The organism is Streptomyces violaceorubidus (genome assembly GCF_000717995.1).
Taxonomy (GTDB): domain Bacteria; phylum Actinomycetota; class Actinomycetes; order Streptomycetales; family Streptomycetaceae; genus Streptomyces; species Streptomyces violaceorubidus.
In genome coordinates, this window is sequence record NZ_JODM01000009.1 from 111,325 (window position 1) to 168,630 (window position 57,306).

At 72.6% G+C, this 57,306-nt stretch carries 46 protein-coding genes and 7 pseudogenes (2 of these 53 cut by a window edge); 25 read left to right on the plus strand and 28 right to left on the minus strand.

Annotated features, from left to right (window positions below; genetic code table 11):
- The 3 genes from IE94_RS0114690 to IE94_RS0114700 form a co-directional block, all read right to left on the minus strand.
- Positions 1–348 carry the 5' end (the start) of an ABC transporter ATP-binding protein gene (locus IE94_RS0114690; RefSeq protein WP_030183588.1) on the minus strand. Its footprint begins 492 nt before the window's first position, so 348 of the gene's 840 nt are visible here — the first part of the coding sequence; the start codon lies at positions 346–348; its stop codon lies beyond the left edge, outside the window.
- 209 nt (positions 349–557) lie between these two features.
- On the minus strand, positions 558–1,286 hold the full coding sequence (locus IE94_RS0114695; RefSeq protein ID WP_030183590.1) for a S1 family peptidase: 729 nt from the start codon (positions 1,284–1,286) through the stop codon (positions 558–560).
- A gap of 179 nt (positions 1,287–1,465) precedes the next feature.
- A complete protein-coding gene (locus tag IE94_RS0114700; protein WP_209441064.1) occupies positions 1,466–2,218 on the minus strand; it encodes a sulfite exporter TauE/SafE family protein in 753 nt (250 codons plus the stop codon).
- A 333-nt stretch (positions 2,219–2,551) separates the two neighbouring features.
- Here IE94_RS0114700 and IE94_RS0114705 point away from each other — a divergent pair, with 333 nt between their 5' ends.
- The 6 genes from IE94_RS0114705 (at position 2,552) to IE94_RS0114730 (ending at position 7,776) form a co-directional block, all read left to right on the plus strand.
- Complete coding sequence (locus tag IE94_RS0114705) at positions 2,552–3,736, plus strand: sensor histidine kinase (RefSeq protein ID WP_030183595.1); 1,185 nt, start codon at positions 2,552–2,554, stop codon at positions 3,734–3,736.
- Entirely contained in the window at positions 3,733–4,134 is a 402-nt protein-coding gene (locus IE94_RS0114710; RefSeq protein ID WP_030183598.1) for a roadblock/LC7 domain-containing protein, read from the plus strand. Before IE94_RS0114705 ends, IE94_RS0114710 begins: the two co-directional genes overlap by 4 nt.
- The gene (locus IE94_RS0114715) at positions 4,131–4,508 is read left to right on the plus strand and encodes a DUF742 domain-containing protein (RefSeq protein ID WP_030183600.1); all 378 of its coding nucleotides are present in this window, start codon (positions 4,131–4,133) and stop codon (positions 4,506–4,508) included. Before IE94_RS0114710 ends, IE94_RS0114715 begins: the two co-directional genes overlap by 4 nt.
- Entirely contained in the window at positions 4,483–5,076 is a 594-nt protein-coding gene (locus tag IE94_RS0114720) for a GTP-binding protein (protein ID WP_030183603.1), read from the plus strand. The genes IE94_RS0114715 and IE94_RS0114720 overlap by 26 nt, the downstream gene beginning before the upstream one ends.
- Before the next feature lie 15 nt (positions 5,077–5,091).
- Positions 5,092–6,441: a cytochrome P450 gene (locus IE94_RS0114725; RefSeq protein ID WP_030183606.1), complete on the plus strand. Its 1,350-nt coding sequence runs from the start codon at positions 5,092–5,094 to the stop codon at positions 6,439–6,441.
- Between the two features lie 207 nt (positions 6,442–6,648).
- Positions 6,649–7,776, plus strand: a complete 1,128-nt coding sequence (locus tag IE94_RS0114730) for a tryptophan dimethylallyltransferase family protein (RefSeq protein WP_030183607.1) — start codon at positions 6,649–6,651, stop codon at positions 7,774–7,776.
- A 108-nt stretch (positions 7,777–7,884) separates the two neighbouring features.
- On the opposite strand, the gene IE94_RS0114735 is transcribed toward IE94_RS0114730, so the two are convergent.
- The 3 genes and pseudogenes from IE94_RS0114735 to paaI all read right to left on the minus strand — a co-directional run.
- Positions 7,885–9,183 carry a flavin-containing monooxygenase gene (locus tag IE94_RS0114735; protein ID WP_030183611.1) on the minus strand — a complete coding sequence of 433 codons (1,299 nt, stop codon included), beginning with the start codon at positions 9,181–9,183 and terminating at the stop codon, positions 7,885–7,887.
- 111 nt (positions 9,184–9,294) lie between these two features.
- On the minus strand, positions 9,295–10,641 hold the full coding sequence (gene paaK / locus IE94_RS0114740; RefSeq protein WP_030183613.1) for a phenylacetate--CoA ligase PaaK: 1,347 nt from the start codon (positions 10,639–10,641) through the stop codon (positions 9,295–9,297).
- A 188-nt stretch (positions 10,642–10,829) separates the two neighbouring features.
- Positions 10,830–11,186, minus strand: a pseudogene (gene paaI, locus IE94_RS41735) (hydroxyphenylacetyl-CoA thioesterase PaaI); the annotation flags it as partial.
- A gap of 213 nt (positions 11,187–11,399) precedes the next feature.
- Here paaI and paaA point away from each other — a divergent pair.
- Genes paaA through paaE form a run of 5 tightly spaced genes read left to right on the plus strand, consistent with a single transcriptional unit; the run spans position 11,400 to position 15,149 of the window.
- Positions 11,400–12,386, plus strand: coding sequence for a 1,2-phenylacetyl-CoA epoxidase subunit PaaA (gene paaA / locus IE94_RS0114750; RefSeq protein ID WP_030183618.1), 987 nt, complete (start codon positions 11,400–11,402; stop codon positions 12,384–12,386).
- On the plus strand, positions 12,383–12,694 hold the full coding sequence (paaB, locus tag IE94_RS0114755; RefSeq protein ID WP_030183620.1) for a 1,2-phenylacetyl-CoA epoxidase subunit PaaB: 312 nt from the start codon (positions 12,383–12,385) through the stop codon (positions 12,692–12,694). Before paaA ends, paaB begins: the two co-directional genes overlap by 4 nt.
- Before the next feature lie 9 nt (positions 12,695–12,703).
- Positions 12,704–13,531 carry a 1,2-phenylacetyl-CoA epoxidase subunit PaaC gene (paaC, locus tag IE94_RS0114760; protein WP_030183622.1) on the plus strand — a complete coding sequence of 276 codons (828 nt, stop codon included), beginning with the start codon at positions 12,704–12,706 and terminating at the stop codon, positions 13,529–13,531.
- Positions 13,525–14,043, plus strand: a complete 519-nt coding sequence (gene paaD, locus IE94_RS0114765) for a 1,2-phenylacetyl-CoA epoxidase subunit PaaD (protein ID WP_030183624.1) — start codon at positions 13,525–13,527, stop codon at positions 14,041–14,043. The genes paaC and paaD overlap by 7 nt, the downstream gene beginning before the upstream one ends.
- Positions 14,043–15,149, plus strand: a complete 1,107-nt coding sequence (gene paaE / locus IE94_RS0114770) for a 1,2-phenylacetyl-CoA epoxidase subunit PaaE (RefSeq protein ID WP_030183626.1) — start codon at positions 14,043–14,045, stop codon at positions 15,147–15,149. The genes paaD and paaE overlap by 1 nt, the downstream gene beginning before the upstream one ends.
- Before the next feature lie 24 nt (positions 15,150–15,173).
- Here paaE and IE94_RS0114775 read toward each other — a convergent pair whose 3' ends face one another.
- The gene (locus IE94_RS0114775) at positions 15,174–16,391 is read right to left on the minus strand and encodes an alginate lyase family protein (protein ID WP_030183628.1); all 1,218 of its coding nucleotides are present in this window, start codon (positions 16,389–16,391) and stop codon (positions 15,174–15,176) included.
- A 253-nt stretch (positions 16,392–16,644) separates the two neighbouring features.
- On the opposite strand from IE94_RS0114775, the pseudogene IE94_RS35600 reads away from it, so the two are divergent.
- Positions 16,645–18,100: pseudogene (locus IE94_RS35600) on the plus strand (alpha/beta hydrolase family protein).
- On the opposite strand, the gene IE94_RS0114785 reads toward IE94_RS35600, so the two are convergent.
- Together IE94_RS0114785 and IE94_RS0114790 are read right to left on the minus strand one after the other, a co-directional pair.
- Positions 17,999–18,997, minus strand: a complete 999-nt coding sequence (locus IE94_RS0114785; protein WP_078606489.1) for an aminoglycoside phosphotransferase family protein — start codon at positions 18,995–18,997, stop codon at positions 17,999–18,001. The pseudogene IE94_RS35600 and the gene IE94_RS0114785 overlap by 102 nt on opposite strands.
- A 74-nt stretch (positions 18,998–19,071) precedes the next feature.
- The gene (locus IE94_RS0114790) at positions 19,072–19,650 is read right to left on the minus strand and encodes a tellurite resistance TerB family protein (protein ID WP_030183639.1); all 579 of its coding nucleotides are present in this window, start codon (positions 19,648–19,650) and stop codon (positions 19,072–19,074) included.
- Between the two features lie 177 nt (positions 19,651–19,827).
- Here IE94_RS0114790 and IE94_RS0114795 point away from each other — a divergent pair, with 177 nt between their 5' ends.
- Positions 19,828–20,244 carry a GtrA family protein gene (locus tag IE94_RS0114795; protein WP_245235256.1) on the plus strand — a complete coding sequence of 139 codons (417 nt, stop codon included), beginning with the start codon at positions 19,828–19,830 and terminating at the stop codon, positions 20,242–20,244.
- Between the two features lie 127 nt (positions 20,245–20,371).
- On the opposite strand, the gene IE94_RS0114800 is transcribed toward IE94_RS0114795, so the two are convergent.
- Positions 20,372–20,869, minus strand: coding sequence for a hypothetical protein (locus IE94_RS0114800; protein ID WP_245235257.1), 498 nt, complete (start codon positions 20,867–20,869; stop codon positions 20,372–20,374).
- 94 nt (positions 20,870–20,963) lie between these two features.
- On the opposite strand from IE94_RS0114800, the gene IE94_RS0114805 reads away from it, so the two are divergent.
- A complete protein-coding gene (locus IE94_RS0114805) occupies positions 20,964–21,893 on the plus strand; it encodes a GNAT family N-acetyltransferase (protein WP_030183647.1) in 930 nt (309 codons plus the stop codon).
- Positions 21,894–22,018: 125 nt separating this feature from the next.
- Here IE94_RS0114805 and IE94_RS0114810 read toward each other — a convergent pair whose 3' ends face one another.
- The 3 genes from IE94_RS0114810 to IE94_RS0114820 form a co-directional block, all read right to left on the minus strand.
- Complete coding sequence (locus IE94_RS0114810) at positions 22,019–22,669, minus strand: GntR family transcriptional regulator (RefSeq protein WP_030183649.1); 651 nt, start codon at positions 22,667–22,669, stop codon at positions 22,019–22,021.
- Positions 22,670–22,792: 123 nt separating this feature from the next.
- On the minus strand, positions 22,793–23,518 hold the full coding sequence (locus tag IE94_RS0114815; RefSeq protein ID WP_030183668.1) for an aspartate/glutamate racemase family protein: 726 nt from the start codon (positions 23,516–23,518) through the stop codon (positions 22,793–22,795).
- Between the two features lie 84 nt (positions 23,519–23,602).
- Positions 23,603–25,090: an NCS1 family nucleobase:cation symporter-1 gene (locus IE94_RS0114820; protein WP_030183672.1), complete on the minus strand. Its 1,488-nt coding sequence runs from the start codon at positions 25,088–25,090 to the stop codon at positions 23,603–23,605.
- A gap of 196 nt (positions 25,091–25,286) precedes the next feature.
- Between IE94_RS0114820 and IE94_RS38060 the strand changes: the two are divergent.
- A pseudogene (locus tag IE94_RS38060) lies at positions 25,287–25,687 on the plus strand (family 43 glycosylhydrolase); the annotation flags it as partial.
- Between the two features lie 23 nt (positions 25,688–25,710).
- Here the strand turns inward: IE94_RS38060 and IE94_RS0114825 are convergent.
- Positions 25,711–26,754, minus strand: a complete 1,044-nt coding sequence (locus tag IE94_RS0114825) for a LacI family DNA-binding transcriptional regulator (protein ID WP_030183675.1) — start codon at positions 26,752–26,754, stop codon at positions 25,711–25,713.
- A gap of 155 nt (positions 26,755–26,909) precedes the next feature.
- Here IE94_RS0114825 and IE94_RS0114830 point away from each other — a divergent pair.
- Positions 26,910–27,749: pseudogene (locus tag IE94_RS0114830) on the plus strand (ABC transporter substrate-binding protein); the annotation flags it as partial.
- A 362-nt stretch (positions 27,750–28,111) separates the two neighbouring features.
- Here the strand turns inward: IE94_RS0114830 and IE94_RS0114840 are convergent.
- The 6 genes from IE94_RS0114840 to IE94_RS0114865 form a co-directional block, all read right to left on the minus strand.
- A complete protein-coding gene (locus IE94_RS0114840; protein ID WP_030183681.1) occupies positions 28,112–28,945 on the minus strand; it encodes a class II glutamine amidotransferase in 834 nt (277 codons plus the stop codon).
- Between the two features lie 40 nt (positions 28,946–28,985).
- A complete protein-coding gene (locus IE94_RS0114845) occupies positions 28,986–30,464 on the minus strand; it encodes a glutamate-cysteine ligase family protein (RefSeq protein WP_030183684.1) in 1,479 nt (492 codons plus the stop codon).
- A gap of 151 nt (positions 30,465–30,615) precedes the next feature.
- On the minus strand, positions 30,616–31,113 hold the full coding sequence (locus IE94_RS0114850; protein WP_030183687.1) for a peptidylprolyl isomerase: 498 nt from the start codon (positions 31,111–31,113) through the stop codon (positions 30,616–30,618).
- 49 nt (positions 31,114–31,162) lie between these two features.
- On the minus strand, positions 31,163–32,161 hold the full coding sequence (gap, locus tag IE94_RS0114855; protein WP_030183690.1) for a type I glyceraldehyde-3-phosphate dehydrogenase: 999 nt from the start codon (positions 32,159–32,161) through the stop codon (positions 31,163–31,165).
- A gap of 133 nt (positions 32,162–32,294) precedes the next feature.
- Positions 32,295–33,251, minus strand: a complete 957-nt coding sequence (locus IE94_RS0114860) for a GlxA family transcriptional regulator (RefSeq protein WP_030183696.1) — start codon at positions 33,249–33,251, stop codon at positions 32,295–32,297.
- A 46-nt stretch (positions 33,252–33,297) separates the two neighbouring features.
- Positions 33,298–34,182, minus strand: a complete 885-nt coding sequence (locus IE94_RS0114865; protein ID WP_030183699.1) for an SGNH/GDSL hydrolase family protein — start codon at positions 34,180–34,182, stop codon at positions 33,298–33,300.
- Between the two features lie 251 nt (positions 34,183–34,433).
- Here IE94_RS0114865 and htpG point away from each other — a divergent pair, with 251 nt between their 5' ends.
- On the plus strand, positions 34,434–36,344 hold the full coding sequence (gene htpG, locus IE94_RS0114870; RefSeq protein ID WP_030183701.1) for a molecular chaperone HtpG: 1,911 nt from the start codon (positions 34,434–34,436) through the stop codon (positions 36,342–36,344).
- A gap of 260 nt (positions 36,345–36,604) precedes the next feature.
- A pseudogene (locus IE94_RS35605) lies at positions 36,605–37,909 on the plus strand (YeeE/YedE family protein).
- Between the two features lie 49 nt (positions 37,910–37,958).
- Here IE94_RS35605 and IE94_RS0114885 read toward each other — a convergent pair.
- The 4 genes and pseudogenes from IE94_RS0114885 to IE94_RS0114900 form a co-directional block, all read right to left on the minus strand.
- Positions 37,959–38,534 carry a TetR/AcrR family transcriptional regulator gene (locus IE94_RS0114885; protein WP_030183703.1) on the minus strand — a complete coding sequence of 192 codons (576 nt, stop codon included), beginning with the start codon at positions 38,532–38,534 and terminating at the stop codon, positions 37,959–37,961.
- Between the two features lie 10 nt (positions 38,535–38,544).
- A complete protein-coding gene (locus tag IE94_RS0114890) occupies positions 38,545–39,126 on the minus strand; it encodes a sugar O-acetyltransferase (RefSeq protein ID WP_030183706.1) in 582 nt (193 codons plus the stop codon).
- Between the two features lie 70 nt (positions 39,127–39,196).
- Positions 39,197–40,414 carry an MFS transporter gene (locus IE94_RS0114895; protein ID WP_030183708.1) on the minus strand — a complete coding sequence of 406 codons (1,218 nt, stop codon included), beginning with the start codon at positions 40,412–40,414 and terminating at the stop codon, positions 39,197–39,199.
- A gap of 270 nt (positions 40,415–40,684) precedes the next feature.
- Positions 40,685–41,785: pseudogene (locus tag IE94_RS0114900) on the minus strand (NAD-dependent DNA ligase LigA); the annotation flags it as partial.
- Between the two features lie 112 nt (positions 41,786–41,897).
- On the opposite strand from IE94_RS0114900, the gene IE94_RS0114905 reads away from it, so the two are divergent.
- The 4 genes from IE94_RS0114905 (at position 41,898) to IE94_RS0114920 (ending at position 48,572) form a co-directional block, all read left to right on the plus strand.
- On the plus strand, positions 41,898–44,408 hold the full coding sequence (locus IE94_RS0114905; protein ID WP_030183713.1) for an ATP-dependent Clp protease ATP-binding subunit: 2,511 nt from the start codon (positions 41,898–41,900) through the stop codon (positions 44,406–44,408).
- A complete protein-coding gene (locus IE94_RS0114910) occupies positions 44,405–44,923 on the plus strand; it encodes an SRPBCC family protein (protein ID WP_030183721.1) in 519 nt (172 codons plus the stop codon). Before IE94_RS0114905 ends, IE94_RS0114910 begins: the two co-directional genes overlap by 4 nt.
- Positions 44,924–44,966: 43 nt before the next feature.
- Positions 44,967–47,261: an FdhF/YdeP family oxidoreductase gene (locus IE94_RS0114915; protein WP_030183724.1), complete on the plus strand. Its 2,295-nt coding sequence runs from the start codon at positions 44,967–44,969 to the stop codon at positions 47,259–47,261.
- Positions 47,262–47,360: 99 nt separating this feature from the next.
- Positions 47,361–48,572 (plus strand): Cmx/CmrA family chloramphenicol efflux MFS transporter, encoded by a 1,212-nt coding sequence (locus IE94_RS0114920; RefSeq protein ID WP_030183727.1) that lies wholly within the window; start codon positions 47,361–47,363, stop codon positions 48,570–48,572.
- A 21-nt stretch (positions 48,573–48,593) separates the two neighbouring features.
- Here the strand turns inward: IE94_RS0114920 and IE94_RS0114925 are convergent, their stop codons facing one another.
- Positions 48,594–49,595 carry a helix-turn-helix transcriptional regulator gene (locus IE94_RS0114925; protein ID WP_030183730.1) on the minus strand — a complete coding sequence of 334 codons (1,002 nt, stop codon included), beginning with the start codon at positions 49,593–49,595 and terminating at the stop codon, positions 48,594–48,596.
- Positions 49,596–49,728: 133 nt separating this feature from the next.
- Here IE94_RS0114925 and IE94_RS0114930 point away from each other — a divergent pair, with 133 nt between their 5' ends.
- Entirely contained in the window at positions 49,729–50,151 is a 423-nt protein-coding gene (locus IE94_RS0114930) for a VOC family protein (RefSeq protein ID WP_030183731.1), read from the plus strand.
- Positions 50,148–51,248 carry a winged helix DNA-binding domain-containing protein gene (locus IE94_RS0114935; protein ID WP_030183733.1) on the plus strand — a complete coding sequence of 367 codons (1,101 nt, stop codon included), beginning with the start codon at positions 50,148–50,150 and terminating at the stop codon, positions 51,246–51,248. Before IE94_RS0114930 ends, IE94_RS0114935 begins: the two co-directional genes overlap by 4 nt.
- A gap of 25 nt (positions 51,249–51,273) precedes the next feature.
- Here the strand turns inward: IE94_RS0114935 and IE94_RS35610 are convergent.
- Positions 51,274–52,354 (minus strand): annotated as a pseudogene (locus tag IE94_RS35610) (MerR family transcriptional regulator).
- A 311-nt stretch (positions 52,355–52,665) separates the two neighbouring features.
- Here IE94_RS35610 and IE94_RS0114945 point away from each other — a divergent pair.
- The gene (locus tag IE94_RS0114945) at positions 52,666–54,882 is read left to right on the plus strand and encodes an MMPL family transporter (protein WP_030183735.1); all 2,217 of its coding nucleotides are present in this window, start codon (positions 52,666–52,668) and stop codon (positions 54,880–54,882) included.
- 277 nt (positions 54,883–55,159) lie between these two features.
- Here IE94_RS0114945 and IE94_RS0114950 read toward each other — a convergent pair whose 3' ends face one another.
- Both IE94_RS0114950 and IE94_RS0114955 read right to left on the minus strand, forming a co-directional pair.
- On the minus strand, positions 55,160–55,831 hold the full coding sequence (locus IE94_RS0114950; RefSeq protein WP_030183737.1) for a CBS domain-containing protein: 672 nt from the start codon (positions 55,829–55,831) through the stop codon (positions 55,160–55,162).
- On the minus strand, positions 55,828–57,306 hold the 3' portion of the coding sequence (locus tag IE94_RS0114955) for a SpoIIE family protein phosphatase (RefSeq protein WP_030183739.1). The gene runs 684 nt beyond the window's last position; the window shows 1,479 of its 2,163 coding nt (coding positions 685–2,163); the start codon falls outside the window, past its right edge; its stop codon occupies positions 55,828–55,830. Before IE94_RS0114955 ends, IE94_RS0114950 begins: the two co-directional genes overlap by 4 nt.

Here is a 57,306-nt window from a genome sequence, read left to right on the forward strand (position 1 = left end):
GGTGAGCACGACCGCGTGGGCGGTGAGGTCCTGCGGCACCCGCTGGGCGGAGTTGACGTGGCCGATGCGCGCCCTCAGTTCGCGGACGTCCACCCGGCCGAGCCGGCTGCCGAGGACCTCGACCGTGCCCGTGGTGGGGTGCATGTGTGCGCCGAGCAGCCGCAGCAGGGTGGTCTTCCCGGCGCCGTTGGCTCCCAGCAGCGCCCAGTGCTCGCCCGGCCGGACCGTCCAGTCGACGGCGTCGAGGATCAGCTGGTCGGTCGTGAAGCGGCGCACGCTCACGTCCTGGAGCCGGAGCACGGCCGCCTCGTGCTCGTCGGTCCGGGAGCTGGTTGTCTGGCCGGTCATGCCGTGACTCCTTCGTGGTACGCCCCTCGTTCGTCACCCCGAACACTAGATGTATCCACCACATGCCTGCCGGGCCGTCCGCTCCATGGACGGTGCGCGGCACCGGGGGGCGGCAGCCGGGTCGCTCGGGGCCCGGAGCAGCGCGGGGTCCCGCGTCCGCCCCGGGGTGACGGGGCGGGCGCGGGACCGGTTCGGTGGGGCGCAAGGCGTCAGACGCCCGCCACCGACTGGATCCAGGAGCGGTAGGCGGTCACGTTGGTGTAGGCCGTGGTGGTCTGCCGGTCGCTGGTCGAGGCGACGCCCACCTGGACGCCACCGGCCATCATCGGGCCGCCGGAGTCTCCGCCCGCGGTGATGCCGTCGACGGGGCGGGCGCATATCGCCTGACCGTAGTAGGCGTCGTAACAGCCCTGCGTGACGCTGACGTTGGCGACCTTGAGGTAGGGGGACTGACAGTTGATCTCCGAGCCGCACCGGGAGGTCGCTCCCCAGCCGTAGACCTGCACGGTCTGGCCGACCCGCACCGCGCCCGGCTGCCCGAGCCGCGCATAGGAGGCGGAGACGGAGCGGTCGAGCCGGACCAGGGCGAGGTCCGCCGAGGGGCTGGTGACGGTCTGGACGCCGTTCGCCACCGTGCCGCCGGAGCCCTGGTCGAGGCTGCCGATCCGGAAGGACAGGTTGCCGCCGCTGACGCAGTGCTTCGCGGTGAGGATCCAGGTGGGGGAGATGATGGTCGAGGTGCAGGTCTGGGTGCCGTTCGAGAACAGCCTGGCCGCCCAGGGGGCGTTCTGCGCGTAGCCGCCGCCGATGATCGGCTGGGGGCCGCCGTCACCGGGCCGGGGCTCCGCCGCCGAGGCGGAGGGCGCGAGCGTGAGGGCGGACAGCAGCGCGGGCACGAGAGCGGCGAGCAGGGCGGGGACGTATCTCGTCGTTCGCAAGGGTCCTCGATTCCGACGACACGCGCCGGGCGCGTGCGGAAGTGTGGGGGCGCCCACAGCATGTCGGGCCCGGTCCCCGCCCGAACAATCCCGGCTTCGCATAACGCGGCGTTATGCCGGGAGGAGGAGGGGGAGTGGGGCGGGGCACACCGCCTTATGCGGGAGTGACCGGTGAGGTCCTAGCGGAGCAGCAGTTGCACCAGGGCGACCGTGCCGACCGTCACGACCAGGGCCCGCAGGACCGCGGGACGGAAGCGGCGGCCCACCTTGGCGCCGACGTAGCCGCCGAGGCCCGAGCCGACCGCGAGCAGCCCCACGGCGGTCCACTCGAAGTCCGCGGCGAAGAGGAAGAAGAGCGCGGCGACGGTGTTCACCACGGCGGCGAGGACGTTCTTGGTCGCGTTGAGCCGTTGCAGGGGCTCGTCGAGGAGCATGCCCATCAGGGACAGGTAGATGATCCCCTGGGCGGCGGTGAAGTAGCCGCCGTAGACGCTGGCCAGCGTCAGGCCGGTGAAGAGCAGCGGGCCGCCGTCGCGGCCAGGGGAGGTGCCGTTGCGGGCCCGGCGGCGCTGGACCAGCCTGCCGATCTGCGGCTGGAACGCCACCAGCAGCAGGGCGAGACCGACCAGGACCGGCACGATCGTCTCGAAGGCGTCGGCCGGCAGCGTCAGCAGGAGCGTGGCGCCCGCGAGGCCGCCCAGCAGCGCCCCGGAGCCCAGTTTCAGCACGCGCCGCCCCTGCCCGCGCAGCTCCTCGCGGTAGCCGATCGCCCCGCTGATGGAGCCGGGGATGAGGCCGAGCGCGTTGGAGACGGTGGCGGTGACCGGCGGCAGTCCCGTGGCCAGCAGGACGGGGAACGTGATCAGGGTGCCGGAGCCCACCACACTGTTGATGGCGCCGGCCCCGACGCCGGCCGTGAACACCGCGGCCATGGCCTCCGGTGTCACCCCGTGCCGTCCCGAGCCGGGCCCCTGTTCGACCGGAAGGTGTCTTGCGCGTCTTTCACGGGGCCGACTGTACCCACCGCCCTGGTCGGCGCATCCGCCGGTCTCAATCGGTCATGTGTGGACGCTTCCTGACGTGAATTCAGCTGATCATGCGGTGATACGATCACCGCGTTTGCGGAGCGGGCGGACGGGTGAGAGGCGGCATCCCCGAGGCAAGGGGCAGCCCGGGCAGCCACCCCTCGGTGCGGGCACTCCACCGGGCCGCCCGCACGGACGGGAATTCAGCAAGCCGGCTGTCAGTCGCCTGAAGAGAGTCTTATGACGGAATACACAGGGAACCCATTGCTCTGGGTCGCCCTCGTCGCCCTCGTCGCCGCCGCCGTGCTCATCAGCCGCCAGCGCAAGGCGGCACGGGCGTTGCGGCAGCAGATCCAGGGGCTCAGGGATCACTACACCGAGCTGGAGAACGATTACGGGAAGTCCGTGCAGGCCGCCCAGGAGCAGGCCGAGGACGAGACCAAGACGGTGCTGAAATCCGCGATGCGGACCCTTCAGGGCCTCGCCGCCGAACAGCAGCTGGTGCTCTCGCGGCTCCAGAACAAGTACGGCGACTCGGCCCTCCTCCAGGACCTGCTGGAGATCGACCACACCAACTCGCAGTTCGGCCGACGGGCCCAGTCCATCGCCGTGCTCTGCGACGGCTGGCTCGGCGGGCGGCGCGACACCGCCTCCGTCTACGACGTGGTGCGCAGCGCCCAGGGGCGCATCCGGCACTTCCGCCGGGTGGACATCCTCTCCCAGGTCGACTTCGGCATCACCAGCCGGGCCGTCGAGCCCGTCGCCCTGGCCCTCGCCGAGCTGCTCGACAACGCCACCAGCTACTCCAGCCCGGACACCGTCGTCGAGATCAACATCCGGACCGTCCCCAAGGGCATCTGCGTCGTGGTCGACGACGCCGGTGTCGGCATGAGCGACGAGGAGCGGGCCCGCGCCGACAAGCTGCTCGCCACCGAGCGCGCCTCGGGTGTGGCGGGGCTCGGCAACCCGCCGCAGTTCGGCTTCGCGGTCATCGGCCTGCTGTGCGAACGATTCGGCTTCGAGGTGTCGGTGGACTCCTCCTCCCCCTACGGAGGTGTACGGGCGGTGGTCCTGCTGCCGCACGAACTGCTCACCGCGATGCCGGAGAAGAAGGCGCCCGCCCCCACCACCCGCGGCACGGCCCGGCCGGCCCCCGAGGGCGGACCGGAGGCCGCGTCGCTCGCCGTCTCCGAGACCGGTGACGGCCTGCCCCGGCGCCGCCGCAAGCGGCCGATGGCCATCGTGCCCGGCAGTGCGTCCGCCCCGCGCGCGGCGGGCCGCTCCGACTCCGAGCAGGCACAGGTCATGGGTGCCTTCCAGCGCGGAACGCAGTCCGGCCGGGTCACCGAACCGGCGAGCCCGGACCCCGGCGGCCGGACGAGCGAAACACCTGGTGCAAGCAGCGAAGGACATGAGGTCTCGTGAACGACGATCTGTCATGGATGCTCGACAGCGCCCTGGAGATTCCCGGGGCCCTGCACGCGGTCCTGATCTCCGCCGACGGCCTGCTGATGGCCCGGACTCAGGACTTCGACAAGGACGACGCCGACCGGGTCGCCGCCGCGATGAGCGGTGTGCAGTCGCTCAGCCGCACCCTCGCCTTCTTCTGTGAGGACCCCACCCAGACCTGGCGGCAGACGCTGGTCGAGTTCGACGGCGGCTGGGTGTTCCTGATCTCGGCGGGCGAGGGTGCCTATCTCGGCGTGTCCGCCTCCCCGGAGGTCGACATGGCGGACATCACCTTCCGGATGCAGCAGCTCGTGGCCCAGCTCGGCAAGCGGTTGACGACGCCGCCGCGCGAGAACCTGGGCGCCCGCTCATGAGCGGCCCCGACGGCTGGCAGCCCGAGGCGCCGGAATTAGTGCGGCCGTACGTCATCACCAAGGGCCGCGGCCTGCCCGACGAGGACGACCTCTCCCTCATCACCCTGGTCACCGCCTCCGCCGGACAGCCGCAGCGGCCGGCCCGGCTGTCCCCCGAGGAGCAGAGCCTGCTCGACGTCTGCTCCGCCGGCTACCTCTCGGTCGCCGAGATCGCCGGACACACCCACTTCCCGCTGGGCGTCGTGCGGATCCTGCTGGCCTCCCTGATGGAAGGCGGGCACCTCATGACCCGCCCGCCGGTGGCCCGCGCCCGCCTCGCGGACAAGGAGATCCTGGAGGAGGTGCTCAATGGGCTCCGCGCCAAGTTTGGATGAGCGGGACTACGTACGAGGGGGAGCGACCCAGACGGCGGTGAAGATCCTCGTCGTCGGGCACTTCGCGGTGGGCAAGACCACCCTCATCGGCTCCATCTCCGAGATCGAGCCGCTGTCCACCGAGGAGACGATGACGCAGGCCGCCGAGTCGGTCGACGACCTCAAGGGGGTCCGGGGCAAGACCACCACCACGGTCGCCATGGACTTCGGGCGCCTGACCATCAGCGACCGCGTCGTGCTCTACCTGTTCGGCACCCCCGGCCAGCAGCGCTTCGTGCAGATGTGGGAGGACATGGCCCGGGGCGCGCTCGGTGCCCTGGTGCTGGTCGACCCGCAGCGGCTGGCGGACTCCTTCCCCGTGATCGACCTCATCGAGCACTACGGGCTCGACTACGCCATCGCCGTCAACCACTTCGACGGCACGCCGCTGCGCGACGAGCCGGCGCTGCGCGAGGCGCTCGACCTGCTCGACGACACCCCCGTCGTCACCTGCGACGCCCGCGACGAGAAGTCCTCGGCCGCCGCACTGACCACCCTCGTCCGCTACTTGCTGGACCGCACCCGCTAGGAGCTGGGAGCAGACATGAACGCCCACGACACCGCCCCGGTGCCACCGCCCGGCTGCCCGGCGCACGGCTCCGGCGCCCGTGTGCCCCTGCACGGACCGGAGTTCGCCGCCGACCCGCAGGCGTACTACGAGTACCTGCGCCACTACGGGGCCGCGGCCCCCGTCGAACTGGCCCCGGGCGTCGAGGCGACGCTGGTCACGGACTACGCGGCGGCGCTCCAACTGCTTCAGGACTCCGGCACCTTCCGCAAGGACGCGCGCCGCTGGCGGGCCTTCAACGAGGGCAAGGTGGGCCCGGACAGCCCGGTCGCGCCGCTGCTCGCCTACCGGCCCAACTGCATGTTCGCCGACGGAGCCGACCACCTCAGGCTGCGCCAGGCGGTCACCGACAGCATGGCGCGGGTGGACACCCGCCGGCTGAGCCGCAGCACCGAGCAGATCTCCGGGTACCTCATCTCCCAGTTCGGCTCCCGCGGTTCGGCCGACCTGCTGGGGGACTACGCCAAGCAGCTGCCGCTGTTCGTGTTCAACGAACTCTTCGGCTGCCCCGCCGACATCGGTGACCGGGTGATGTTCGGCATCTCCGGCATGTTCGACGGCGTCAACGCCGAGAGGGCCGCCGCGGTGCTCTTCGAGGCCGTGGGAGAGCTCGTCAGGCTGAAGCGGCGCAAGCCCGGCGAAGACGTCACCTCCTGGCTGATGCAGCACGAGGCGCGGCTCGACGACGAGGAGATGGTCCACCAGCTCGCGCTGCTGCTCGGCGCGGGGGCCGAACCCCTGCGCAACCTGATCGGCAACACCCTGCACCGGCTCCTGACCCACGAGCGGTACGCCCGTGAGGGCGGCCTGATCGACGAGGCGCTCGACGACACGCTGTGGGAGAACTCGCCCATGGCCAACTTCGCCCCGCACTACCCGGCCGTCGACACGGAACTGGCCGGACAGCAGATGCAGGCGGGCGACCTCGTGCTCGTCAGCTTCGCCGCCGCCAACACCGGTCCCGCGCTCAAGGCGTCCCGCCAGGCGGGCAGCAACCGCGCGCACCTCGCCTGGAGCGCGGGCCCGCACGCCTGCCCGTCCAAGGACCCGGCCCGGCACATCACCGTCGCGGCCATCGAGCACCTGCTCAACGAACTGCCCGACGTCGAACTCGCCGTCCCCGAGGACAGCCTGACGTGGCGTCCGGGCCCCTTCAACCGGGCCCTGGCCACGCTTCCGGCCCGCTTCACCCCCGTGCGTCCGGGGCGGCGCGGCGAAGCGGGGCCCGCCGGCGCGGCGTCCGGGCAGGAGAAGCCCGTGAGTCCGGCACGTCCGGCCGAACACAAGGGGATGTGGAGCCAGTTCCTCAACTGGCTCACACGGTGATGTGCGCAACACCGCCCCCATCCGTCCCTTCCGCATGAAGATCGAACGGCACGGGTAGTGAGCAACGCGGTATTCGAGTTGCTTACGAGTCAAAGGAGGTGTCGTGGACCACATACCCACGAACGCCACTTTCCCGGCGCCGAACCCGCTGATACCCGCCCTCCGAGGCGGGTATCGCTTTGGGCGGCTCCAGCCGGGGGTGGACCGTTGAGGGCCGGGCCGGCGGGCGCCGACCCGCAGGGCACATCCACGCTCGGCTCCTTCACCGGCGGCCAGCTGCGAAGACTCGGCTCGGTCGCCGGTCTGTCCCGCGCCGACGTCGAGACCTACGCACAGGTCCTGACCGACGCACTGGGCCCGGAGGCCGAGCGGCCACTGGACCTGCCGCCGCCCACGCGCACCTTCCTGTCCGACGACCACACCCCGGTGGAGTTCTCCCTCTCCTTCAAGGCGGGCGCGGCCCCCGCCATGCGGGTCCTCGTGGAACCGGGCTGCGGCGCGACCGGCCTGGCGGACAACGGCCGTGCCGGGCTGAAGGCGATCAGGACCATGGCGCGCCGCTGGCACTTCGCCACCGACGCCCTCGACGACATCCTGGATCTGTTCCTGCCTGCCGCTCCGCAGGGCCCTCTCGCCCTGTGGTGCGCCCTGGAACTCAGGCCCGGCGGGGTACCCGGGGTCAAGGTCTACCTGAACCCGGCGGCGGGCGGGGAGGAACGTTCCGCCGCGACGGTGCGCGAGGCCCTGCGCCGGCTCGGGTACCACCGTGCCTTCGACAGCCTTCCCCCGGGCAGCGGATACCCCTTCTTCGCCCTGGACCTCGGAGGCTGGGCGGAACCCCGCGTGAAGGTCTACCTGTACCACGACCACCTCACGTCCGGCGAGGCCCAAGGGCTGTCCCGGATGGACCCGGGCCCCGTGCCGAGTGCGGTCGAGGGCTTCTTCCACACGGCCGCGGGTCTCGGCCCCGACGCGGGTGGGCTCGACCGGAGGCCCGGTCAGTCCTGCCACTCCTTCACCGACCTCGGCACCGCGCGGCCGAGCGGCTTCACCCTGTACATCCCCGTCCGCGACTACGTTCGCCATGACGGGGAGGCCCTGACGCGGGCGTCCCGAGTACTGCGCCACCACGGCATGGACCCCTCCGTGCTCGAGCGCGCCATGGCCGCACTCACCGAGCGGCGGCCCGAGGAGGGGACGGGCCTGATCGCCTACCTCGCCCTCGCCCACCAGGGGGACCAGCCGCCGCGGGTGACGACGTACCTCTCCTCGGAGGCGTACGCGGTCCGGCCGCCCGCCGTGGAGACCGTCCGCCAACCGGTGCCGGTGGCCTGACCGGGCCGTCCACGCACGCGAGGGCTCCCGGTGCTCTCCACCGGGAGCCCTCGGCGAGGACGTGACCGGGCGCCGTCGCGGACTGTGCGGCGGCGCCCGGCGGAACACTCACACGGGCAGCGACTCCCGGAACTCCGCCAGGTACGGACCCACGTCGACGTGGATCGAGGCGGCTCGGGTCCGGCCGTAGCGCTCGGCGACGCCCGCCAGGTACGTGCCGATCTCCTCGCGCATCTCCTCGGCCGGGGGCAGCGCGGCGGCACCGTCGACGAGGCGCGCCACCCACTCGGCCTGGGCCTCCGCCAGCCGGGTGAAGGCGCCGGCGGGCCGCACCAGCCCCACGAAGTACAGACCGGGCCGGTCCGCCGGGACGACCCGCCGGTACAGCTCGACCGAGCCGTCGGCCGAGACCGGGCAGCCCGCGGGCAGGAAGGGGAACGCCATGTGGAAACCGGTGCAGTAGACGACCGCGTCGGCGGTCTCGGAGCTCCCGTCCGTGAACACGACCCGGTCGCCCTCGAACGAGGCGATCGCGGGCTTCGGGGTCACCGCGCCGTGCCGGATCCGGCTGAGGATCTCGTCCGAGAGGGTCGTCGCGGAGGAGAGGATCGGGTGGTCGGGCTCGGGCAGGCCGTAGTCCGACAGCCTGCCCCGGGCCACCAGCAGGGCCTGCTCCACCCACTGGCGCCGCTCGTCGAAGGGCATCGCGTTCCACCACGGGGCTTCGGCGATCTCGTCGAGGGACATCCCGAAGATCTGCTTGGGCACGATGTGCAGCCCCCGGCGCACCGACAGCAGGGTCCGCTCCGCGTGCCGGGAGAGGTCCGCGGCGATGTCCACCGCCGAGGCGCCGAGGCCCACCACGACGACGCGCCGGCCGGCGAAGTCGGCGCCGTCCTGGTAGTCGAGGGAGTGAAGAATCGTTCCGGCGAAGGACTCGGCACCGGCCGGAAGGGGATCGGGCAGGGCCGGTTCGCTGTTGTGGCCCGAGGTGACGACCACCTGCTCGAACCGGCGGGAGCGCTGCGCCCCGTCCGCGCCCCGGCTGACGACCGTCCAGGCGCCGTCCCCGTCCTGACGCACGGACAGCACCTCGGTGCGCAGCTCGACGTGGTCGAGCAGGCCCGCCCACTCGGCGAAGGACCGCAGGTAGGCGGCGACCTGGCTGTGCCGGGGATAGAGCGGATAGGAGGACGGCATCGGGAAGTCCGCGTAACCGGTCAGCTGCTTGGCGGTGTTCAGGTGCAGGGACTGATAGCCCGGCCCCCGCTCGCCGGCCCCGGGCTGTCGCCAGATCCCGCCGACGTCGGGTGCCTTCTCCAGGCAGACGAAGGAGATGCCGCGCTCCTTGAGGGCACGGCCCATCGCCAGCCCAGACAGGCCTGCACCGATCACACACACACGCACGGGATGTCCCCCCAGGATGTACTCAACCTCCCCCGATCATGCCTTTACTGCCCATCCGTTTCTTCCCGCACACCAGCACGCCCCACGAACAGACGTGTCCGTGCTCACGTTTCACGCGCCCCGCAGGTCCCACACCCGGCGGATCTTGCCGAGCGAGCGCTCCAGGCTCTCCGGCTCGACGACCTTCACCTCCACGGTGACGCCCACACCGTCCTTGACGCCCTGCGCGATCGCCCTCGCGGCGGCCTCGCGCTGTTCGGGACCGGCGTCGGGCCGGGCCTCGACGCGCACGGTCATGTGGTCCATGCGGCCGCGTGCGGTGAGCCGGATCTGGAAGTGCGGGGCGACGCCCGGGGTGCGCAGCACGATCTCCTCGACCTGGGTGGGGAAGACGTTCACCCCGCGCAGGATGATCATGTCGTCGCAGCGCCCGGTGACCTTCCGCATCCGCCGGAAGGCGGGACGGGCGGTGCCGGGCAGCAGACGGGTCAGGTCGCGCGTGCGGTAGCGGATTACCGGGAGCGCCTCCTTGGTGAGGGAGGTGAAGACGATCTCGCCCTCCTCGCCCTCGGGCAGCACCGCGTCCGTGAGCGGGTCCACCACCTCGGGGTAGAAGTGGTCCTCCCAGATGTGCAGTCCGTCCTTGGTCTCGACGCACTCCTGCGCCACGCCGGGGCCGATCACCTCGGACAGGCCGTATATGTCGACGGCGTGGATGTCCATGCGCTCCTCGATCTCGCGCCGCATCTGCTCGGTCCACGGCTCGGCGCCGAAGATGCCGACCTTGAGGGAGCTGGTGCGCGGATCGACGCCCTGGCGCTCGAACTCGTCGAGCAGGGTGAGCATGTACGAGGGAGTGACCATGATGATCTCGGGCCGGAAGTCCTGGATGATCTGCACCTGGCGTGCCGTCATGCCGCCGGAGGCGGGGATTACCGTGCAGCCGGCGCGCTCGGCGCCGTAGTGTGCGCCGAGTCCTCCGGTGAACAGGCCGTAGCCGTAGGAGATGTGCACCTTGTGGCCGGGCCGGCCGCCGGCCGCGCGGATCGAACGGGCCACGACGTCCGCCCACATGGACAGGTCGTGGTCCGTGTACCCGACGACGGTGGCGCGGCCGGTGGTGCCGCTGGAGGCGTGCACCCGCCGCACGTCGGACATCGGGACGGCGAACATGCCGAAGGGGTAGGTGTCCCGCAGGTCCGCCTTGGTGGTGAAGGGGAACCTGGACAGGTCCGCGAGACCGCGGCAGTCGTCGGGGCTCACCCCGGCGGCGTCGAACTTCTTGCGGTACAGCTCGACGTTGTCGTAGGCGTGCCGCAGGGTCGCGCGCAGGCGGTCCAGCTGGAGCTCGCGGAGCTGCTCGCGGGACAGGCGCTCGGCGTCGTCCAGCAGGTCGTGGGGGAGGAGCTCACCCGGTCGGGGCGCCGGGGCCGCCCCGGTCGTCGGCTCGCTGCTCATCGCGACTCCTTCGTCGTCGTGCCCGGCGTCTCGCCCGCCGTCTCGTCCCGCGCGAGGCGACCGCCTGTGTCGTCCGGCGTGTGGAGAGCGCCTGTGTCGTCCGGCGTGTGGCGACCGCCTGTGTCGTCCCGCGTGTGGTGACTGCCTCCGTCGGCCCCCGTACCCCGCTCGCGTCCGTCGCCCCGCGCGCTGCGGCTGCGGCCGCGGAACTCCGCGATCACCTCGTCACCGCGCCGCACGCTCACGTCGTAGATCCCGCTGCGCCCGTACCGGACCCGTTCCTCGGCGACGGCCACGAGTACGTCGCCCTCGCGGGCCGGGGCGACGAAGACGATGTCGGCGCCGGCCGCGACGGTCACGGGACCGTGGCTGTTGCAGGCGCAGGCGAAGGCGGTGTCGGCCAGCAGGAACAGGAAGCCGCCGTGGGCGATCCCGTGTCCGTTCACCATCGCCGGGGTCACGGTCATGCGGACCACGGCTGTGCCCGCGCCGTGCTCCACCAGCTCGATGCCGAGCCCCCGGGAGGCCTCGTCCGCGCAGAACATCGCCTCCGTGGGCGTCTGCTCGACGGCCTGCGACACCGTACCCACCACCTTGTCTCCCGACCGACCATTCGGTTAGCGCGCGGCACGGCCAAGTAATCCAGCCGCGCGGCGGCGCTGTCAAGAGTGCGACCGGCGGGGGTCCGGCTCTTGCTCGGCGCGCGGAAACGCGTCACACTGATACCGAACGAATGGTCGGTTGGGAAGCTGGTGACGATGACCACGACAGACGCCGCCGAGGTGCCGCCCCCGCACACGCCGGACGGACTCCAGGAGCACTTCGACGCGACGATCGCGCGCGACCAGCGCGTCGAGCCGCGGGACTGGATGCCCGACGGCTACCGCAAGACGCTGATCCGGCAGATCGCCCAGCACGCGCACTCGGAGATCATCGGCATGCAGCCCGAGGGCGAGTGGATCACCCGGGCCCCCTCGCTGCGCCGCAAGGCGATCCTGTTCGCCAAGGTCCAGGACGAGGCCGGGCACGGGCTGTACCTGTACTCGGCGGCCGAAACCCTCGGCGCGGACCGCGACGACCTCACCCAGCGGCTGATCGAGGGCCGCCAGAAGTACTCGTCGATCTTCAACTACCCGACCCTCGGCTTCGCCGACGTCGGCGTGATCGGCTGGTTCGTGGACGGCGCCGCGATCTGCAACCAGGTGCCGCTGTGCCGCAGTTCCTACGGGCCCTACGCGCGCGCGATGGTGCGCATCTGCAAGGAGGAGTCCTTCCACCAGCGGCAGGGATACGAGCTGCTGATGACCATGATGCGCGGCACCGACGCCCAGCGGGAGATGGTCCAGGACGCGGTGAACCGCTGGTGGTGGCCGTCCCTGATGATGTTCGGCCCGCCCGACGACGCCTCGCCCAACTCGGCGCGGTCGATGGCCTGGAAGATCAAGCGGCACAGCAACGACGAACTGCGCCGCCGCTTCGTCGACATGACCGTCCCGCAGGCCGAGAAGCTCGGCGTCACCCTGCCCGACCCGGAGCTCCGCTGGAACGAGGAGAGCGGGCACCACGACTTCGGCACCCCCGACTGGGACGAGCTGATGCGCGTCATCAAGGGCGACGGCCCCTGCAACGACCGGCGGATGGAGCGGCGGCGCACCGCCCACGAGGAGGGCGCCTGGGTGCGCGAGGCGGCCACCGCCCACGCCGCCAAGCAGGCCGCCCGCGCGGAGAAGGGAACGGCGGCATGACCCCCGAGAATCCTCGCGATCCCGAGAAGCAGGGCTGGCCGCTGTACGAGGTGTTCGTGCGCGGCAATCGCGGCCTCAACCACGTCCACGTCGGCTCGCTGCACGCCGCCGACGACGCCATGGCCCTCACCCACGCCCGCGACCTCTACACGCGGCGCAACGAGGGCGTGAGCATCTGGGTGGTGCGCTCCGAGCACATCGCCGCCTCCACCCGCGACGAGAAGGACCCCTTCTTCGCCCCCAGCGCCGACAAGGTCTACCGCCACCCCACCTTCTACGACATCCCCGACGACGTCCCCCACATCTAGGAGCAGGGCATGAGTGACGACCACGTCTACCTCACCCTGGCCGAGGGGCACGAGGACGACACCCGCTGGGCCTACGGCACCGGCTTCGAGGACCCGCTGCACGGCGTCGACACCACCGTGCCCGAGGGCGTCGACGCGGGCGCGCTGGTCGCCGAGTGCGTGGCGCTCGCCGACGACGCCCTGGTCAGCGCCCAGCGGCTCGCCGAGTGGGTCACCCGCGCGCCGGAGCTGGAGGAGGAGGTGGCGCTGGCCAACATCGGCCTCGACCTCCTCGGCCAGGCCCGCCTGCTCTACTCCCGCGCGGGGCAGACCGACGGCACCGGCCGGGACGAGGACGCCTACGCCTACCTCCGCGACGCCGGCGACTTCCGCAACGTCCGCCTGGCGGAACTGCCGGGCGGAGACTTCGCGTTCGCCGTGGTGCGGCTGCTGGTGCTCTCCAGCTGGCGCCTCGCCCACTTCCGGCGGCTTCGTGCCCACCCCGACCCGGTGCTCGCCGCGGTCGCCGCCAAGGGCGTCAAGGAGCTGACGTACCACCGTCAGTACGCCGCCGAGTGGTGCGTGCGCCTGGGCGACGGCACGGACGAGTCCCACCGCAGGATGCGCGCCGCGCTCGACCGGGTCGCCCCCTACCTCGGTGAATTGCACACGGCGTACGACGTCCGGGACGAGGTCGCCGACGACCTGCGCCAGGTCACGGAGGCCGCCGGACTGCCCCTGCCCGTCCACCGGCCGCTGCCCGGCTCCGGCCGCGCCGGCGAGCACACCGAACACCTGGCGCCGCTCCTCACCGAGTTGCAGGGCGTCGCCCGTGCCCACCCGGGGGCGACGTGGTGACCGGCACCCCCGCACCCCTGGACGCCCGCCGCGCCCGGCACGTCGCCGAGCAGGTGCCCGACCCCGAGCTGCCCATGCTCACCCTCGCCGACCTCGGCGTCCTGCGCGGCGTCGAGGTCGGCGGGGACGGCACCGTGGTCGCGAGCCTGACCCCCACCTACTCCGGCTGCCCCGCCATGGCCGAGATGCGGGCGGACGTCGACGCGCGGCTGCGGGAGGCGGGATACCCCCGCGTGGAGATCCGCACCGTCCTGGACCCGCCCTGGACCAGCGACTGGATCACCGCGGCGGGCCGCCGCAAGCTGGCCGAGCACGGCATCGCCCCGCCCGGGGCGGCACCCCGCGGCGGCCCCGTCTCCCTGGTCCTGTCGCCCACCCGGCCCGCGGTGCCCTGCCCCCGCTGCGGCTCGGCGGACACCGAGGAGACCTCCCGCTTCGCCGCCACGTCCTGCAAGGCCCTGTGGCGCTGCCGGGCCTGCCGCGAGCCGTTCGAGTACGTCAAGGAGATCTGATGCCCCCGACCGCCCCCGTACCGGCGGCCCCGGTGCGCGCCCGCCGCCGGCCCGCCTTCCACCGGCTGCGCGTCGCCGCCGTCGAGCGGCTGTGCGCGGACGCCGCGGCCGTGAGTTTCGAGATCCCCGACGAACTCGCCGGGGAGTTCGCCTTCGCGCCCGGTCAGTCGCTCACCCTGCGGCGCGAGGTCGACGGCCGGGACGAGCGCCGCTCGTACTCGATCTGCGCACCGGCCGGTGCGGCGCCGCGCATCGGTGTGCGGGTGGTACCGGGCGGACTGTTCTCGGCGTGGCTGGTCGACGAGGTGCGGCCGGGCGACACCGTGGAGGTCATGGCGCCCACCGGCCTCTTCACGCCCGACCTGACCACCCCCGGCCACCACGTCCTGATCGCGGCCGGGTCGGGCATCACCCCGATGGTGTCCATCGCCGAGTCGGTGCTCGCCGCCGACAGCCGCTCCGCCGTCACCCTGTTCTACGGCAACCGCCGCACCGACACGGTGATGTTCGCCGACGAGCTGGCCGACCTGAAGGATCTCCACCCGACCCGTTTCCACCTCGCCCACGTGCTCTCCCGCGAGCCCCGCGAGGCCGAGGTGCTCTCCGGCCGCCTGGACGCCGGACGGCTCGCGGCGCTCATCGGCCCCCTGGTGGACGTGGAGGGCGCGGACCACTGGTGGCTGTGCGGACCTGAGGGCATGGTCGCCGACGCCCAGCGGGTGCTCACCGGGCTGGGCGTCCCGGCCGAGCGCGTCCACCGGGAGCTGTTCTTCGCCGAGGACGAGCCCGTGCGGGAGGTGCGCCACGAGGACAGCGGCCCCGAGGGACCGGTCAGCGAGGTCACCGTCACCCTGGACGGCCGCTCCACGACCGCCCCGCTGTCCCGGGACCGGTCGATCCTCGACGGAGCCCAGCAGACCCGCCCCGACCTGCCCTTCGCCTGCAAGGGCGGGGTCTGCGGGACCTGCCGGGCCCTGGTCACCGACGGCCGGGTCGACATGCGCCGCAACTACGCCCTGGAGGCGGCGGAGGTCGACGCCGGCTATGTCCTGACCTGCCAGTCGTACCCGGTCTCCGACAAGCTGACCGTGGACTACGACAGCTGACAGGACATCGTCCCCGTCGCCGGCTCAGGCGGGGTTGTCGCCGTGGGTGAGGGTCTCCCAGGCGACGAACAGGTTGTTCGTGCCGGAGGGGCGGGTGCGCTTCGTGAGCGCCTCGGTGTTGTCCATGGCGAAGCCGAGGCGGTTGTGCAGGGCGTTGTAGCCGACCTCGGTCACCGGGCCCAGACCGAGGTGGAGCGAGCCCCCGCACAGCCAACTCGGCACGCCCGTGCCCTGCTCGTACTTCGCCTGGAAGCCGAGCGCGTGCCGCAGCCGCTCGCCGACGTCGGTGCCGTACAGGTCCTGCCCCTGGATCCGGCTGGTCTCGGCGACGTGCGAGATGGACGAGATGCCGTACCCGGTGTGGGTGAAGTCCCGGCAGGTCTCCTGGGTGAGGCCGGTGACGAAGGTGGACTGGCCCTGCCAGTACTTGACGATCTTGTCCCGGGTGTCGAGGTTCTGGCTCGGGACGGTCTTCGGCAGGTCTCCGTCGGAGTCCAGGTACACGTACGCGGCCGTGCGGGTGCGGAATCTGGCCATCGCGCGGTCGTAGGACGCCTTGTCCTCCAGGAAGACGGAGATGCCGACGGCGGCCTCCGTCATCGTCAGCTCCCAGTTGCCGTTGGAGTTGGAGCCGTTGATGACCTCGGGCAGGTAGACGTCGCGGAGCATGGCGGCGAAGCGGCCCGAGTTCGCCCAGGTGCCGCCGTACGTGTACTTGATGATCTCGGCGGCCTTCGGCCAGGACGAGCCCGCCCATCCGGTCTGCAACGGGGCGTTGCTGTTGGTGTGGTCCCGGATCACGGCGGACCAGGCGTCCATCAGCTCGATGGACTTGCGGGCGTAGCGCTCGTCACGGGTGAAGCACCAGGCCAGCGCGTTGGTGTAGGCCGCGATCGCGTCCTCGCGCTCGTCGGTGCAGCCGTAGTTGGGGTTGGAGTAGGAGCCACACTCGACCACCGCGCGGGGCTTGGGGGTGCGGTTCAGGTCGGCGTACCGGCTCGCCATCATCTGGTCGAAGGCGCCCTTCCAGGGCTGGGCCCCGGCGTCGATCCTGGCGCGGACGAAGTCGAGTTGCCCCTGGGAGACGGTGACTCCGGGGTGCGTGAACGCGGCCGGGGCGGCGTCCGCGCGGGGGGCGGTCGAGCCGGGACCGGCGAGCAGGGTGCCGACGAGCGCGGCGGTGAGGGTCGCGAGGAGGACGGCGCGGGATCCGCGGTGGCGGCGGGTGGGAGCAGAGGACATGTGGGGGGTCCCTCCGTTCGAGTATGTGAACGTTGAGTGCTGTTCTGAACGTTCGACTGGGCGGTGACGATAGGTAGAGACCAATGGGGCGTCAAGGGGCCACGCAGGAACCCGCGGAGGTCCGGTCGGACGGAGGCCGGCGAACACTGTGAACGCAACCGCCGAAGGGGTGGCTCCGGATCCGGGGAATCCCTGACGTCCCGGCCCGCAGCGCGACTTCGCGCCGGCCCGCAGCACGAACAGGAGCCGCACCGTGACCACACCCCCCGCTCCCCGGCACGGCACCCGGCCCACCCGCCGCTCAAGCCGCCCGGCGGTGGTCGCCACCGCGCTCACCGCCGTCCTCCTCGGCACCCTCGGCAACGCCTCCGCCGCCCCCGCACGGGCCGGCGGCCAGCCGGTTGCCGCCGACTGCCCGCCCGCCCTCGTGGAGAAGGCCACCTGGCCGGACGCGGGCGGCGCCCCCTACGCGATGGCCGTGCCCCACCGCTGGAACGGGTCCCTCGTCGTGCACGCCCACGGCGGGCCCGACCTCGGCGACGCCTCGGACCCCGCGCGCAGCACCGAGGACCTGGAACGCTGGGCGGTGATGGTCGACCAGGGATACGCCTGGGCCGCCTCCTCCTACCGGCGCGGCGGCTACGGGGCTCGCATGGCGGCCGCCGACACCGAGAGCGTGCGCCGCCTGTTCACCGAACGGTTCGGTCGGCCGGAACGCACCTACCTGCACGGCCAGTCCTGGGGCGGGAACGTGGCCGCCAAGGCCGCCGAGACCCACGGCCGGCGCCCCGGCGCCTACGACGGGGTGCTGCTGACCAACGGCGTGCTCGGCGGCGGTTCGCGCGGCTACGACTACCGGGTGGACCTGCGGGTGGTCTACCAGTACTACTGCCGCAACCACCCGCGCCCCACCGAGCCGCAGTACCCGCTGTGGCAGGGCCTGCGACCCGGGCTCCACCATGACCGCCGCGGGCCTGCGCGCCCGCCTCCAGGAATGCACGGGCTACGCGGTGGACCCGGGGGAGCGCACCGAGACGCAGCAGCGCAACCTCGACGACATCCTCGCCGTCACCGGCATCCCCGAGCGCACCCTGGAGTCCCACCTCCGGTTCGCCACCTTCACGTTCCGCGACATCGTGACCAACCGGCTCGGGGGGCGGAACCCCTGGAGCAACCGCGCGGTGCGCTACTCGGGCTCGCACGACGACAAGGCGCTCAACGCGGGCGTCGAGCGCTTCTCGGCCGACCCCACCGCCCGGCGCGACCTGTCCTGGGACAGCGACCTCACCGGCAGGGTCTCCCTTCCCGTCCTCACCCTGCACGCCATCGACGACCCGACCGCGTTCGTGGAGCACGAGGCGGCCTACCGCGCCACGCTCCGCGGCGCCGGCCGGGACCGGAACCTCGTCCAGACCTTCACCCGGGAACACGAGCACAGCTCGCTGAGCGACTCCGAATACGCCAACTCATTGGCCGCGCTGGACTCCTGGGCGCGCACCGGCCGCAGGCCGAGCCCGCGTACCCTCGCCGACTCCTGCGCCGCCTTCGACGCGAGGTACGGCGAGGGGTGCTTCTACGACCCCGGCTTCAGCCCGTCCGCGTACGCCTCACGCGTGCGGCCCCGGCCGGGCGGTCTCCTCTGGCCCGCCATGACGGCCGTGCAGGAGCGGGCGTGGAGCAGGATCGAGGGCGTGGGGATCGCGCCCTGACCGCTCGCCCAGTACCGCCCGGATCACGTGGCGGGCGTTGCCGGCCATCGCGGGGTTGGTCCCGCGGTAGTACGGCAGGGCGATCAGAGCCTGGGAGAGGGCGCGGCCCCGGCCGCGCCGCCAGGTCGCGTCGTCCACGCCGAGCGCCTCGCGGAAGACCTCCCTGGCGCCGGACGGCAGCAGGTTCCATGCCGGGAAGAGGTCGCAGGCCGGATCGCCCACGCCCATGCACCCGAAGTCGATCACGGCGGACAGCCGGCCGCCGCCCACCAGCAGATTGCCCGGCATCAGGTCCGCGTGCAGCCAGCGGGGCGGCCCCTGCCAGGCAGGGGCGCGCAGCGCGTCCTGCCACACGGCGGTCAGCGTGTCGCAGTCGACGCCCTCCTCGGGCAGGCCGCGCAGCTCGTCGAGTGCGGCCCGGGTCGGCGCGTCGAGCGTGGTGAGCGGCCCGCCGCGATACGCCTGCGGCGCGCCGGGCAGGGTGACACCGCGCATCGCCGCCACGAAGGCGCCCAGATCCTCCGCCAGCGCCACGGGGTCGGTCAGCGCTCCGGCCTCGGGGACCTCGCCGGGCAGCCACCGGTGGACGGACCAGGGCCACGGGTACCCGTCGGCCGGCACCCCTTCCCCGAGCACCTCGGGCACGGCGACGGGAAGCAGCGGCGACAGCCGGGGCAGCCACTCCCGCTCCGTCGCCACGTCCGCCACGCCGCCCTCGACCAGCGGCAGCCGGACGACCATGTCCTCGCCCAGCCGGTACATGGCGTTGACCGTGCCGCCGGAGGGGTGGCGCTCGACGGGCAGTCCCGCCCACCGCGGGAACTGCCCGTCGACCAGACGCCGTACCAGGCGGTCGTCGACACGGCACAGGCCCGTATGCGGCTGCCCTGAGCTCATGGCCCTCATCCGACCCCTCGACGGGGACGGCCGTCAAACGCTTTCCCGGCCGGCGGCTCTCCCGGGGTCCGGGATCAGACGCCGAACTCCGACGGCGGGATGTCCAGCGCGGTGCACGCCTCGCGGATCGCGTACTGCTCGGACTGCTCGAAGCTCCCGTCGGCGCCGGCGACGACCATGCCGGTCTGGACGACCGCACGGGCCTCGGCGGGCTTCTTGGCGGCCTTGGCGATCACCTGGAGAGCCTCGGCCTTCCCCTGCTCGAAGTTGGCGAGCAGCCGGTCCACGTGCTGGTTGAACCGCTGGCGGAGCTGGTCCGCCGGGAAGTTCTGCAGCACCTCGTTGGAGACGATCAGCTCCTCCACGCGCTGCCGCTCGGCCGGCTCCACCCGGCCGTCCGCGGCGGCGACCAGGGCGCACATGGCCATGCTGGCGTCCCGGTAGGCGCCGCTCTTGAGCTCGTTCTTGGCCGAGGCGAGCTGGGACTTGAACAACCCGATCAGCTGGGCCTTGGAACCGCCGGAGGACGAACCCGACCTGCTGCCACCCCCCAGGGGGCCGTGCGATCCCTGGCCGGATCCGCTCGCTCCCCGAGTGCCCTGGGACTGCTGGAAGGTCTTGGCCTGGTCCTTGATCTTGTCCCACATCGCCACTCGTGCCACCTCGGCTTCTGTTGCTGCGTATCGGTCTGTCCTCGGCCGCGATCTCCCGCGGTCACCACGATGAACGCGCCCGGGGTCCACAGGGTTCCCGAAAGGCAAAGCAAAGGCAAAGTGCCTGGTGGGGTCGTAGTACGCTGCGCCACCGGGGAGTTCGGACATCGATCGACGGTGGGGGAGCGCGCGGTGTGGTCGCGGGAGGTCGGCTGGTTCGTCGCGATCGGCGTCGCGTCGACCGCGGGACAGGCCCTGCTCTACTGGGGGCTGCGCCCCTGGTCGCCGCCGGCCGTGGCCAACCTGGTCTCCCTCCTCGTGCTGACGGTGCTGAACACCGAGGCGAACCGGCGGCTGACGTTCCGGCACGCCGCCACGAAAGCCGCCCGCGCGCACCTCGGAGCGGGCGGCCTCTTCCTGCTCGGCTACCTGGTGACCTCCGGTGCCGTGCTGTGGTTCACGCACCAGCGGCCCGACGCCTCGCCCGCCGCCGAGACCGCGGTCCTCGCCGCCACGTCCGTCGCCGTCACCGTCGTACGCTTCGTCGTCCTGCGACTGGCCGTCTTCCGCGGCCCCGACCACAGGCGCGCCTGAACGCCGTCCTCAGTCCCGTCGCGCGACTCGCCGAAGCCCGGGGTACGGGTGCGGACGGCCGTCGCGAGGTCGCGGCGGCCGTCCACCACGGCCACCGGCTGCCCGGGGTCCCCGGACCCTGACCCCGCTACTGCGACGCCGGCCGGGCGCGGCCCCGGCCAGGGGCGCCGGCGCGGCGCCGGCAGCCCGCGTCGTGCCGCGCGCCGAGCGAGGTCCACCACCGTTCGCAGCAGTCGTCGGGCAGGGAGACGCGGGCGGCGGCGGGACGGGCGCACTCCGAGCCGTGCACGACGCCGTCCGAATGCCGCCAGAACGCGCAGCACGGCTCCAGACCGTGCGCGAACGGACCGTGCGCGAACGGATCGTGCGGCTCCGGCCGGGCCAGGAGCTCGGCCCGCCTGGCCAGGGCGACCCGGCGCCGGTGCTCCGCACCCTCCCGGGCGGCGCACCACGCGAACACCGCGGCGACGTACAGGCCGGGCAGGAAGAGCCAGGAGTGGCGGGTGGCCGCGTACGCGGCGGCGGCGACAAGGAGCACGGCGGCGGCACGGCAGGCACGGGCGGTGCGCAGGCTCGGCGTCACAGGGAACTCCCGTGGGTCGGCGGGGGAGAAGGCTTCGGACATGCGTATGCCCCCGGTTCGGCGTCCTACGTCATCGCCTCGCCTCCGGCGGATAATCCGTTGCGGTCACCCGCCGCCGTGCCCGACTCTGCTCCTCATGTCCCCCGCCGACCTGCGACCGGCCACCCTCGCCGACGCCCCCGCCATCACCGCCCTCCTCAACGAGATAGACCGGATCGAGATCGGCCGCCCCGAGACCGACCAGCACACCGTCGAAGCCGACCTGAAGCACCAGCGGACGGATCTGACCCAGGACTCGTGGCTCGCCTTCGACGACGGCCGGCTGGTCGCGTACGGGCTCCTGTGGGACGAGTCCGGCGGCGAGCGCGTCGACATCGACCACTACGTGCTGCCCGACCACCAGCGGACCGGGCTGCGCGTGCTGTCGGCCATGGAGACCCGCGCCCTCGCCAAGGCACGGGCCAACGGCGCCGAACGCGCCGTGGTCCACCTGCACCTCAACACCCGGCCCACGACCGACACCGCGCTCCTCGCCGGTCGCGGCTGGAGGGTCGTGCGCACCCACCACGTGCTGCGCCGCGCGCTGGAATCGGCGACCGACCTCGTGCCCGAGGCACCGGCGGGCGTGCGGGTGCGGGCGTGCGCCACGGAGGCGGACCGCGCCCGGGTCCACGAGCTGTACCAGCGCTCCTTCGCGGAGCACTTCGACTTCCAGCCGCGCGCGTACCCGCTGTGGCTCGACGACATCGACGCCGCGGGCCTCGACTGGTCCCTGGTCTGGATCGCCGAGACCGACGACCTCGGGGACGCCGGATTCCTGCTGGCCCGGGACGACCGCGAGGCGATGGGGTGGATCCGCGCCCTCGGCGTGCCGCGCGAGGCCCGCGGCCGGGGCCTGGGCGGCTTCCTGCTGCGCCACGCCTTCGCGCACTTCGCCGCGCGGGGCCGGGACACGGTGGGCCTCGGTGTCGACACCGCGAACGCGACGGGCGCCCCGCGGCTGTACGGCCGCCACGGCATGACGGTCCACTTCGCGGTCGACACCTGGGAAGCGGTACTCGCCTGACGGCACCGCGCCGCACCATCGCGAGGGCCACCACCCGCCCGAGGTACCGACATCGCACGCGCACCGGTGCGCGGTTCCTGTACGTCGCCCCCGGAGTCATGGTGGTCGACACCGCCGCCGAGGGACTATGCGCGGTCCTGCGCCAGGTGGCCGAGGGCGGCGCTGCGGCTCGTCGAGAGATGGTGCAGGACCAGTTCCTGGACGCGGTCCACGTCGCGGGCGGCGATGGCCCGGTAGAGGGCGTCGTGCTCCAGGGCGACGGCCAGCAGGTCGTCGTGCTGGCCCAGGAGCCAGCGCAGGCGGCTGCGCAGGACCCGCTCCAGCTCGTTGAGCAGCTCGTTGGCGGCCAGCGAGACGACGGTCTCGTGGAAGTCGGCGGCCGCCCGGCGGGCCCGCACGGCGTCGTTCGCGCGGGCCGCGTCGAGTTCGGCGTCCACCGTCGCGCGCAGCCGCTCCAGCCCCTCCCGCGTGTGCCGTTGGGCGGCGAGCCGGAACCCGAGGGTCTCCAGGCCCGAGCGGACCTCGTCCAGGTCGGCGATGTCGCTCGTGGTGAACTCCCGCACCACCGCCCAGCTCCGTGGCCGCGGGGTCACCAGCCCCTCCGCGACCAGGGTCTTGAGGGCCTCGCGGACGGGAAGCCGGCTCACCCCGAGGGACTCGGCCAGCTCCCGTTCGACCAGGCGGCTGCCGGGGGCCCGCACACCGTCGACGATCTCGTCGCGCAACCGCCGCGTGACCCGCTCGGACTCGGGCGTGAAGCCCTCTGACGCAGCCATCGCCGTCCTTCGTCTGTCTTCCGTTCCCGGCACGCCGACCGCGCCGTGCGGAGCGGCGGTCGGGCGGCCCGTCAGAATACCCCGGGGTCGGGCGCCGCCCGGGCGGGACGGAGCGAGAGGGGGTCAGCCCGCCTGCGGGGGCCAGTTGACGATCCGCTTGGGACGCGGACGGGCGTAGGTGCGCACCTTGGACGTGGACAGACCGAGCCGGACCAGGGACTCGGCGACCGTCACGGCGGCGGCGACCCCGTCGACCACGGGGACACCGGTACGTTCCACCACGCGTTCGGCGAGGCCCGCCATGCCTCCGCAGCCCAGGCAGATGACCTCGGCCCGGTCGTCCTCGACCGCGCGGGCGGCCTGCTCGGTGATGGCGTCCACGGCGGCCCGCTCGTCCCGCTCCAGGTCCAGCACGGCGAGCCCGCTGGCCCGCACCGAGGCACACCGGGCGCTCAGTCCGGCCACCTCCAGCCGCTCCTCGATCAGGGGGACCGTGCGGTCGAGGGTGGTGACCACGGAGTAGCGGCGGCCCAGGTACTGCGCGGTGCTCGCCGCCGCCTCGGTGATGTCGACGACGGGCACGTCGAGCAGTTCCTGGAGCCCCTCGCGGCCGTGCTCGCCGTAACCGGCCTGGATCACCGCGTCGAAGGGCTCCCGGTGGGCGCGCACGGCCTCCATCACGGCGACGGCGGCGAGGTAGCTCTCGTAGTTGCCCTCCACGGACTCCGCGCCGAAGGCCGGGGTCAGCGGCACGATCTCGGTGCCCGGACAGGCCGCGCCGGCCGCCTGCTTGCCGATCGCGTCGGTGATGGACTGCGTGGTGTTGACGTTGACCACGAGGATGCGCATGGGTGGGCCTGGGCCTTCTGCTCGGACGGGGAGGACGGAAGGGGACGGGGGAGAAGGGGGAGAAGGGGGAGGGGGCGTTCGGGGTTAGTCCGCGGCGACGGCGATGGCCTCGCCGTCCACGTCGCGGAACGCGGAGGCACGGTCGGCGATCAGCGCGTACAGCACCGCGGCGAGGATGGCGCCGACGAACCAGGAGAACCCGGCCGCGGCGTGGAAGAAGGGGACGAGTGCGACGACGACGGCGATCGCGGCGCTGGGGACGAAGGCCGCGACGGCCCGCGGGTTGTAGCCGCGCCGGTAGTGGTACTCGGCGCCCGCGTCCTCGGTGTAGAGGGCCGGCACGTTCACACGGGACTTCCGCAGCAGCCAGTAGTCCGCCATGATCACGCCGAACAGGGGGCCGAGCAGCGCGCCGAGCCCGCCGAGGAAGTAGTTCACGACGACGGGGCTGTTGTAGAGGTTCCAGGGCGTGATCACCAGGCCCAGGACGGCGCTCACCAGGCCCGCGCGGCGGAAGTCGAGCCGGTGCGGGAAGAGGTTGACCAGGGCGTAGATGGGCGCGACGAAGTTGGCCAGCAGGTTCACCGCCACCGTGAGGGCGATGAGACACAGCGAGGCGAGGGCCAGCAGGAACATGTTGGGGATCGTCCTGACGATGTCCGTCGGACTGGTGATCACGTGCCCGTCGAGGGTGAACTGGGCTCCGCTGAGGACCGCCACGATGACGGCGAAGAAGAGCATGTTCACCGGGATGCCGATCACGTTGCCCCGGACGATGGAGCCGCGGCTGCGCGCGGACCTGGTGAAGTCGCAGAAGTTCAGCACGAACGTCCCGTAGATGACCACCCACAGGGCGGCGGCCTGGAGCACCTGGAGCCACATCGCGCCGCCGGTCAGCGGGTCGTCGACGGACACGGAGACCGACCCGTCGGCCCGCACGAACATCCACACCGCGAGGGCGCACATGGTCAGCAGGGTGGTGGGCGCGGCGAAGGCCATGTACCGGCGGATCATCTGCATCCCGTAGCTGACGATGAGCACCTGGAGGGCCCACAGCACCAGGAAGGTGATCCAGCCGAGCGTCGACTGGCCGAGCAGGGAGTTCGTGTCCAGGGAGGCGAGGGAGGGGAACATGGCCACCAGGAGGGCGCTCAGCACGGCGGACGCCAGATAGGTCTGGATACCAAACCAGGCGATGGCCACGGCGCCGCGGACGACGGCCGGAATCTTCGCCCCCTTGATGCCGAACGCGATGCGGCTCATGACGGGGAACGGAACGCCCGTCTTGTGGCCCATGAACCCGGAGAGCGTGAGCAGGAGGAAGAGCAGGACCGAGGCGAGCGCGAAGGCGGCGAGGATGCCCCACACGTTGAGACCGAGGGCGAACAGTCCGATGGCGAAGGCGTAATTGCCCAGGCTGTGCACGTCGTTGGCCCAGAGGGTGAAGACGTTGTAGGCGCCCCAGCGGCGGCCTTCCCGCTTCGTCGGGGCGAGGTCGTAGGTGTAGAGGCCGGAGCTGGTGGCGGTGTCGCCGGTCCGTGCGGACGAGCGGCGGTCTTCCAGGGCAGTCATACGGGACTCCTGGGATCAGGTGCGGGGAATGGGAGAGTTCCACAAAGCGGAAGCGGCTTTCCGGTGAACAGAACGTAGTTTTCGCCAAACCGCACCGTCAAGAGCTCTGCGGCAAATGGAATACCATTTTTGGCCCCGTTGGCAGTCCTCTGGGCCGTCCGTGGCGTGACGCCCCGTCCTTACATCGATGTAAAGGCTGCCGGCGAACTGGCGCCGGCACCTGGGCGCGGTGTTCTCCCGGGCCGACGACCGCGGCGTGTTCGGGCCGGGCCACCGCGCCTTCTTCGCGTCCCCCGACGGCACCGAGGACTGGATCGTCCACCACGCCAGGACCACCTCGGTGAACACCTGCACCAACCGGACCACACGGGCGCAGAAGTTCACCTGGCGGGCCGACGGCACCGCCGACCTCGGTCGTCCGCTCGCCCTGGCGCCACCCAGGAGCTGCCCGTCTCCTTCGCGGGCACCCGGATCGTCCTGCTCTCCGTCAAGGACACCGGCAACGGCTACGCGGGCATCAGCATCGACGGCGGGCCCGAGCAGCGGGTGGACCTCCACCACTCGATCCGCGTCGGTGAAGCGGTGCAGTACACGTCCCGCTCACCCGGCCGGCCGGAACGTCAGCGCCGCTCGTGGCCCTCCGTGCTCTCCCTCAGGACGAGCCGGTGGGCCACGATACGGTCCTGGGGCGCCTGCACCCCCGACACGGCACCGTCCGGCGCCGTCGCCTCCTCGATGCGGTGCTGGAGCAGCTGTACGGCGACCTTGGCCACCGCCGCCTTGTCCGGCGCCACCGTGCTCAGCGTCGGGACGCTGAACCGGCCGCCCTCCACGTCGTCGAAGCCGATCACGGCGACGTCCTCGGGCACCGACACGCCGTGCTCGTGCAGGGCGCGCAACGCGCCGAGCGCCAGCTGGTCGTTGAGGCAGAGCAGCGCGTCCGGCCGGACGCCCGCCCGCAGTGCCAGGTCCACGGCCCGGGCACCGTCGGGCATGCGGAAGGAGTCCACCGGCAGCAGCGCGGCCGGATCGTAGGCGAGGCCCGCTTCCGCCAGGGCGGCGCGGTAGCCCCGGGTGCGGGCCTCGGCCGTGCCCAGTCCCGAGTCGTCGCACCCCCCGACGGCCAGGACGGTGCGGCGTCCGAGCCCGATCAGGTGGCGGGTCGCCTCGAACGCGGCACGCTCGTTGTCGATGGCCACGTGGTCGGCGCCCTCCTCCAGCAGCTCTCCGAGCAGCACCGTCGGCGGGAAGCCGGTGCGGTCCCGCAGGTCGTCGGCGGTCAGGGCGAGCGGGCTGAGAATGATGCCGTCCACGAAGGTGGAGCCGAACCCGGCCAGCGCCGCCAGTTCGTGGGCGCGGTCCGCCCCGGACTGGTGGATCAGGACCGTCAGGGACCGCTCCTCGGCCTCGCGGATGACATGCCGGGCCAGCTCCGCGAAGTACGGTATGTCCAGTTCCGGGACGACGAGCGCGATGATGCCGGTTCTGCCCTTGCGCAGGTGACGGCCGGCCAGGTTCACCCGGTAGCCGAGGTGCTCGATGGCCTCGCGCACCACCTGCCGGGTCCGGTCGGAGACATGGGCGTAGTCGTTGATGACGTTGGACACCGTCTTCTCCGAAACGCCCGCATGGCGTGCGACGTCCTTGATCCTGGGCCGTGCCACCGAGACCTCCCTGCCTCTTCCGCGCTGCCCGAGTCTATGTCCCGGGGCGCGGGAGGGCGTCGGCGCCGGTCCACTTCCGCACGGCTCTTTACAGCCAATGTACATCGATGTAAAAACTAGCCACCGCATGAGCTCCGGCCGTCGAAAGGTCCACGATGAGTTCCCGTTCGCCTGCCCAGGGGGTGCCGGCCGTGTCCACCCCGGACCGCCGCCCCAGCCGCCGCCGGTTGCTGCGCAACGCCATGGCCGGAGCGGGAGCCCTGCTCGCCGCGGGCCCGCTGACCGGCTGCACCTCACCGGCCTCGGCCTCCGGGGCGTCCGCGCTGAGCGTCTGGGACCTCTTCCAGGGCGGCGACGGCATGCTGATGGACGACATGATCGAGGCCGTGTCCAAGGGGTCCGGGGGAGCCGAGGGCTTCGACGTCGACCGCACGATCCTGGACTGGGGCCCGTCGTACTACACCAAGCTCGCCATGTCCGCGGCCGGCGGACGGGCCGCCGACGTGGCCGCGATGCACCTGTCCCGACTGGCCGGTTACGCGCCCGGCGGCCTGGTGGACGCCTTCGACCTGGACCTGCTCGCCGAGTACGGCGTCACGGAGAAGGACTTCACCCCTGCCGTGTGGTCGCGCACCCGGCACGAGGGGTCCGTCTACGCGATCCCGCTGGACGTCCACCCCTTCATCGTGTTCTACGACAAGAAGGCGGCCGACAAGGCCGGGCTCCTGGACACCGGCGGTGAACTGGCCCCCATGGGCTCCCCCGAGGCCCTGCTGGAAGCGGGCAAGGCCCTCGCCGAGGCGACCGGGGGAGCGGGCATCCTGTTCGGCCACGTCACCGACACGGCACAGACCTGGCGTCTGTTCGCCGGCCTCTATGCCCAGACCGGCGCCGACTTCGACCTGCCGGACGGCGGCCCCCCGAAGATCGATGTCGACGCCGCCGTACGCGTCGTCACCCTCATGACGCGGCTCTTCGACGGGAAGACCAACCCCACAGTCCGTCCCCCGGGACGCGCGCTTCGCGCAGGACGGTGCTCGGGCCGACGGACGTGACGGACATGAAAGTCCTCCCCATGGATGACGTACGCGTGGAATCCGGCCAGGGGTGCACAAAGGCCACCGCAGGAGGGCCGGGAGAACGACGGTGTGACGAGTGCTCCGGGGCGTGGACCGGAGGGAATGCCGACGGGCTACGACGCGACAGGCGTCGGGCGGTCGGGGCGAAGAGGGCCGTCAGAGGCCGGAACGCTCACAGCCGGTCCGCTCGGGCACGCGGGGACACTCCGCGATGGTGCCGGACCGGTAGGTGGTCATGGCACCGATTGTGTGATCCTCGTCCGTCCGTGTCAACGGCGTCACGGTGGGCGGGGAACGAAGGGGAGCAGTTCGTCCCCCTCCGGCTGGACGACGCCGTAACTGCTCTCGGGCACCTTGTTCCACACCCCGGGCAGATCGCCCAGGGGTTCCGACACGATCAGGCGGGTGCTGTCCGACGCGTCCTTGAGGAAGGGCAGTCCCGGGTGGAGCGCGCGCAGGCTCTCCACCCGGCTGCTGTAGTAGAGCGACCGGGACTGGGCCTGGCTGGAGTAGCGGAAGGCCCACAGGCGGCGCCCGTCGGTCACGGCGATGGTCATCTGCAGCGGGAACTCCACGCCGTGCTCGTGGCCGATCTCCTCCACCAGCCCCGCCATCCGCGCCACGGCCGCGGGCGGATCGTCCTCCAGGCCGAGGGTGAGCGCCAGGTAGAACATCATCTCCGAGTCCGTCGATCCCTCGATGTCGAGGAAGAGCCGCGGATCGACGGCCAGCGCGAGGTCCCGGCGCAGCCGGTGGAACTCGGCGATCGCGCCGTTGTGCATCCACATCCACCGGCCGTGGCGGAACGGATGGCAGTTGGTCTGCTGCACCGGACTGCCCGTCGACGCCCGGATGTGGGCGAAGAACAGCGGCGAGCGGACATGGCTCGCGATCTCCCGCAGGTTGCTGTTGCTCCAGGCCGGCCCGATCTCCCGGACGATGGCGGGGGTGTGCATCTCCGGCCCGAACCAGCCGACGCCGAACCCGTCCCCGTTCGTCGTCTCGACCCCCATGCGGGCGTGCAGGCTCTGGTCGATGAGCGAGTGCTCGGGCTGGTAGAGCAGGGACTCAAGGAGGACGGGTGTCCCCGAGTAGGCGAGCCATCGGCACATCGCTCCGTCGCCTCCCTGGTGGCCTGAGCTGCCCCGGACGTCAGTCGACCGGCCAGGTGTGGACCGGGGCGTTGAGGTGCATGTAGTCCATGTACTGCTGGGTCGTCCGGCGCAGCGCCTCGTGGCGGCCGGGCCGGGCGGTGGCGTCGATGTGGTGGAACATCTCCTTCTGCCAGACCGCGCCGTTGCGGCCGGTGACGCAGCGCTGCTCGATGATGCCGAGCAGCGGCTCCCGCCAGGCGGAGTCCATGCCGGACAGTTCCAGTCCCCGGTGCGCCAGCGGCAGCAGCCGGCGCAGGACCAGTTCGGGCACCGTCACCTCGCCCACTCCGGGCCAGTACAGCCGGGCCTCGATGCCGTGCCGGGCGGCGGTGTGCAGATTGTCCTCGGCGACCGAGAAGGACATCCGCGACCACACCGGCCGTTCCTCCTCCACCAGGGCGCGGGTGAGCCCGTAGTAGAAGGCGCCGTTGGCGAGGGTGTCGGCGACGGTCGGGCCGGCGGGCAGGACCCGGTTCTCGACGCGGACGTGCGGCTTGTCGTGGGCGACGGCGTAGACGGGCCGGTTCCAGCGGTAGATGGTCCCGTTGTGGAGGGTGAGTTCGCCCAGCTCCGGGATGTCGCCGCGGTCGAGGGTCTCGGCGGGGTCCTGCTCGTCGCACAGGGGCAGCAGCGCCGGGAAGTAGCGCAGGTTCTCCTCGAAGAGGTCGAAGACGCTGTTGATCCAGCGCTCCCCGAACCACACCCGGGGCCTGACCCCCTGGGCCTTGATCTCCTGCGGCCGGGTGTCGGTGGCCTGTTCGAACAGGGGGATGCGGCTCTCGTGCCACAGCTCCTTGCCGAGCAGGAAGGGCGAGTTGGCCGCGAGGGCGACCTGGACCCCGGCGATGGCCTGGGCGGCGTTCCAGTAGGCGGGGAACTCCTCCGGGGCGACCTGGAGGTGGAACTGGGTGCTGGTGCAGGCCGCCTCCGGCGTGATGGTGTCCGCGTAGGTCCGCAGGCGGTCGACGCCGTCCACCTCGATGTGCAGGTCCTCGCCCCGGGCGGCGAACACCTGGTCGTTGAGCAGCCGGTAGCGCGGGTTCTCCGACAGGGCCGCCTCGCCCACGTCGGACTGGCGCAGCGTGGGGAGGATACCGACCATGATCAGATGGGCACCGACCGACGCCGCGCGGTCCTCGGCGTGGTTCAGGGCGGCGCGGATCTCGGTCTCCCAGGAGTCGGGGCCGCCCGCCGTCAGCTGCCGGGGCGGGATGTTGATCTCCAGGTTGAAGCGGCCCAGCTCGGTGGACCAGGCGGGGTCCGCGATCGCTTCGAGGGCGTCGCTGTTGCGCATGGCGGGTTCGCCGCGGTCGTCGACGAGGTTCAGTTCGATCTCGAGGCCGACCTGGGGGCGCTCGGTCTCGAACCGGGACTCGCGCAGCATCTGCGCGAAGGCCTCCAGGCACTCCTGCATCTTGATCCGGTACCGGCGGCGGTCCTCGCGGGTGAAGACCAGCGCCGGGACGTCCCGTCCCATCGGTCCTCCCGGGGTTGCCTTGCGCGGACGCTCCTCCACCCCAGCGTCGCACCACCCGGCGCACCCCACCAGACGGGACGGGAACGGGGGCCCACCGCACCGAATGCGGCGGACCCCCGTCGGTTCACGTCCTCGTAGGGCTGATCAGGCCTTACAGCTTGCCGGACGCGCGCACCTTGATCTCCTTGGAGGTCTTGCCGGCGGGCGAGGAGCCGTAGCCCTCGATCTTGTCCACCACGTCCGTGCCCTCGACGACCTTGCCGAAGACGACGTGCTTGCCGTCCAGCCACGGGGTGGGGACGGTGGTGACGAAGAACTGCGAGCCGTTGGTGTTCGGACCCGCGTTCGCCATGGACAGGAGGTACGGCTCGGTGTGCTTCAGCTGGAAGTTCTCGTCCGCGAACTTCTCGCCGTAGATGCTCTTGCCCCCGGTGCCGTTGCCCTTGGTGAAGTCACCGCCCTGGAGCATGAACTGCGGGATCACACGGTGGAACGGGGAACCCGCGTAGCCGAAGCCGTGCTCGCCGGTGGCCAGCTCCAGGAAGTTCTTGGCGGTCTTGGGGGTGACGTCCTCGAAGAGCTCGAAGACGATGCGGCCCGCATCCTGGCCGTCGATGTCGATGTCGAAGTAAACCTTGGAATTGCTCATCGCACCATTGTGACGTGTGACCCCCGGTGATGCCGAACCGGCTGCCCGTTCAGCGTGTGGCGAGCAGTCCGAGGGTGTCGATCACGCGGTTGGAGAAGCCCCACTCGTTGTCGTACCAGGCGACCACCTTGATGTGGCGGCCCTCCACGCGGGTCAGCGCCGAGTCGAAGATCGACGAGGCCGGGTTGCCGGTGATGTCGGAGGAGACCAGCGGGTCCTCGGAGTACTCCAGCACGCCGGCCAGCGGGCCCTCGGCGGCGGCGCGGTAGGCGGCCAGCACGTCCTCGCGCGTCACGTCGCGGGCGACGGTCGTGTTCAGCTCGACGATCGAGCCCACCGGGACCGGCACGCGGATCGAGTCGCCCGACAGCTTGCCGTCGAGGCCCGGCAGGACCAGGCCGATCGCCTTGGCGGCGCCCGTCGTGGTCGGCACGATGTTCACCCCGGCGGCGCGGGCCCGGCGCGCGTCGCGGTGCGGGCCGTCCTGGAGGTTCTGCTCCTGGGTGTAGGCGTGCACCGTCGTCATGAAGCCGTGCTCGATGCCGGCCAGCTCGTCGAGGACCGCGGCGAGTGGCGCGAGGGCGTTGGTGGTGCAGGACGCGTTGGAGACGACGGTGTGCGCGGCCGGGTCGTAGGCGTCGGTGTTCACGCCGTAGGCGAGCGTCACGTCGGCGCCGCTCGACGGGGCGCTGACCAGGACCTTCCGCGCGCCCGCGGTCAGGTGGGCGCGGGCGGCGTCGGCCGAGGTGAAGCGGCCGGTCGACTCCAGCACGATGTCCACGCCCAGCTCGGCCCAGGGCAGCCGGGCGGGCTCGCGCTCGGCGAGCACCTCGATGCGGTGCCCGTCCACGACCAGGGTGTCCCCGTCGACGGACACCGGGCGGCCGAGCCGTCCGGCCGTCGAGTCGAAGGCGAGCAGACGGGCCAGGGTGGCGGGCTCCGTGAGGTCGTTGACGGCGACGACCTCCAGCTTCGTGTCGCGTTCGAGCAGTGCGCGCAGCACGTTGCGCCCGATGCGGCCGAATCCGTTGATGCCGATGCGAGTCATGAGTGGTGTGTCCCTTCGTTCGCCACCAGGTCCTTCGCCCCCAGGCTCGCGCACGCCGGGGGCGGGTGGCAGCGGCGTGAGTGCCACGGTTCGCAAGGATCACGCCAGGGGAGGGCGGCGGCGCGCGGTCCGGCTACTCGCCCCGGGCGAAGGTGCGCCGGTACTCGCTGGGGGTAGTGCCGAGGATGCGCTGGAAGTGCAGTCGCAGGTTCGCGCCGGTGCCGAGCCCGACGTCGGCGGCGATCTGCTCGACGCCGCGCTCGGAGCGTTCGAGCAGTTCACGGGCCAGGTCGACGCGTGCGCGCATGACCCACTGCATCGGTGTGTACCCGGTGTCCTCGACGAAGCGCCGGGAGAGAGTGCGTGCCGACACCGCCGCGTGGCGGGCCAGCGCCTCCAGGGTGAGCGGCTCGTCGAGCCGGCGCAGCGCCCACTCGCGGGTGGCGGCGAACCGCTCGCCGAGCGGCTCGGGCACGCTGCGGGGCACGTACTGGGCCTGGCCGCCGCTGCGGTAGGGGGCCGCCACGAGGCGGCGGGCCGCGTGGTTCGACGCGGCCACCCCGAGGTCGCCGCGCAGGATGTGCAGGCACAGGTCGATGCCGGAGGCGGCGCCCGCCGACGTCAGGACGCTGCCCTCGTCCACGAACAGCACGTTCTCGTCGACCCGCACCCGCGGGTGCTTCGCCGCGAGGGCGCGCGTGTAGTGCCAGTGGGTGGTGGCCCGCCTGCCGTCGAGCAGGCCCGTGGCGGCCAGCGCGAACGCACCGGTGGAGATGGCGGCGAGCCGCGCGCCCCCGTCGTGGGCCGCCGTCAGCGCGTCGAGGACGGTCCGCGGCGGGTCCTCGACGTCGGGGGACCGGTATCCGGGGAGGAAGACCACGTCGGCCCACGCCAGCGCGTCGAGGCCGTGGGCGACGTGGTACGACAGGCCGTCACCGCCGGTGACCAGTCCGGGCGCCGCGCCGCACACCCGCACCTCGTACGGCATGCTCGCGCGGGTCGTGAAGACCTGCGCCGGGATGCCGACGTCGAGCGGCTTCGCGCCTTCGAGCACGAGGACGGCGACGCGGCGCAGGGGGGAGGACGGCACGGCGAAAGCGTACGCGGCGAGTCGCCCAAGGACGCTCCTGCGGACGTCAGTCCAGGCCGAGGACGTCCATCGTGTGCTCGGCCATGCGCCGCTCGCCGAGGGCGTTGGGGTGCACGGGGACGAGGCTGTGCCCGAACAGCAGCGGCTCGATCCAGCGGGTCCCGGGGGCCTCGCAGGCGTCGTGGCCGTCGGAGACCCCGGAGAAGTCCACGTAGACGGCGCCGGTCTCCTCGGCGGCACGCCGGACCGCGTCGTTGAGGTGCGCCTGGATGGCGCGGAGGTAGGGCACGTCACCGGAGGCGATGGGCAGCTTCAGGAAGCAGGACGGGTCGGCGGTGGCCGGTGTGATCCACGGGTAGCCGAGGGCCGCCACCCGGGCGTGCGGCGCCCTGGCGCGGACGCCGAGCAGCGCGGCCTTGAGCGCCGGGTAGGTGTTGGCCTCGATCTCGTCGTCGAAGGAGGTGCCGTGCTTGTCCTTGCAGGGGCTGCCCTTGCCGCCGCTGAGGACGCCCGCCGTGCCGCAGGCCGTGATGGCGTTGATGAACGTGCTGTTGTCGTTGCCGCCGATGGTGAGCGTGACCAGGTCCGTCCCGGTGCCGAGTGCGTCCAACTGGGGGGCGACGCCCGGGTACTGGGCCTGCGTGAAGTGGGCGGTCTGTGCGGCGCCGCAGGTGACGTCCTTGAGGCGGGCGCCCGTCGACTCCGCGAGGACGTGGGGGTAGTTGGCCGTCGAGCGCAGACAGAGCAGGTTGGTGGGGTCGACGGGCAGGACGCCCGACCCGGCGCTGTAACTGTCGCCGAGAGCCACGTAGTCGAGGGTGGCGGGCGCGGCCGGCGTGGCGTGCGCGGTGGCGTCGGTGAGGCCCAGGGCGAGTGCGCCGATGGCGGCGGCTGTCGCGGTCATGACACGGCGAAGGGTGTGCTTCGGCATGTGCTCTCTCTTCTTCGGGAGGGCGGCAGCGGAGTTACCGGGCGGTTCTACTTTGCAGTAATGTGCAGCGCCGTTGACGCGAAGTCAACGTGGTCGACGGAACTTCCGCGTCGACGACGGCCCGCGCCCGCCTCCTGGGCGGGGGAGGTCGGCCCGGAGGTCGCCTGACCGGCGCCGACGGCCGCCCGAGCTGCTCTAGAGTTGTCACACCAGTGCAGACATTCCGTGGACCTGTGAGGTACTCACCAGCCATGACGACCGAAACGTTTGAGTTCCAGGTAGAGGCGCGTCAGCTCCTGCAGCTGATGATTCACTCCGTCTACTCGAACAAGGATGTCTTCCTGCGCGAGCTCGTCTCCAACGCCTCCGACGCGCTGGACAAGCTGCGCCTCGCCGCCCTGCGCGACGACGCCCCCGACGCCGACGTGAGCGACCTCCACATCGAGTTGGAGGTCGACAAGGACGCCCGCACCCTGACCGTGCGGGACAACGGCATCGGCATGTCGTACGACGAGGTCACCCAGCTGATCGGCACCATCGCCAACTCGGGCACCGCCAAGTTCCTGCAGGAGCTGCGCGAGGCCAAGGACGCGTCCGGCGCCGACGGGCTCATCGGCCAGTTCGGCGTCGGCTTCTACTCGGGCTTCATGGTCGCGGACGAGGTCACCCTGGTCACCCGCCACGCCGGCGAGACCGAGGGCACCCGCTGGACCTCGCGCGGCGAGGGCACGTACACCCTGGAACGGCTCGAGGAGGCCCCGCAGGGCACCGCCGTCACGCTGCACCTCAAGCCGGCCGACTCCGAGAACCAGCTGCACGACTACACCTCCGCCTGGAAGATCAAGGAGATCGTCAAGCGGTACTCGGACTTCATCACCTGGCCGGTCCGGCTGCTGCCCGAGCCGGGCGGCGACGACGGCGACGGTGCCGAGGCCCGTGAGGCCGAGACGCTCAACTCGATGAAGGCCCTGTGGGCGCGCCCGCGCGACGAGGTGTCCGACGACGAGTACCACGAGCTCTACAAGCACATCGCCCACGACTGGCGCGACCCGCTGGAGACGATCCGGCTCCAGGCGGAGGGCACCTTCGAGTACCAGGCCCTGCTCTTCGTACCCTCGCACGCCCCGCACGACCTGTTCACCCAGGGCTACCAGCGCGGCGTCCAGCTCTATGTGAAGCGCGTCTTCATCATGGACGACTGCGAGGAACTGCTGCCGCCCTACCTCCGCTTCGTCAAGGGCGTCGTCGACGCGCAGGACCTCTCGCTCAACGTCTCCCGCGAGATCCTCCAGCAGGACCGCCACATCCGCATGATCCAGCGCCGGCTGACGAAGAAGGTCCTCTCGACGGTCAAGGACCTCCGGACGTCGGAGCCGGACCGCTACGCCACGTTCTGGCGGGAGTTCGGCGCGGTGCTGAAGGAAGGCCTGGTGACCGACTCCGAGAACCGGGACGCGATCCTCGCCGCCTGTGCGTTCCCCACCACCCACGACGCCGACGAGCCCACCTCGCTCAAGGACTACGTGGAGCGGATGAAGGACGGGCAGGACGACATCTACTACATGACCGGCGAGTCCCGGCAGGCCATCGAGAACTCCCCGCACATGGAGGCGTTCCGCGCCAAGGGCGTCGAGGTCCTCCTGCTCACCGACGCCGTCGACGAGGTCTGGGTCGACGCGGTCGGCGAGTACGAGGGCAAGACGCTGCGCTCGGTGGCCAAGGGCGAGATCGACCTGTCCGGCACCGAGGAGGACAAGAGCGACGCCGAGAAGGAGAAGCAGGGCGAGGAGTACGCGGGGCTGCTCGGCTGGATGACCGAGCACCTGGGCGAGGACGTCAAGGAGGTCCGCCTCTCCTCCCGCCTCACCGTCTCCCCGGCCTGCGTCGTCTCCGACGCGGGTGAGCTGACGCCCGCCCTGGAGAACATGTACCGGGCCATGGGCCAGGAGGTGCCCAGCGCCAAGCGGATCCTGGAGCTCAACCCGGAGCATCAGCTGGTGAAGACCCTGAACCGGGCCTGGACCGACCAGCGGGACCGCGCGGAACTGACCGAGACCGCCGAACTGCTGCACGCCCTCGCGGTGCTCGCCGAGGGCGGCCGGCCCAAGGAGCCCGCCCGGTTCGTGCAGCTGATGGCGGACCGCCTGGAGCGCACCCTGTAACCGCCCGCGCAGACGCGCACCCCACGCCGTCCCGCCCTCCGCATGGCGGGACGGCGTGGCATACGGAGCACGCTCTTCCGTATGTTCGTACGCATGTATGCATCCGCTCCGCTGCTGTGCCTCGCGCTCCTCGCGTGCTCGGCGTGGTGCGTCGACGACGGCCTCTGCAGCCGCTGAGCCCCCGGACCGGCCGCGCCCCCCCGCGCCGCCGGTCCGCCGGCGTCCGCCGTCCCCGTGCGCACCACCCCGGAGATCCTTCCGTGACCACCGCACCCCCGCCGGGTCCGCCCCGGTCGCGCCGCGCCGCGCCGCGGCGCGCACCCGCGGCCCTGTTCACCCCCTCGCCCACCTCCTCGGCGCGGCCCGAGGCGCCGCCCCTGCCGCCGGTGCGGCGGACGCCGCTCGTCGTGTCCGGGGTGCCGGCCGCCGCGCTGACCGCGTACGTGTGGTCCGCGCACGGCGCCAAGCCCGGCGTGCTCCTCCTGCTCGGCCTCGGTCTGGGCCTCGCCCTCTTCCACTCCCGCTTCGGCTTCACCTCCGCCTGGCGCCGGCTGGTCGCCGTCGGCAACGGCTCCGGGCTGCGGGCGCACGCCCTGTTGCTCGGCACCACGGCCACCCTGTTCGCACTCGTCATCGGCACGGGGACCGGGCTGTTCGGCTCCCAGCCCGCGCCGTCCGCCGGACCGATCGGTGTCGGCCTGTTCGCCGGTTCGGCGCTCTTCGCGATCGGTATGCAGCTCGGCGGCGCCTGTGCCTCGGGCACCCTGTTCGCGGTCGGCTCGGGACAGACGTCGATCGTGCTGACGCTGGGCGGCTTCGTCGCCGGGGCCACGCTGGCCGCCTGGCAGTTCGAACTGTGGTAGGACCTCCCCGCCTGGGAGCCCGTCGTGCTGTCCGGGCACATCGGCTGGTTCGGCTCCTGGGCCGTGACCATCGGCGCCCTGCTCCTGGTGGTGCTGGTCAGCCGGCGCGTCCAGGCCCGCCGCAACCCGCCGCCGCTGGGCGCCGTGCCCTCGGCGCGCCGGGCGGCCGTCCGCGCCGTCCGCGGCTCCTGGCCGCCGGCCGTCGGAGCCCTCGCGCTGGCCGTGCTCGGCGCGGGTGTCCTGCTGGTCTCCGGCGGCGCCTGGGGCGTCACCAGCGCCTTCAGCCTGTGGGGCTCGGAGCTGGTCGGCGCGCTCGGCGGCCACCCGGAGAACCGGACCTGGTGGCAGCGGCCCGGCAACGCCGAGACGCTGGCCGGTCCGGTGCTCGCCGACAGGACCAGCCTCACCGACATCGGCATCATGGTCGGCGCGGCCGTCGCCGCCTCGCTCGGCGGCACCTGGGCACCGCACCGGGGCATCCCCTGGGGCACCGCCGTCGCGGCGGTGCTCGGCGGCGTGCTGATGGGCATCGGCGCCCGGCTGGCCGGCGGCTGCGACATCGGCGCCTACCTGGCGGGCATCGCCTCGGGCAGCCTCAGCGGTTGGCTGTGGGGCGCCTTCGCGCTGGCCGGCACCTGGGTGGGGCTCACACTGCGGCCCTTCGGCCTGGGCAACCCCAAGCCGGGCGACGGCGTCTGCTGACGGGGGATGCCCGTGCGGCGCGGGGGTCAGGCCCGCGCCGCACGGGCCGCTAGGGGGTGTCGCCCGGCCGGGGTGCGCCCCGGTCCGTCGTGGTGATCCGGGCGATGGCCTCCAGGGTGAGGGCACGGCCGTGCGGCTCACGGGCCAGGGCGCGGTGCAGCGTCAGGCCCTCGATGAGGGCGTCGAGCTGGCGGGCCGTGTCCGGGTCGAAGTGCTTCTCCAGGTGGACGCGGCTGCGGCGCATCCACTCGTGGGTCAGCTCCCGGTAGGCCGGTTGGCGCGCGGCGAGCGTGTACAGCTCCTGGGTGAGCACCAGGTCCCGTTGGCTGTCCTCGGACAGCTCGTGCACGAGGACGGCCACCGCGGCCCGGGCCTCGTCGCGGTCGGCGGCGGCGCCGAGATGCTCGTCGAAGACCGCGACGATGTGGTCGGTGAACCGCCCGAACGCCTCCCGCAGCAGCTGCTCGATGCCGCTGAAGTGGTACGTCATCGAGCCCAGCGGTACCCCCGCGCGCTGCGCGATCCGCCGGTGGGAGACGCGTGCGATGCCCTCCTCGGCGATCAGGTCGAGGGTGGCCGCGAGGATGCGCTCCCGCCGCTGCGGATCGGTGTGTCCGGTTGCCATGGGAGCAGACTTACACGTTCCGCACCGGCCGGGCGGGGTTGCCCACGGCCACCACGTTCGCCGGCACGTCCTTGGTGACGACCGCACCGGCCCCGATGACGGAGTTGTCCCCGATGGTGACGCCCGGGAGCACGATCGCGCCGCCGCCCAGCCAGACGTTGTCGCCGATGACGATCGGGCGGGCGGCCTCCAGCTTGTCCCGCCGCGGTCCGGGCTCCAGGGGGTGCGTGGGGGTGAGCAGCTGGACGTTCGGTCCGATCTGGCAGTCCTCGCCGATGGTGATCGCCGCGACGTCCAGCGCCGTCAGGTTGTAGTTGACGAAGGTGCGCGCCCCGACGGTGATGTTGCTGCCGTAGTCGACGTACAGCGGGGGCCGCACATGGGCCTCGGGCCCCAGCGAGCCGAGCAGCTCCACGAGGAGTGGTCGTGCCGCCTCCGCGTCCTCCGCGTACGCGGCCTGGTAGCGGGCGGACAGCCGCACGGCCTGCTGCTGCCTGCGGGCGATCTCCGGGTCGTCGGCGATGTAGAGGTCGCCTGCCCGCATGCGTTCGAGGTTGGTGCGGGAGTCGCCCGCGAAGTGGTCCGTCGGCATGCGTCCGATCCTACCCCTGAAGGCGTACGAACGTACGCTCTCCGTGGGGCGTGTCGGCCGGCGGGACGGCTCAGCCGCGCCGGGGCCGGAGCACTCCCGCGCACAGCAGCACGAGGAGCCCCGCGAGCGGCACCACGAGCAGACCCACCCGCAGACTCGTCGCGTCGGCGACCAGACCCACGACGGGCGGCGAGAGCAGGAAGCCGAGCCGCATCAGCCAGGAGACGAGGGTCAGGCCCGCCCCGGGCCTCAGACCGGGCAGTTCGTCGGCCTCGTGCATAGCCGCCGGGACCAGCGTCGCCACTCCGAACCCGGCCGCGGCGAACCCGAGAATCGTGCCCGGCACCGTCGGAACGGCCAGCGCCAGACCCATGCCGACCGCCGCGATCAGGGCGCCGGAGCGGGCCACCGCGCGCTGGCCGAAGCGGTCCACGAGCCGGTCGCCGACGATCCGGCCGACGAACTGCGCGCCGACCAGGGCGACGTACCCGGAGGCGGCCAGCGCCGCCGTCGCGTGCAGGGAGTCGGAGAGGTAGAGGGTGGCCCAGGACATGCCCGCGTCCTCGACGAGGGTGCCGGCCGTGGCGATGAGGACGAGCGCGGCCAGCACCCAGCCGGTGCGCAGGCCCGCCGCGGCGGCCCGCGTCGGCAGCGGCGCCGGGTCCTGCCCGGTGCCGGTCTCCACGGCCGGTTCGGCCTCGGTCTCCGGGCCCGGCAGGCAGTAGCGCAGGGCGACGCAGGCCGCGACCGCGAACACCGCGGCGGAGAAGAGCAGGTGCGGGCCCCGCGCGACGCCGACCGCGATCGCGGCGGCGGCCATGGAACCGCCGGTGACGGCGCCGATGGACCAGATGGCGTGGAAGGAGTTGATGAGGGAACGTCCGTAACGGCGCTGCACCCGCAGCCCGTGGGCGTTCTGCGCGACGTCGGTGAAGGCGTCCATCGCCCCGGCGAGGAACAGCGCCCCCGCGAACACCACCACCGAGTCGGCGAGGCCCGCGACCAGGATGCCCGCCCCGGTGAGCAGTGTGCCGCCGACCGCCACCCGCGCCGAACCGAACCGGCGCACCAGGATCCCGGCCGCGAGCCCGGCCGCGATGGCGCCTGCCGGGAACGCCGCCACGGCCAGTCCGTAGGCGGCGTTCCCGATGCCGAGGTCCGCCTTGATCTGCGGATACCTGGGCAGCAGGTTGGCGAAGAGGGCGCCGTTGGTGAAGAACAGCACGGCGACGGCCACGCGAGCCCGCCGATCGGCCGGGGCGGGCCGGCGCAGTACGTCAACAGTCATGCGCGGGAGCCTACCGGGCAGGGCGTACGAACGTACACTCCCCTTCGCCCCGCAGGACGGGCGTCGAGGCGCTTGCGGTGCATGGGCTTTCCCTTTCCCCGGCCGCCCGGCGCGGCGGGCGGACGGTGTCCTTGCACCGACGACCCTTCCAGGCCCTGGACGGAAGATCAGTGGAACTGGGCCCCCGACTCGGGGGTGTCGCCGGCACCCCTGGCGCGGGTGTCCCTGGCCTCAGCCGAGCAGGTCGGCGACGAGCACGGCGAACTCCGACGTGATCGTGGAGCCCTCGACGACCACCGGTTCCAGGACGGCGCGCGGGGCGATGATGCCGGTACGGCCGACGTTCCACTCCACCTCCAGCAGCCGGGTGATCTTCTCCACCGCCGGGAGCTTGTACGCGATCGCCCACCGCGGCGCCCGTGACCCCGACCCGGCGGCCCGCCGGTCGGCGGCGAGGTCGGCCTTGACGACGATCCCGTCGATGCCGAACGGCAGCTCGGCACGGAGCGCGGCGATCTCCTGGACCCGGGCCACGGCCTGCCCGGCCGTCTCGACGACCACCTCCGGGACCGCGGTGCCGGCGCTGGTGTGCACGCCGAGCCCGGCCGCCGTCGACATCGCCTCGCTGTACGGCAGCTCCTCCAGCCGCCCGGCGAGCGCGGCGTCGGTGCCGGGCAGGGCCAGCAGGCCGTACCCGAAGAACGTCATCGGCACCGTGTAGGCGCGCTCCTTCGCCCGCAGGGTGCCCGCGGCCGCGTTGCGCGGGTTGGCGAAGGGCTGCCCACCGTGCCGGATGCGCACCTCGTTCGCGTGCTCGAACTGGGCCGTCGTCATCAGGATCTCGCCGCGCACCTCGACGGTCACCGGCTCGGTCAGCGTCCCGGGCAGCCCTTCCACGGTGTTGATGGCGTGCGAGACGTCCTCCCCGGCCGTGCCGTCACCCCGGGTGATCAGCCGGGTGAGGCGGCCTTCGTGGTAGCGGGCGGCGACCGCGAGGCCGTCCAGCTTGGGGCCCACGGCGAACCGGCCGACCTCGCGGCCGACGCGCCGGGCCAGGGACGCCGTCCAGGCGGTGAACTCCTCGGGCGAGAACACGTTGTCCAGGCTGAGCATCGGCACCGTGTGCGGCACGTCCCCCTCGGCCGCGCCGCCGGCGACCTTGCCGGTGGGGGAGTCGGGCAGCACCTCCTCGGGGTGTGCGGCCTCCCACGCGGCGATCCCTCGCGCCAGCCGGTCGTAGGCGTCGTCGTCCAGCGGGGAGGAGCCGCCCGCGCAGTAGGCGGCGGCCGCGCGCGCGGCGTCCTCGACCGCCCGGGCGTAGGCGGTGGCGTCGGCGATCACTGCCGCGGGAGGAGTCATGGACGGGATCATGCCGCCCACCACTGACAACGGGTCCTCGCCGCCGAGCGCCGGGCGCTCCGCTTGCGGACGTGCCGACATGGGGTTTCGGTGGAATCGACTCGCCACCGCCCCAGGAGCCGTCATGTCGATGTCGTCGTTCGGTTTCGGTTCGTCCGATCCCTTCAGTGATCTGTTCAACCGGTTCTTCGGAACGTCGCCCGCCTCCTCGCCCCCGGCGGTGCAGCGCGTGCCGATCGGCCGGATGCTGACCGAGTCCTCGCAGGAGCTGCTCAACCTGGCGGCACGGCGGGCGCTGGAGGACGGGACGTCCGACCTGGACACGGAGCACCTGCTGTGGGCGGCCACGAAGGTCGAGCCCGCGCGGGGACTGCTCGCCCGGGCGGGCGCCGACCCCGACACGCTCGCCTCCCGGATCGCCGGGATCCTGCCCCGTGAGGCGGGCGAGCCGTCCGCCGAGCCGGGCCTCACCCCGGCCGCCAAGCGCACCCTCGCCACCGCCTACGCCCGCTCCCGGGCGTCCGGCGTCTCCTACATCGGCCCCGAGCACATCCTGGGCGCCCTGCTGGCGGACGGCGACACGGGCGCGGCCCGGCTGCTGGGCGCCCAGGGGCAGGACATCGGCAAGCTGGAAGGGTTCACCGAGCAGGCCGCCCGCTCGGGCGGGACACCGGGCGACGACGCCGGGAAGCCCGCCACGACACTGGACGAGTACGGACGGGACCTGACCGACGAGGCGAAGGCCGGGAGACTCGACCCCGTCGTCGGCCGCGCCGAGGAGATCGAGCAGACCGTGGAGATCCTCTCCCGGCGCTCCAAGAACAACCCGGTGCTGATCGGCGAACCCGGCGTCGGCAAGACCGCCATCGTGGAGGGACTGGCCCAGCGCATCGTGGCCGGTGAGGTCCCGAACACGCTCAAGGACAAGAGGGTCGTCGCCCTCGACCTGTCCGGCATGGTGGCGGGCGCGCAGTACCGGGGACAGTTCGAGGAGCGGCTCAAGAAGGTCATCGAGGACGTCCAGCAGGCCCGCGGCGACATCATCCTGTTCATCGACGAACTGCACACCGTCGTCGGCGCCGGGGCCACCGGCGAGGGCTCCATGGACGCCGGGAACATGCTCAAGCCCGCCCTCGCGCGCGGCGAGCTGCACGTGGTGGGCGCGACGACCATCGACGAGTACCGCAAGTACGTCGAGAAGGACGCGGCCCTCGAACGCCGCTTCCAGCCCGTGATGGTCCCCGAGCCCACCGTCGAGGAGACGGTGCAGATCCTGGAGGGCCTGCGCGACGCCTACGAGGCGCACCACCAGGTCCGCTTCGCCGACGGCGCCCTGACCGCGGCGGCGGAACTCTCCGACCGCTACGTCAGTGACCGCTTCCTGCCCGACAAGGCGATCGACGTCATGGACCAGGCGGGCGCCCGGGTACGGCTGCGCAGCGCGAGCCGTTCCACCGAGGTCGTCAGCCGCGAGGACCGCATCGCGAAGCTGCGCCGGGAGCAGGAGCAGGCCGTCGCCGCCGAGGACTACTCCCGCGCGGGCGAGCTGAAGCGGGAGATCGCCGAGGCGGAGGGTGAACTCGCGGGCATCGAGGAGCGCCGCGAGGGCGTCGTCTCCGTCACCGCCGAGGACATCGCGGACGTGGTCTCCCGCCGCACCGGCATCCCGCTGTCCCAGCTGACGGCCGGGGAGAAGGAACGGCTGCTCCGGCTGGAGGAGGAGATGCACGCCCGGATCGTCGGCCAGGACGAGGCGGTCACCGCCGTCTCACGGGCCGTGCGCCGCAACCGGGCCGGCATGGGCGACCCCGACCGCCCCGTGGGCTCCTTCCTCTTCCTCGGCCCCACCGGCGTCGGCAAGACCGAGCTGGCCAAGACCCTCGCCGAGCTGCTGTTCGGCGAGGAGAGCCGGATGATCCGCTTCGACATGAGCGAGTTCCAGGAGAAGCACACGGTCGCCCGGCTCGTCGGCGCCCCGCCCGGATACGTGGGCTACGAGGAGGCCGGCCAGCTCACCGAGAAGGTCCGCCGGCAGCCCTACAGCGTGGTCCTGTTCGACGAGGTGGAGAAGGCCCACCCCGACGTCTTCAACACCCTGCTGCAGATCCTCGACGACGGCCGCCTCACCGACGGACAGGGCCGCACGGTCGACTTCCGGCACTGCGTGGTCATCATGACGTCCAACATCGGCGCCCGCCGCATCCTCGACCACAAGGGCGACGTTTCCGACCTCAAGGACGAGTTGACGCAGGAGCTGCGGGGCCGGTTCCTGCCGGAGTTCCTCAACCGCATCGACGAGATCATCGTCTTCCACGGCCTCACCCAGGACGACCTCTCCCGGATCGTGGACCACCTGCTGGCCCGCAGCGAACGGCGGGTGCACGCCCAGGGCTTGACGCTGAAGGTCACCGAGGCGGCCAAGAAGCTGCTGATCGCCCACGGCCACCAGCCGGAGTTCGGCGCCCGACCGCTCAGGCGCACGATCCAGGCGGAACTCGACAACCGCGTCGCCGACCTGCTGCTGGGCGGCGAGGCCGACCCCGGCGACACCATCGTCGCCGACGTGGTCGACGACTCCCTGCACTGCACGGTCGACAGGACCGGCCCACGACCCGCGGAGGCGAGCGGCACGTGAACACCGTCGAGGAGACGATCGAGATCGCCGTACCGGTGCGCACCGCGTACGACCAGTGGACCCAGTTCGAGTGCTTCCCGAGGTTCATGACCACGGTGAAACGGGTGGAGCAGATCAGGCCGGCCGTGACGCTGTGGGCCGTCGGCCTCGGCCCGGTGTGCCGGGAGTTCGCCACCGAGATCGTCGACCAGGTGCCCGACTCGCACCTGACCTGGCGCAGCCTCGGGCAGCGCCACGGCCACCGGGGCGAGGTGACGTTCCGGCCCACCGGGCGGGACAGCACGGAGGTGACCCTGCGGCTGTCGGCCGAGCCGCGCGGACTCACCGGCGTGCTGCCCGTGGTCCCCGGGCTCACCGGCCGCGTCGTACGGCGTGAACTCGCGCACTTCAAGGCGTACATCGAAGGCCACGGGGAGGCGAGCGGCGCCTGGCGCGGGACCATCCGCGGCGGCCAGGTGCGGCCCGGGGAACCCGAGCCGCCGCGCAGCCGGGTGGCGGTCTGGCCCGTGGGCTGAGAGCCCGGTACGGGAAACACGGCGAACGAGAGGCGATCCCCCGATGAAGAAGCCGCCCAGGGAAGAACCCCGGGACGACCTGACCGTCACCCCGCCCAAGACCTGGGCCGCCGGTGTGCCCGCGGTGGTGCACGCACTGGAGTACTCCCTGGAGCAGACGTCCCCGAAGGACACCGCGGTGGACCTGCTGACCATGAACCAGGTGGACGGGATCGACTGCCCGGGCTGCGCCTGGGCGGACCCCGCCCCCGGCCACCGGCACCGCAACGAGTACTGCGAGAACGGCGCCAAGCACATCAACGACGAGGCGACCACGCGGCGGATCACCGCCGACTTCTTCCGCGAGCACTCCGTCTCCGACCTGGCCGGGCGCTCCGACCTGTGGCTGAACCAGCAGGGACGCCTCACCGAGCCGATGGTCAAGCGGCCCGGGTCCGACCACTACGAGCCCGTCAGCTGGCGCGAGGCCCTCGACCTGCTCGCCGGCGAACTGAAGGCGCTCGACAGCCCCGACGAGGCGGTCTTCTACACCTCGGGCCGGGTCAGCAACGAGGCCGCGTTCGTCCTGCAGCTCTTCGCGCGGGCGTACGGCACCAACAACCTGCCCGACTGCAGCAACATGTGCCACGAGTCGAGCGGCTTCGCCCTGCACGAGACCCTCGGCACCGGCAAGGGTACGGTCGGCCTCGACGACCTCCACCACGCCGACCTGATCTTCCTGGTGGGGCAGAACCCCGGCACCAACCACCCGCGGCAACTGAGCGCACTGGAGCAGGCCAAGCGCAACGGCGCCCGCATCGTCGCGGTCAACCCGCTCCCGGAGGCGGGGCTGCTGCGGTTCAAGAACCCGCAGAAGGCACGCGGGGTGATCGGCCAGGGCGTCCGCATCGCCGACCGGTTCCTGCACATCCGGCCCGGCGGCGACCTCGCCCTCTTCCAGGCACTGAACCGGCTGCTCCTGGAGGCCGAGGACGCCCGGCCCGGCACGGTCCTCGACCACGCGTTCATCCGGGACAGCACCAGCGGCTTCGAGGAGTTCGCCGAGCACGCCCGGCAGGCCTCCTGGGACGACGTGGTCACCACCACCGGTCTGACCCGCGAGGAGATCGAGCGGGTCCGCGACGAGGTCCTCGGCAGCGAACGCGTCATCGTGTGCTGGGCGATGGGCATCACCCAGCACAAGCACGGCGTGCCCACCATCCGGGAGATCGTCAACTTCCTGCTGCTGCGCGGCAACCTCGGCAGGGCCGGGGCCGGCGCCTGCCCGGTGCGAGGCCACAGCAACGTCCAGGGCGACCGCACGATGGGCATCTGGGAGCAGATGCCGGACTCCTTCCTGGACGCCCTGCGCGACGAGTTCGGCTTCGACCCGCCGCGCGCCCACGGCCTGGACTCGGTGAACTCGATCAAGGCGATGCGGGAGGGCCGGATCAAGCTCTTCCTCGGCGTCGCCGGCAACTTCGTGCGGGCCGCCCCCGACAGCGCGGTCACCGAGGAGGCCATGCGCGGCTGCCGCCTGACCGCCCACGTCTCCACCAAGCTCAACCGCTCCCACACCGTCTGCGGGCAGACCGCGCTGATCCTGCCCACCCTCGGCCGGACCGAACGCGACCACCAGGCGGGCGGCGAGCAGTTCGTCACGGTGGAGAACTCGATGAGCGAGGTGCACACCTCCCGAGGGCGACTCAAACCCGCCTCCCCCCTCCTGCTGAGCGAGGTCGCCATCCTGTGCCGCCTCGCCCGCCGCACCCTCGGCGCGGGCCCGGGCAACGTGCGCTGGGAGGAGTTCGAGGCCGACTACGGCACCATCCGCGACCGGATCTCCCGGATCGTGCCGGGCCTGTACGACTTCGACCGGCGCGTGGCGCGCCCCGGCGGCATCCGGCTGCCCAACCCCGTCAACGAGGGCGTCTACCGCACCGCCACCGGCAAGGCCATGTTCACCCGCAACACCTGGCGCATCCCCGACGTGCCCGAGGGCCACCTGCTGCTGCAGACGCTGCGCTCCCACGACCAGTGGAACACCATCCCCTACACGCTCAACGACCGCTACCGGGGCATCCACGGCAGCCGCCGGGTGGTCATGGTCAACCCGCAGGACCTGAGCACGCTGTCCCTGAGCGCGGGGGACCGCGTCGACGTGGTGGGCGTCTGGCCCGACGACACCGAGCGGCGCGCCGAGGGCTTCGAGGTGGTCCCGTACCCCACCGCCCGCGGTTCCGCCGCCGCGTACTACCCGGAGACCCAGGTCCTCGTCCCGCTGGACAGCGTCGCCGACATCAGCAACCAGCCCACCTCGAAGGGCATCGTCGTCCGGCTGGAGCGCGTGACACCGTAGCCGCATCGTGAGACGGGGCCCGCCGCGGGAATGGCGGGAAGCCGGGCCCCGTTGACACCTGTCATGCCCGACTCTTCCCCACGGCCCACGGCCGGACGCATGCCGCTCGCCGTCTACATCCTCGGCCTGTCCGTCTTCGCGCTCGGCACCAGCGAGTTCATGCTCTCCGGGCTGCTGCCGCCGATCGCCGACGACATGGGCGTGTCGATCCCGCGAGCCGGGCTGCTGATATCGGCGTTCGCGATCGGCATGGTGGTCGGTGCCCCGCTGCTCGCCGTCGCGACCCTGCGACTGCCGCGCAAGACCACGCTGGTCGCGCTGATCTCCGGGTTCGGCGTCGGCCAGGTCGCGGGCGCGCTCGCGACGAGCTACGCGGTCCTGTTCGTCTCCCGGGTCGTCAGCGCGCTCGCCTGCGCCGGCTTCTGGGCGGTCGGCGCGGCCGTGGCCATCGCCATGGTGCCGGTGACCGCGCGGGCCCGCGCCATGGCCGTGATGATCGGCGGACTGTCCATCGCCAACGTCCTGGGCGTCCCGGCGGGCGCCTTCCTCGGCGAGCACCTGGGCTGGCGGTCCGCCTTCTGGGCCGTGGGCGGCGCGTCCGCCGTCGCGCTCGTCGGCGTGGTGACCCTGATCCCGCGCATCCCGCTGCCCGAGCGGCGCACCCGGCTGCGGGGCGAGCTGGCGATCTACCGGGACCACCAGGTGTGGCTGTCCGTCGTCGTCACCGCGCTCGCCGCCGGCGGCGTCTTCTGCGCCTTCTCCTATCTCGCGCCGCTGCTCACCGACGTGGCGGGCCTCACGGACGGCTGGGTGCCGAGCGTGCTGGCGCTGTTCGGCGTCGGCGCCTTGATCGGCACGACGATCGGCGGCCGGGTCGCCGACGCGCACCTCTTCGGCGTCCTGCTCTCCGGCATCACCGCGTCGACGGTGCTGCTGGCCGCCCTGGCGCTGTTCGCCTCCAGCCCCGTCGCCGTGGTCGTCCTGTCGCTGCTGCTGGGGGTCTCCGCGTTCTACACGGCACCCGCGCTCAACGCGCGCATGTTCAACGTCGCCGGTGCCGCGCCCACCCTCGCGGGCGCCACGACGACCGCCGCGTTCAACCTGGGCAACACCGGCGGCCCCTGGCTCGGCGGCACCGTGATCGACGCGGACCTCGGGTACGAGGCCACCGCCTGGGCGGGCGGGGCGATGACCCTGGTCGCGATCGGCTTCGTCGCCGTCTCCCTGCGGCTGCACAGCCGTTCGCGCGTCGTGACGGGCAGCGGCCCCGTCGCCGAAAGCGCGAGCGTGGAGCGGGTCCAGCGGGTGTGACACCGGCCCGGAGCCCGGTGCTCACCGGGGCCGGGCGCCCGGCGCGGCGGCCCTGGCGCAGCGGTCGGCCAGCCGGGCGAACGCCTCCCCGAGCGCGGGCGGCCCCACGCCCTCGACATCGGTGTCGAACCGACAGAAGGCGGCGGCGAGCGAGGACCACGACCAGGAGCCCAGCGTGAGCCGGCAGCGGTCGGGGCCCAGTTCCTCTACGGTCCCCTCGGCGGTGTACGGGGACACCGCGGAGGCGGGCAGGTGGAGCACTGCCGTGCCACGACAGGGCCAGTCCGGGGAGCCGTCGGAGCCGCGGAACCTCCCGGTCAGAAAGGCGGCCACGTCCCCGCCGGGCAGTTCCCTCGGGGTGAAGCGGGGCCCGGTGGGCGTGCGCGGGGTGACCCGGTCGGCCCGGAAGACCCGCCAGTCCTCGCGGTCCAGGTCCCAGGCCACCAGGTACCAGCGCCCGCCCCGGGTGACCAGGTGGTGCGGCTCCACCCGGCGCGGGGGCGGCACGCACGCGGGCGCGGTGTCCCCGGGGTGGGCCGGGGTGTGGTCGAAGCGCAGCACCTCGCGGGCCTGGACGGCGGCGCTGAGCGCCATCAGGACGCCGGTGTCCGCCTGGGGCCGCGGCAGGGGAGCGGAGTGTGCGACGGGGGTGACCTGAAGGGCGTCGATCCGGTGCCGCAGTCGGGCGGGCATCACCTGGCGCAGGGTCACCAGTGCCCGTGCCGCACCGTCCTCGATCCCGGCGCCGGAGGCGGCCGCGGTGCGCAGCGCGACGGCGAGGGCGACCGCCTGCTCGTCGTCGAAGAGCAGCGGGGGCAACCGCGCACCGGCGTCCAGGCGGTAGCCGCCGTCCGGGCCCTTCACCGCCCGGACCGGATAGCCCAGTTCGCGGAGCCGGTCGACGTCGCGGCGCAGGGTGCGCGGGCTGACCTCCAGCCGCTCGGCCAGCACCGCGCCGGGCCAGTCCCGGCGGGCCTGGAGCAGCGAGAGCAGGGACAGCAGCCGGGCCGAGGTCTTCTGCATGACGACCATGCTGACGCACATAGCGGCCACCACCTGACCGCTACCCGAAGCAGAGTGGGCACCGCGGGGCCGCGACCGGTCCCGCGGCGGCCCGCACCGCGGGCCGTCCCACCGTGATGGCAAGGAGCCCGCCGTGACCGCGAAAGCCGTGACCCACCTGAACTTCCGTGGCGAGGCCCGCGAGGCACTCACCTTCTACCGGTCCGCGTTCGGCGGGGACCTGACCCTGGTGACGTACCGGGACGCCGGAAACGTCCAGGATCCCGCCGCGGCCCACCAGGTGATGTTCGGCCAGGTGTCCAGCGCCGACGGCCCGGGCGTGATGGCCTACGACGTGCCGTCCGACCTGCCGTGGAACCGGGGCGAGAACGCGTTCTTCGTCTCGGTCCGCGGCGAGAGCGCCGAGGAGATCACCGCGTACTGGGAGCGGCTCGCCGAGGGCGCGACCGTCCTGCGGCCGCTCGGGGCCGCGCAGTGGGCCTCCCTGTACGGCATGCTGCGGGACCGGTTCGGCGTCACCTGGGTCCTGGACGTCGTGCGCGAGTACACCGCGTGAGCGTGCTCGACGCCCGGTCGCTGAACCGGGCCGCACTCGCCCGGCAGTTGCTGCTTGACCGCGCCGAGCGCCCGCTCCCGGACGCCGTCGCGCACCTGGGCGGCATGCAGGCACAGGAGCCGCAGGAGCCGTTCGTCGGACTGTGGTCGAGGCTGCGCGATTTCGTCCCGCGGGCGCTCGACGACCTGCTGGCCGGGCGTCGCGTCGTGCGCACCCACCTGATGCGCCGCACCGTCCACCTCGTCACCGCCGAGGACGTACTGGCCTGGCGATCGCGCCACGACGCCATGCTGCGCGGACGCGTCCTCGGCACCTACCGCCGCGAGCTCGCCGGGGTCGACCTCGACGAACTCGCGGCCGCGGGCCGGGCGGTCCTGGCCGACGGCGAACCCCGCTCCATGGGCCAACTCGCGCGGGCGGTGGCCGGACGGTGGCCGGACGTGGGTCTGAGGCCGCTCGGGGAGATGCTGGTCGCCGCGCTGATCCCCACGGTGCAGCTGCCGCCGCGCGGCCTGTGGCGCACCAGGGCCGGGGTGCGCAACGTCCCGGTCGCACACTGGCTGGGCCGCGAGGTCGACCCGCCGGCCCCGCCGGGCACCGATCCGGTCGGTGCGGCGCTCGTACGGCGCTACCTGGCCGCGTTCGGGCCGGCCGCCTCGGCGGACCTGCGCGCCTGGTGCGGGCTCGCGGGGCTGCCGGCCGCGGTCGCGGCGGTGCGCGGGAAACTGGTCGCCTTCCGCGACGAACGCGGCCGCCGACTGCTGGACCTGCCCGACGCGCCACGACCCGACCCCGACACCCCCGCCCCCGTGCGGTTCCTGCCGGCGTTCGACAACGCGGTCCTCGGCTACCAGGACCGCGGTCGCGTCATCGACGACGCGCACCGCGGTCTGTCGGTCACCGGAGCCCGCGTGGTCCTCGTCGACGGCCGGGTCGGCGCGACCTGGACCGTCGAGGACGGCACGGTGACCGCCACCCCGCTGCGCCGGCTCACCCGCCCGGAGCGCGCCGAGGTCGCCGAGGAGGGAAGTGCCCTCGCGTCCTTCCTCTCCGAGGGCGACAGCGACCGGGTCGCGGTCGGGGCGGAACCGCCCTGAGCGACGGGCGGGCCGGGGGCGGGAGTCACCCGGCGGTCACGACGTCCGCGACGACACAGCTCACGTTGTCGGGACCGCCGGAGTCGTTGGCGAGTGCCACCAGTGCACGGGCGGCCCACCCGGGCTCCTGCGGGGCGGTGAGCACCCGGCGGATCTCGTCGTCCGGCACCACGGTCGACAGGCCGTCGGAGCAGAGCAGGTAGCGGTCCTGGGACCGGGCGTCCTGAAGGCGCATCTCGGCCCTCGGGTCGGCGCCCTGGCCCAGCGCCCGTACCAGCAGCGACCGCTGGGGGTGCGAGACGGCCTCCTCCGGAGTGAGGCGGCCCTCGTCGATCATCGACTGGACGACGGTGTGGTCGTGCGTGATCCGGAACAGCTCGCCGTCGCGCAGCAGGTACACGCGCGAGTCGCCGATGTGCACCAGACCGAGCTGCGACCCGGTCCAGAGCATCGCGGTGAGCGTCGTGCCGGCCGCCCCCGGCGCACAACCGGCTGCCACGGCGTCGCACACGGCCCGCTCGGCCTCCTCGACGGCGTCCGCGAGGACGTTGAGGAGGCCGCCCGCCGGGACGCCGCCGTCCTCCAGCCGCCGGAATGCCTCGACGGCGGCCGCGCTCGCCGGGGCACCGCCGGTGCCGAAGCCGTCGGCGACGGCCAGCAGGCGGGAGCCGGCGTAGGCGGTGTCCTGGTTGCTCTCGCGGACCAGACCGGTGTCGGAGGTGGCGGCGTAACGCAGCTTCAGGGTAGGAGCGGTGGGAGACACGGCAGGGTCCTTCCGGGTGAGGTGGTCGACGAGGAAGGCGGCCAGGTCGCGGCGGGCGGCGGTCTCGGCCTCGGCCTGCGCCCAGAAGGCGCGGATCTCCCCGGCCGCCGCTCCGGCGTCCAGCGAGCACGTGCCGGATGCGGACCAGCGGCATCCCCAGGCGTCGCAGCCAGGCCACGAGCCGGGCCCGCTCGACCTGTTGCGGGGCGTAGAGGCGGTAGCCGGTGACCGGGTCCACGCGGGCGGGCGGCAGCAGGCCCAACGCGTCGTAGAGACGCAGCGCCTTCGGTGAAAGCCGGGTCGCCCGCGCGAACGCCCCTATGGTCAGCAACTCCGTGCCCATGTGCCCACCCCTCCTCGTACCGGGCGCGTCGCCCGGTGAGACCGATGCTGCGGCCTGCCCCGAGGTGAAGGTCAACCGTCGGCTGCCCCCGGCAACGAAATGCGGAGTACACCCATCTTCGTGACCTACACCGAGGGGAGAGGAGCGCGGCGCCCCCCTACACCCCACGCAGTACGCCGGTCCAGACCCAGGGTCGGATCCAACGCCCGTAAGGCCGGGCGAGCATGGATGCGTACCCCGGTCAGTGCCTCCGCCTTCCCCCATGAGCCGGGACTTCGTCCTGCCCGCAACCCGACGGATTGGTCCACAAGGTGGCTACATTTCTCTATCGGCTCGGCCGGAGGGCGTTCCGGCGCCGCGGCCTCGTCGCCCTGATGTGGGTGGCCGTACTCGTGGGCGCCGGCGTCGCCTCGTCCGCCGCGCCGGCCCCGCCCGAAGACTCCTTCTCCATGCCGGGCACCGAGTCCCAGAAGGCGTTCGACCTGCTCGACGAGCAGTTCCCGGCCGCCAGTGCCGAGGGCGCCACGGCCCGCGTCGTGATCCGGGCCCCCGAGGGCGCGAAGATATCCGACGCGGCCGGCAAGGACCGGGTCCAGGACCTGGTCGCCGATCTGAGGGCCGGCCCGCAGGTCGCCTCGGTGGACGACCCGTTCACGGCCGACGCCGTCAGCAAGGACGGCACCACCGCCTACGCCTCCGTGACCTACAAGGTCAACGCGATGGAGCTGACCGACGAGGCCCGGGACGCGCTCACCGCCGCCACCGACGGCGCGCGCGAAGGCGGGTACACGGTCGAGACGGGCGGCGACGCGGTCGTGGCCGAGCAGGAGATGGGCGGCACCGCCGAGCTGATCGGCATCGGCGTCGCCGCGATCGTGCTCCTGCTGACCTTCGGCTCGCTGGTCGCGGCCGGCATGCCGCTGCTCTCGGCGATCATCGGTGTCGGCATCGGCATCTCCGCCATCGGGGCGCTCGGCAGCACCCTGGAGCTGTCCGCGACGACCTCCACGCTCGCCATGATGATCGGCCTCGCGGTCGCCATCGACTACGCCCTGTTCATCGTCTCGCGCTACCGGGCCGAGATAGCGGAGGGCCGCTCCCCGGAGGAGGCGGCCGGACGCGCGGTCGGCACCGCGGGCTCCGCGGTCGTCTTCGCCGGACTGACCGTGGTGGTGGCCCTGGCGGGTCTCGCGATCGTCAACATCCCGATCCTCACCAAGATGGGCCTGGCCGCGGCGGCCACCGTCGGCATCGCCGTGCTGATCGCCCTCACCCTCACCCCGGCGCTGCTCGGCTTCGCCGGAAAGCGGGCCCTCAGCCGCAAGGACCGCAAGGCCCCCGCCGGGCAGCGGGCCGCCGCCAAGCCGAAGCTCGGCACCCGCTGGGCCCGCTTCGTACAGCGGCGCCCGGTCACCGTCCTGCTGACCGCGGTCCTCGGCCTCGGCGTCATCGCCGTACCGGCCGCGAGCATGGAGCTTGGACTGCCCGACGAGGGCAGCTCCGCCCCCGACACCACCCAGCGCAAGGCCTACGACCTGCTGTCCGAGTCCTTCGGGGCCGGATTCAACGGTCCGTTCATGATCGCCGTCGACGCCCGTGACGCCGCCGACCCGGAGGCCGCCGCCGACACCGTGAGCGAGAGGATCACCGGGCTCGGGAAGGCCGCGGCGGTCACCCCCGCCAGCTTCAACAAGGAGGGCGACACCGCCGTCCTGACCGTGATGCCCAAGACCGGCCCGAGCGACGTCGCCACCGAGTCGCTGGTGCACGACATCCGCTCGCTGTCCGGCGACATCGAGGCCGACACCGGCGCGACCATGCTGGTCACCGGTGCGACCGCGATGACGATCGACTTCTCGCAGACCCTGGACGACGCGCTCGTCCCCTACCTGGCGCTGGTCGTCGGCCTCGCCTTCCTGCTCCTGATGCTCGTGTTCCGCTCGGTCCTCGTCCCGCTCAAGGCGGCCCTGGGCTTCCTGCTCTCGGTGGCCGCGGCACTCGGCGCGGTGGTCGCGGTCTTCCAGTGGGGCTGGCTCGCGGACCTCTTCGGCGTCGACCAGCCCGGCCCGATCATGTCGATGATGCCCATCTTCATGATCGGCGTCGTCTTCGGCCTGGCCATGGACTACGAGGTCTTCCTCGTCACCCGCATGCGGGAGGCGTACGTCCACGGACAGTCCGCCGCCGAGTCCGTCACCACGGGCTTCACCCACGGCGGCCGGGTCGTCGCGGCGGCCGCGATCATCATGATCAGCGTCTTCTCCGGCTTCATCCTGGAGAACGACGCCATGATCAAGATGATGGGCTTCGGCCTCGCGATCGCGGTCCTCTTCGACGCCTTCGTGGTCCGCATGGCCATCGTGCCCGCGGTGCTCGCGCTGCTCGGCACCAGGGCCTGGTGGCTGCCCACGTGGCTGGACCGCGTCCTGCCGAACGTCGACGTCGAGGGCGAGAAGCTCCACCGGGAACTCGGCGACACCGCCGCCCCCGCGAAGCCCGCCCGCGAGCCGGAGACGGCCGGGGTCTGACACCCCGTACAGGGCCCCGGTGACCTGGAACCCCAGGCCGCCGGGGCCTTCGCGCCACAGGTCCGCCACGGCGTCGGTGCGGTCATCGCCGCCCGGCCGGACCACCCGGAGAGCGAGGCCCTGTCCGCCCCCGCCCCGTCCTCGGCGGCGAGGACCGGGACGGCGACCGAGGCGGGCCCGCCCACTCCCAGGACGACCGGCCCGAGCAGCTGTGAAGGACTCGACGGGCGTCCGACCCCGCTCCGGCCCCCCTCGTGTCCGCCACCCGGGCGGCAGCTCAGGAACCGACGGCCGCGGCGTCCTCGGCACCGGTCTCGCCGGCCGGGCGGAACTCCACGGCGACGACGCCGTCCACGCTCCGGCAGTGCTCCTCGAGCAGCGGGGCGGACACATGGACCGGGAGGCGGCCGCTGAGCACGACATGGCCGTGCGTCACGTCCACCTGCACCGAGGAGGGGGCCAGGCCCAGGGCCTTGACCAGGGCCTCTTCGATGATCTCGGTGCGGATCGCGCGGTCCGTCCGCAGGAAGACCCGCAGCAGGTCGCTACGGCTGACGACCCCGGCCAGCCGCCCGTCCTCGTCCACCACCAGGAGCCGCTTGATGCGGTGCCGCGCCATCACGCGGGCGGCGTCCACGACGCTCCAGTCCTCCCGGGCGCACAGCGCGGGCGAGGTCATGAGCCCGTCCGCGTCCGTGGCGCCCGCCTTGGCGGCCGAGGGCCGGGACCACTCGGCGTGCTCCGGGGAACCGTCGGGCTCCCCGCCCCACATCTTCTGCAGGAGGTCGGCCTCCGACACCACCCCCACGGGCCGGTTCTCCCCGTCGACGACCGGCACCGCCGTGATGTCGTACTCCAGCAGCAGGTGGGCGATCTCCTTGAACGGTGTGCCGCGCTGTACGCGGACCACGGCGTCGCTCATCAGATCGCGCACCGTCCGGTGTTTCATGAAGGGTCTTCTCCTCCGCTGCCGGCCCGTCTCGACCGGCGTTCGTCCTTCTTGCCCGGGGAAACGATCGAGTGGCTCCGGGAGTGCCCCGCCGCCCGCGCGGGCGGACCGACCAGGACCAGGGCGATGTCGTCGCCCGGCGTGGGTGCGTGCCGGATGAGGGTGTCCGCCATGGCGTCCAGGTCGCCGGGGTCACCGTGCTCCAGGAGCCCGGCGAGGGCCGCGATCGCGTCGTCGAGGTCGACCCCCGGCGCCTCGACGAGTCCGTCGGTGTAGAGGGCGAGCACACTGCCGGGCGGCAGGGGGAACTCCAGCGCGGTGTACCGGGCGTCCCGCTCGATGCCCAGCAGCAGACCGGGCGGCACGTGCAGGGGCTCGACACGCCCGTCCGCGTGACGCAGCAGAGGGGGCGGGTGTCCCGCGAGCGCCACGCAGGCGCGGTGCGTGGCGAGGTCGAGGTGGGCGTAGGCGCAGCTGGTGAACAGACCGGGGTCCAGGTCGGTGAGCAGGCGGTTGGTCCGGGCCAGGACGCGGTCGGGGGACGCCCCCACGGTGGCGTTGGCGTGCACGGCGGTGCGGACCTGCCCCATGAGCGCCGCGGCGTCCACGTTGTGCCCCTGGACGTCGCCGATGGTGACGCTCGCGGTGTGCTCGTCCAGCCGGATGACGTCGTAGAAGTCGCCGCCGATGCCCAGTCCCCGGGCGGCCGGGAGGTAGCGGGCGGCGACGTTCAGACCGGGCACGTCGGGGAGGCTGTGGGGCAGCAGGGCGGACTGCAGGCGGTGGGCGAGGTGGTGCTTGGCGTCGTAGAGCCGGGCGCGGTCCAGGGCCTGCCCGACCAGTCCCGCCAGCGAGGTGAGGGCGGCCCGCTCGCCCGGCGGGAAGACGTGGGGGCGCCGGTAGGAGAGCAGGAGCGAGCCGATGGGGCGGCCGGAGGCGATCAGCGGCAGCAGGGCCCACGCGGCCATCCCGTCCTCGTGCGTCATGGCGGGGTAGGCCTCGCGGAGTTCCTCGAAGGTCGTCCAGAACCCCGGGACCCCCGTGGCCATGACGTCGACGCCGGGGATGGCCGCGGTGAGGGGCGTCCCGTCGAACTGCCGCAGCAGCTCCGGGCGGTAGCCGCGCTGCCCGACGATCTTCAGGCGGCCGTCCTCCGGGGCCATCACCACCATGCCCTGTGCGCCGAGCGCGGGCATCAGCTGGTCGGCGGTCTGTTCGACCACGTCCTGCACGCTGACGGCCTCCGTCAGGGTGGAGGCCAGGTGCATCAGGTGGTAGAGCACGGTGGCGCGGCTGGGGCCCGAGGACTTTACCGACCGGGACGGGGGCGCGTCCGCGTCCGGGCTGCCGCGGGTGATGCGCACGCTGAGCCCGGTGGCGTCCGGGTACAGCTCGAAGGACAGCCAGGTCCCCGGCGGGCGCAGCACGGTGAAGGCCTGCGGCTTGCGGCTGACCAGGGCGGCGCGGTAGCGGTC

Coding starts and splice junctions, on each gene's coding strand:
- IE94_RS0114715 (WP_030183600.1), top strand. CDS start 4,131: ATGAGCGGCCCCGACGGCTGGCAGCCCGAGGCGCCGGAATTAGTGCGG.
- IE94_RS0114805 (WP_030183647.1), top strand. CDS start 20,964: ATGTCCCCCGCCGACCTGCGACCGGCCACCCTCGCCGACGCCCCCGCC.
- IE94_RS0114725 (WP_030183606.1), top strand. CDS start 5,092: ATGAACGCCCACGACACCGCCCCGGTGCCACCGCCCGGCTGCCCGGCG.
- IE94_RS0114905 (WP_030183713.1), top strand. CDS start 41,898: ATGTCGATGTCGTCGTTCGGTTTCGGTTCGTCCGATCCCTTCAGTGAT.
- htpG (WP_030183701.1), top strand. CDS start 34,434: ATGACGACCGAAACGTTTGAGTTCCAGGTAGAGGCGCGTCAGCTCCTG.
- paaE (WP_030183626.1), top strand. CDS start 14,043: ATGCCCCCGACCGCCCCCGTACCGGCGGCCCCGGTGCGCGCCCGCCGC.
- IE94_RS0114845 (WP_030183684.1), bottom strand. CDS start 30,464: ATGGGACGGGACGTCCCGGCGCTGGTCTTCACCCGCGAGGACCGCCGC.
- IE94_RS0114885 (WP_030183703.1), bottom strand. CDS start 38,534: ATGGCAACCGGACACACCGATCCGCAGCGGCGGGAGCGCATCCTCGCG.
- IE94_RS0114915 (WP_030183724.1), top strand. CDS start 44,967: ATGAAGAAGCCGCCCAGGGAAGAACCCCGGGACGACCTGACCGTCACC.
- IE94_RS0114865 (WP_030183699.1), bottom strand. CDS start 34,182: ATGCCGAAGCACACCCTTCGCCGTGTCATGACCGCGACAGCCGCCGCC.
- IE94_RS0114800 (WP_245235257.1), bottom strand. CDS start 20,869: ATGTCCGAAGCCTTCTCCCCCGCCGACCCACGGGAGTTCCCTGTGACG.
- paaB (WP_030183620.1), top strand. CDS start 12,383: ATGACCCCCGAGAATCCTCGCGATCCCGAGAAGCAGGGCTGGCCGCTG.
- IE94_RS0114840 (WP_030183681.1), bottom strand. CDS start 28,945: ATGTGCCGATGGCTCGCCTACTCGGGGACACCCGTCCTCCTTGAGTCC.
- IE94_RS0114895 (WP_030183708.1), bottom strand. CDS start 40,414: ATGACTGTTGACGTACTGCGCCGGCCCGCCCCGGCCGATCGGCGGGCT.
- IE94_RS0114820 (WP_030183672.1), bottom strand. CDS start 25,090: ATGACTGCCCTGGAAGACCGCCGCTCGTCCGCACGGACCGGCGACACC.
- IE94_RS0114720 (WP_030183603.1), top strand. CDS start 4,483: ATGGGCTCCGCGCCAAGTTTGGATGAGCGGGACTACGTACGAGGGGGA.
- IE94_RS0114950 (WP_030183737.1), bottom strand. CDS start 55,831: ATGAAACACCGGACGGTGCGCGATCTGATGAGCGACGCCGTGGTCCGC.
- IE94_RS0114705 (WP_030183595.1), top strand. CDS start 2,552: ATGACGGAATACACAGGGAACCCATTGCTCTGGGTCGCCCTCGTCGCC.
- IE94_RS0114815 (WP_030183668.1), bottom strand. CDS start 23,518: ATGCGCATCCTCGTGGTCAACGTCAACACCACGCAGTCCATCACCGAC.
- IE94_RS0114850 (WP_030183687.1), bottom strand. CDS start 31,113: ATGAGCAATTCCAAGGTTTACTTCGACATCGACATCGACGGCCAGGAT.
- IE94_RS0114890 (WP_030183706.1), bottom strand. CDS start 39,126: ATGCCGACGGACCACTTCGCGGGCGACTCCCGCACCAACCTCGAACGC.
- paaA (WP_030183618.1), top strand. CDS start 11,400: ATGACCACGACAGACGCCGCCGAGGTGCCGCCCCCGCACACGCCGGAC.
- paaC (WP_030183622.1), top strand. CDS start 12,704: ATGAGTGACGACCACGTCTACCTCACCCTGGCCGAGGGGCACGAGGAC.
- IE94_RS0114920 (WP_030183727.1), top strand. CDS start 47,361: ATGCCGCTCGCCGTCTACATCCTCGGCCTGTCCGTCTTCGCGCTCGGC.
- IE94_RS0114925 (WP_030183730.1), bottom strand. CDS start 49,595: ATGCAGAAGACCTCGGCCCGGCTGCTGTCCCTGCTCTCGCTGCTCCAG.
- paaK (WP_030183613.1), bottom strand. CDS start 10,641: ATGAGCAGCGAGCCGACGACCGGGGCGGCCCCGGCGCCCCGACCGGGT.
- IE94_RS0114700 (WP_209441064.1), bottom strand. CDS start 2,218: ATGGCCGCGGTGTTCACGGCCGGCGTCGGGGCCGGCGCCATCAACAGT.
- IE94_RS0114775 (WP_030183628.1), bottom strand. CDS start 16,391: ATGTCCTCTGCTCCCACCCGCCGCCACCGCGGATCCCGCGCCGTCCTC.
- gap (WP_030183690.1), bottom strand. CDS start 32,161: ATGACTCGCATCGGCATCAACGGATTCGGCCGCATCGGGCGCAACGTG.
- IE94_RS0114785 (WP_078606489.1), bottom strand. CDS start 18,997: ATGAGCTCAGGGCAGCCGCATACGGGCCTGTGCCGTGTCGACGACCGC.
- IE94_RS0114810 (WP_030183649.1), bottom strand. CDS start 22,669: ATGGCTGCGTCAGAGGGCTTCACGCCCGAGTCCGAGCGGGTCACGCGG.